Source organism: Nocardia sp. FDAARGOS_372, from assembly GCF_002554515.1.
In the GTDB taxonomy this organism is placed as follows: Bacteria; Actinomycetota; Actinomycetes; order Mycobacteriales; family Mycobacteriaceae; genus Nocardia; species Nocardia farcinica.
In genome coordinates, this window is sequence record NZ_PDDW01000001.1 from 1,784,611 (window position 1) to 1,840,679 (window position 56,069).

The following is a 56,069-nucleotide window of genomic DNA, read 5'->3' on the forward strand; positions in this document are numbered from 1 at the left end:
CGCAGCGACGCGCAGTAGACCGGCAGCGCCCGCGCACCCGCGTCCTCGACGGCGCGGCAGAGCGCCTCGACGTAGGCGGTGTTGCCGGCCAGATGCTGGGCACGGTAGTAGACGATGCCGACCGTCGGCGCGTCCGGCCCGAGCGCGGCGGGTTCCCGGTCTAGTTCGCCCCAGGCAGGCAGGTGCACCGGCGGCTCGAATCCGTGGCCGGTGAGCAGCACCGTGTCGGAGAGGAAGTTGTGCAGCTGGCGCAGGTTCTCCGGGCCGCCGGCGGCGAGGTAGTTGTGCGCGTCGGCCGCGACGCCGCCGGGCACCGTGGAGCATTCCATCAGCTCGGCATCGGGGGCGATCTCACCGCCGAGCGCCACCATCGGCACCCCGCTGTCCTGGAGCGCGGCCAGGCCCTCCGCCCAGGCCCGCTTGCCGCCGAGGATGCGCACGATCACCAGATCGGCCCCGTCGAGCAAGCCCGGGAGGTCGTCGACCAGCAGGCGGGCGGGATTGCCCAGGCGGTAGTCGGCGCCGCTGGCGCGCGCGCTGAGCAGATCGGTGTCGGAGGTGGACAGCAGCAGGATCACGAAAGACCTTCCTCGGGTGACGCGCCCATCGGGTGTGGTGCTCGCCGGAGAGGGTCTGGCTGTTCACAGTGGCGCGACCGCACCGGAATTCCACCGGTTTCCTCGACGCCCGCCGAGCACCGGCGATGCTACCCGCCGCGGCCACCCGGTGATCGCGGGCGTCCGCCCCATCGTGGGCGGCGCGCCGTGCATCGATCGGTGACCGCGCGACGCCGAACGGCCGTCGTCGGGGTCTCGCGACGCCGCCGACCGCCGCTCAGGTGAGGTCGACGTTGCCCTCGATCACCTTCGGCCGGTAGTGGAACCGGTCGATGCGCCAACCCGCGCCGTCGCGGTGCACGCCGAGGCGGTAGCTGCCGATGAACGTGCGCGTCTTGCCCTGGGTGGCGTCCTCGCGCACGTGCACGGCGATGGAGTCGGCGTGCACGTCGGCGCGGTCGCCGTCGAGGTCGACCAGGTAGTTGCCGGCCTGGTGGTGTACGGCGTCGAGCGGCTCGAGCGCGGCCTTCCAGTCGGCGGCGATGTCGGTCGCCGGGCGCCGCTGCGCCTGTCCGGTACCGCCGTCGAAATCGACCTCGGCGGCGAAGAGGTCGAGCAGGTCGTCCCAGCGCTTCTGGTCGGTGTAGACGAACAGTCGGGTCAGCACATCGGTGATCGCCAGCCGGTCGACGATCTCGGACGGGAAACTCATGGAACGCAACAGTACTGGCCCGTGGTCGCCCGCGCCGGGCGAGCGGTCGGCCGGACGAGGACCGCGGGACGTAGGCTGAGAGGGTCATGACCCGAACCGCCCCCGATGCCTGCCCCGGCGTGCTGCGCCTGCACCAGGCCGCCGACGGCCCGCTGGCGCGGGTCCGAATCCCCGGCGGACTGCTCACGCCCGATCAGCTGCGCGGACTGGCCGAGGCCGCGACCGAGCTCGGCGACGGCGCGCTCGAACTCACCTCCCGCGGCAACGTGCAACTGCGCCGGGTCCGCGACGCCGCCGAGCTGACCGCCCGCCTGGAGGCGGCCGGTCTGCTGCCGAGCCACTCCCACGAGCGGGTGCGCAACATCGTCGCCTCCCCCCTGGCGGGCCGCACCGGCGGCACCGGCGCGGTGCACCCGCTGGTCGCCGCGCTCGACGCCCGCCTGCTGGCGGACCCGGCGCTGGCGTCGCTGCCCGGCCGGGTCCTGTTCACCCTCGACGACGGCCGCGGCGCGATCAGCGCACTCGGCGGCGACATCGGCGTGCAGGCGGTCACCGACGAGTTCGCCCTGCTGCTGGCGGGCGCCGACACCGGCATCCGCCTGGCGGCCACCGACGCCGTCGACGTGATGATCGCGGCCGCCCACGCCTTCCTCGCGCTGAGCTCCGGGCAATGGCGGTTGCACGAGATCCCCGACGGCGCGGCCCGGGTGGTCGACCGGCTCGGCCTCTCCCCCACCGACGACCGGGTGGAACCCGCACCGCCCGCCGCGCCGCCGATCGGCTGGCTGCCGCAGGACGACGGCCTGGTCGCGCTCGGGGCGGGCGTCGCGCTGGGCTCGCTGCCCGCACGCACCGCCGAATTCCTCGTCGCGGTGGAACGACCGGTCGTCCTCACCCCCTGGCGCGGCCTCGTCGTCACCGACCTGGACGAATGGACCGCCGAACAGGTGGTGCGCGTGCTCGCCCCGATGGGCCTGATCTTCGACGCGAACTCGCCGTGGCTGCTGGTGAGCGCCTGCGCGGGCCGTCCGGGGTGCGCGAAGTCGCACACCGACGTCCGCGCCGACGTCGCGGCGGCCGTCGCCGAGGGGCGGGTGCCGGGTCCCGGCGAGCCGACGACTCTCGCCGCCGGGCCGCGGGCCGCCGACCAGCTGGCCGTCGCCGGACGGCAACACTGGTCCGGCTGCGATCGCCGCTGCGGCCGTCCGCGCGGGCCGGTGGTCGAGGTGACCGCCGCCGCCGACGGCTACCACGTCACCGGCCCGGCCTGACCCGAACAGGCCGATCCGCTCAGTCGCCCGCCAGCAGCGTGCGGCACACCTGCGCGACCGTCGCCCGCAAGGCCGGTTCGTCCTCGGGGGCGTGGGCGATGTGGTCGGCCGCGCCGTGCATGACCGAATAGAGCACGACCGCGGTCGAGCGCGGATCGGCCGGCGGATTCGCCAGCTCGGACAGCAGGTCGACGAGCGTGTCGACAGCCGGGTTCGGCGCCGCGCGATCGGCGCTCGTGGTGTGGAACAGCACGTCGTGCAGCCGTAGGTCGCGCAGGTACTCGGTGATCCCGACGAGCATCCACTGCTCGACGGCCGCCACGCCGTCCGCCCGGCGGGCCGCCGCGAGCTGCGCCGCCACGAAGCGGGTCAGGTAGCGCTCCCGCAGTGCCCGCAGCACCTCGGCCTTGTTGGCGAAGTGCAGGTAGAACGTGCCCTTCGCGACACCGGCGCCGCTGGTGACCTCGTCGACGGTGAAGGCGTCCGATCCGGCGCGCAGCACCAATTCCTCTGCCGCGTCCAGCAACTCGTGACGCCGCTGTTCGGCGGGTTTGGTCCGAGGCGCCTTCTTGTTCACCCGGCCGACTCTAACCAGCGCGCCGGGTGCGACGGCACGAGCCCCTTGCCGAGGTCAGGGTCACCTAATACAGTTCCACTGACTGACGGTCAGTCGTTGAGGAGGATCATGACCACCACCGCACCCGATGTCGGCCTGGCCGCACCCGGCGCCCTGTCCCGCCTGCTCGCACCCGTGCGCACCCACCTGCTGGTCTGCGCGGTGCTGTCGGCGGCCGGGGCCGTCTGCGGATTCCTGCCCTACCTGGCGATCGCCGAGATCGCCCGCGCCGTCCTGGCCGACGGCACCGCCGAGTCCGTCGCGACGGTTCGCCTCTGGGTGGCCGTCGGCATCGCCGGGGCCGCGGGACGCATGGTGCTGCTGTTCGCCTCGTCGCGGCTGGGCCACTACGCCGACGCACGGCTGCTCCACGACCTGCGGGCGCGCATGATCCGCCACCTCGGCGCACTGCCGCTGGGCTGGTTCACCAGCAACGGCTCCGGCCGGATCAAGAAGCGCATGACCAACGACCTCGAGGACATGCACATCCTGATCGCCCACGCGCTCGGCGAGATCGTGGGTGCGGTGGTGGCCGTCGCGCTCGGCCTGACCTACCTGTGCTCCGTCGACTGGCGGCTGACCGGCGCCGCGGTGGCGGCGCTGCTGATGCTCGCGGTGAGTTACCGGGTGGCGATGCGTTCGGCCAGCAGGCACACCGCGCGGCTGATCGCCGCCGAGGCCGACATCAGTTCGGCCAGCGTGGAATACGCCGACGGCGTGGCGGTGGTGAAGACCTACGGCGCGGGCGGACGGGTGCTGGACCGGTTCGACCGCGCGGTGCGCGTACACTCCCGTGCGCTCGCCGCGTGGGCCGCCGAGACGAAGTACAGCAGCGCGCTGTCGCGGCTGCTGTCCTCGGAGATGTCGCTGCTGACGGTCCTCGCGGTCGCCGGGGTGGCGCTGCTGGCCGCCGGCCGGATGCCCGCCGCGGATCTGGTGCCGTTCCTCGTGGTCGGCATCGGCCTGCCCACCACGATCAACCCCGCCATCCAGGGCTCGCAGGGACTGCGCAAGGGGCGGGCGGCCGCGGGCAACATCGAAGGGCTGCTGCGGCATCCGCCACTGCCCGAACCGGCGAACCCGGCCCTCCCCGACGGCGCGCGGATCGAATTCGACGACGTCCACTTCTCCTACGACGGCCGCACCGAGGTCCTGCGCGGGGTGCGCGCGGTGTGCGAGCCGGGCACGATCACCGCGCTGGTCGGCCCGTCCGGCGCGGGGAAATCGACCCTCGCCGCCCTGGTCCCCCGGTTCCACGACGTGACCGGCGGTGCCGTGCGGATCGGCGGGGTGGACGTGCGCGACATCCCCACCGAACGCCTGCTCGCCTCGATGGCACTGGTGTTCCAGGACGTCGTGCTCGTGCGCGACACCGTCACCGAGAACATCCGGCTCGGGCGACCCGAGGCCGGGCGGGACGAGGTCGAGGCCGCGGCGAAGGCGGCCGCGATCCACGACGTCATCACCGCCCTCCCCGACGGCTACGACACGGTGCTCGGCGAGGACGTGGAACTGTCCGGCGGCGAACGGCAACGGCTCACCATCGCCAGGGCGATCCTGTCCGACGCGCCGATCGTGGTGCTCGACGAAGCGACCGCCGCGCTCGACCCGGACAGCGAAACCGCCGTGCAGCACGCGCTCTCGGCGCTGATCGCCGGGCGGACCGTCCTGGTCGTGGCCCACCGCCTGCACACGATCACCGAAGCCGACCAGATCCTCGTCCTCGACGACGGCCGCGTCGTCGAACGCGGACGCCACGCCGACCTGCTCGCCGTGAACGGGCGCTACGCGCGGATGTGGGCCGCCCAGCACCGCGCGTCCCAGGACTGACCCCCACCCCGAGAAGGAACCCGATGATCACCAACCTCTACCGGCTCGCACCCCATCCCGGCCTGCTGGTGCGGCTGGGCGCCCTCAACGCCGTCCAGTCGATCCTGCAGGGCCTGCTGCTGGGCAGTGCGATCCCGATCCTGCGGGCGTTGCTCCAGCCCCAGCCCCGGTTCGACGAGGCCGCGCCCTGGCTGGCCGCCGCCGCTGCCGGTCTCGTCGCCTACGCGGTGTTGACGGTCCTGACCACACCGGTCGCGTTCGCCGCCGCCGTCGATCTGACCGCGCAGATCCGGCACCGGATCATCCGCCATGTCGCCACCGTGCCGATGGGCTGGTTCACCGCCGAACACAAGGCGCAGTTGACGCGGGCGACCACCGCCGACGCCAACAACATCGGCCACCTGGCCGTCACCATCGGCGCTCCCGCGGTGACCTCGCTGCTCACGCCGCTGACGATCGTGGCGATGACCTTCGCCGTCGACTGGCGGCTGGCCCTGCTGCTGGCCGCCGTGCTGCCGCCCGCGCTGCTGGCGCTGCGCCGGGCCGGGCGGATCGCCTCGCAGGCCGACATCGAATTGGAGGAGGCGGCGACCGAACTGGCCGGGCGGGCGGTCGAGCTGGGACAGGCGCAGCCGGTGCTGCGGGCGGCGGGTCAGGCGGGCACCGGCACCGCCCGGATGCGGGCGGCGCTGGACGAACACCGGGCGGTCTACCGGCGGGGCCTGCGGCGTTCGATGGTCCCCGACCTGACCTTCACCGCCGTCGTGATGGCCGGTTTCGCCGCGGTCCTGGTCGCCGCCGCCGCGCTGGTCGCCGAGGGGCAGCTGCCCGCGGCCGACCTGGTGGCGCTGCTGGTGCTCGCCACCCGCTTCCTCGAACCGCTGGGCAACCTCGTCGAACTCATCGGCGCCGTCCACGCGATGAACAACGCCGCGGTGCGGGTGCGGGCCCTGCTCGACACCCCGGCACTGCCCACCCGCGACCACCCGGCCCCGGTGCCCGCCGACTGCGTGGTCGAGTTCGACGAGGTGACCTTCACCTATCCCGGCGCCCGCACGCCGGCCCTGCGCGGGGTGTCCGTGCACTGCCCGGCCGGCAGCACCACCGCCCTCGTCGGCCCGTCCGGCTCCGGGAAGACGACGATCACCCGGCTCGTCGCCCGGTTCTTCGATCCCGACCGGGGCGCGGTCCGCCTCGGCGGCGTCGACCTGCGGGAGCTGGACCCGCACGCGCTGCTCGACCGGATCGCGATCGTGTTCCAGGACGTCTACCTGTTCGACGACACCATCGAGGAGAACCTGCGCATCGCCCGGCCCGACGCGACCCGCACCGACCTGGCCGCGGCCGCCACGGCGGCCCGGCTCGACGAGGTGATCGAGCGGCTTCCGGACGGGTGGGCCACCCGGGTCGGCGAAGGCGGGTCGCGGTTGTCCGGCGGCGAGCGCCAGCGCGTGGCGATCGCCCGGGCGTTCCTGAAGCGCGCGCCGATCGTCCTCATCGACGAGGCCGCCTCCGCGCTGGACCCGGAGAACGAGCACGCGGTCGCCGCCGCGATCGCCGAACTCGCCGCCGATCCGGCCCGCACCGTCCTGGTGATCGCCCATCGGCCGGCCACGATCGCCGCCGCCGACCGGGTCGTCGCCCTGATGGACGGGCGCGTGGTCGAAGCGGGCACGGTGGCCGAATTGCGAAGCGGGACCGGGGTGTTCGCGACATTGCAGCGCCGGTTCGCGCAGGCCGCGGCCTGGCGGCTCACCCCGGCCGACGCATGAGCAGGCCGCGGCCCGACCTCGCGACTCTCGGTGTGGTCGGCACCCTGCACCTCGTCGCCAACATCGGCTACACCTTCTTCGTCCTCACCCTGTCGACGATCCTGCTCGGTCACGGTGCGCCGCTGTCGACCGCGGCGTTGTTGCAGGTGTTCGGGGCGGTCTACGGCCTGCGGTTCCTCGCCGCGGCCGTGGTCGACCGAGTGCGGTGCAGCGGGCGCGGCCACTACCGCGGCTGGCTGATCCGCACTCAGCTGCTGCTGGTCGCCGCGATCGTCGCGGTCGCCCCGCTGGACCCGGTGCGGCAACTCCCGCTCGTGCTGGCGGTGACCGGGCTGGTCCTGGTGGTGTCGGCGGTGCACGACAGCGCGCTGGCGGGACTGACGGTCGTGCGCACGGCGCCGCTGGATCGCGGGCTCGTCAACGGGGTGCAGGTCGCCTCGGCGAGCCTGTCGATGCTGGTCGGTTCCAGCGGGGCGCTGCTGCTGTACGCGCGGGCCGGGTGGACGGTGACGGTGCTCGTGCTGGCGACGGTGTTCGTGCTGCCGCTGGCGGTGCTGGCCCGCATGGCGGAGCCGCAGAACCGCGCCCCGGCCCGCGTGCCGAGTCCGGTGCTCGGGTACTTCCGGCACCGGCGCAACCGGTGGTGGGCGCTGGTGATGCTGCCGCTCTTCGGCTCGGGCATCTGGCTCGCCTACGCGCCGCAGCACGCGATCCTGCTGGCCGCGGGATGGAGCCTCGACGGCATCGCGGTCGCGACCGCGACGGCGACGGCGGCGCAGACGCTCGCGGCCGTGCTCGTCGGCGCGGTGGTGGTCCGCTACGGGCTCGCCGCCACCTGTCTGGGCCTCGCCACCGCTGCGGTCCCGGCCGTGCTCGCCGCGCTCCCGGCCGCCCTCGGCCGCGCGGGCCCGCTGCTGGCGGTGCTCGCGCTGGTCGGCATCACGGTGGTCTACGGCGGGGTCGTCACGTGCGTGGCGGCGGTGTCGATGCAGTGGGCCCGCGCCGAGACCGCCGCCACCGACTACACCATCCCGCTGTCGGTGGAGATGCTGTGTGTCGGTCTCGTCCAGTCGGCCGGGCTTGCCCTGGCGGGCCTGCACCTCGCCGTGCCCGTCCTCGCCGCCGCCGGCCTCGCGGTCGTGGGACTCGCCGTGGCGCCGCGCTGGATCCGCGAGAACCTGCCCGCATCACCCCGCGCGGTGGGGATCCCGTCCCGGAGGCGCGCGTAGGCCCGTGACGGGCGGTCCTCACCGGCCGGTGGTCGCGAATTCGTCGAGAGGCTCGACGAATTCGAGGATGCGGCGGGTGATCCGATCGGGGATCTGCTCGACGATCCCGTGGCCCGTCCCCGGGTAGATCTCGCGGTCCCGACGCTGGTCGTCAGCCACTCCGCGATCCGCCGCGTGTTCTTCTCGGATTTGCCAGACCGCGACATCGGCTTCGCCCCGTAGCGGCGCGGTCTGCACGCTGCGCCCGGCCGTCCCGATCGTGTCCAGCGCGTACACCTCCCGGTCGCGCGCCAGGTCCGCGACCACGGAGCGCCAGTACAGGCTGCTGCCGTTGACCGGATGCAGCAGCACCATCGGCGTCCGCTCCCCCACGCCCGAGCGCCGCCCGAGCGTGCTGCCGAAGGAGGTCGGGATGTCAAAAGTGTCCGCGGGCAGCGGCCATTCGGACTCGAGTGTGTCGTAGATCCGCAGGTACACCGAGCCTGCCGTGGGCCCCCGCTGCCGAGACGACGACAATGGAGCCATGAGCGGTCCGGTCACTCCGCGCAGGGTCTACGATCCGCACACACCCGAGGACGGCGCCCGGGTTCTGGTCGATCGGGTCTGGCCGCGCGGGGTGCGCAAGGACGACCTCGCTCCCGTGGAGTGGTTGAAGGACGTCGCGCCCTCGACCGAGCTGCGCAGGTGGTACGGCCACGACCCCGAGCGGTTCGCCGAGTTCCGGCGCCGGTACCTGGCCGAATTGCGCACGAGCCCGGCACGCGAAGCCGTCGAGCACCTGCGCCGCGCGGTCGCCGACGGACCGGTGACCTTGCTGACGGCCACCCGGGACCTCGAGCACAGCCAGGCCGCGGTGCTGGCCGAGGTGCTCCGCCGCCGCCCGACCCGAAGCACCCGCCAGGACGACACGGAAGCCTGACGGCACCCACCGCTCAGGGTGCGATACCGGTCAGGGAGAAGAATTCCTGGCGCGATCTCGGGTCCTCGCGCAGTGTGCCGAGCATGGTGGAGGTGACCGTGCTGGTGCCGACGGCTTGCACGCCGCGCAACGTCATACAGGTGTGCTCGGCGTCGATCACGACGCCGACCCCGCGCGGGCGCAGGTGTTCGGCCAGCCAGTCGGCGACCTGCTTGGTGAGCCGTTCCTGCACCTGCGGGCGGCGGGAGAAGTGCTCGACCACGCGCGCCAGTTTCGACAGGCCGAGGATGCGGTCGCCGGGCAGGTAGCCGACGTGCGCGACGCCGACGAACGGCAGCAGGTGATGCTCGCACACCGAACGCAGCGGGATGCGGCGCGCGAGAACGAGCTCGTCGTAGCCTTCCTCGTTGGGAAAGGTGGTCAGATCGAACGACCGCGGGGTGAACAGCTCGGCGTAGGCCCGCGCCATGCGGCCCGGCGTGGCGCGCAGGTGTTCGTCGTCGAGGGAGACGCCGAGGGCGGCGAGGAAGTCGGCGGCCGCGCGTTCGGCGGCGGTCAGATCGATCGCACCGGAATCGGGCACGACCCGTAGCGCGGGGTGGGACACGGTCAGTTCCCCACTTCCAGCGCCGTCGCCAGCACCAGGATCACGGTCGCGACGGCGAAGACACCGTGGCCGAGCACGACCACGACCGGAAAGTGCCGTTCGGGTGGGCCGTCGGCGGCGGCCGCCGCGTCGCGCTCTCGCCGCACCGGCAGCCAGCGCAGCAGCATCACCGCGCCGAGCAGCGCGACCGGGAGCAGCAGCACGAAGGCGATCCACGCCAGCGCGTCGTGATCGGTGAGCAGGTAGACGATCCAGACGATCAGGCCCGCCACCGCGAGCAGCAGGTGGCCGAACAGCACCGGCGGCGGTAGATGTGTCGTGCGCGGCTGGCGCGCTCCGCCTTTGGCGATCCAGACGGCGAACATCAGCAGGCCGCCCGCGGCGGTGAGTATCCAGAGGATCAAGGCGGCGATGCCCATGATCAGCTCCTCGAGGGTCGATGGGTCAGTGCTGGAAACCGGTGGCCTGGACGGACTCCTCGGCCACGCGCACGCCGTAGCGGTAGGCGAGTTTGCCGCCCAGATACCCGGACACGGCGACGGTGAGCAGGCCGAGCAGGCTCAGCAGCAGTGGGCCGAGCGCGACGGCGCCGTGCGGGCCGTCGCCGCTGCGCCGCCAGAGGAACCCGGCGGCGTAGGCGAGCACGACGGCGACGTTGAGGCTCATGTGCACCAGGACGGTGCGGAAGGCCGGTGTGCCGGTGGGAATCGCCGCCAGGTCGAGCAGTCCGACCGCCGCGGCGGCGAGCGCGCCGAGGATGCCGATCGCGATGAGCCAGGACGCGCCCTGCGCCAGGAAGTCGGGGTCGTCGACCACGTGGGAGGCGAGGTCGAACACCGAGGCCGCGATCCAGGCGCCGATCGGCACGGTCACCAGGATCGGGTGGAACGGATGCCCGTAGGGCCCGGCCAGGGCGGCGCTCACCGGGCGTTTGGCTCGATCCATGTCGCTGGTCACGATGGCCTCCTCGGATGGGCTATTTCACCAAAAAGTATTGGCGTTATCAACGCCGGGGTCAAGACCACGCACCACACCGGCTTCCATCTCGGTTTCCGACATCACGTATTGGCGTTATCGTGGTTCGATGACCGATGATTCGGCGATCGGCGCCGTCGCCGCACTCGACGACGAGCTGCGCCGCGGGATGTTCCGCTTCATCCGCCGGATGCGCAGGCCGGTGACGCGCGACGAGGCCGCCGCCGAAGTCGGCATCTCCCGCAAGCTCGCGGCGTTCCATCTCGACAAGCTCGTCGACGCGGGCCTGTTGCGGGCCCGCTACGAATCCCCCGGTGGCGTCCGGCGGGTGGGCCGCGCCCCGAAGGTGTACGAACCGGCCGAGACCGAGGTGCAGGTCAGCATCCCCGAGCGGCGATACGAGGTGCTCGCGGAGATCCTGATGGGCGCCGTGCTGGACGAGGGTTCCGGCGAGCGCGCGCGAGACGCGGCGATGCGGGTCGCGGCCCGGCACGGCACCGAACTCGGTGAGCGCGAACGTGCCCGGGTACGGCCCGGCAGGCTCGGCCCCGAGCGTGCGCTCACGCTGGTGCAGGAACTCCTCGCCGCGCAGGGGTTCGAGCCGAGCCGCGACGGTGCCGGCGAGGTCCGCCTGCGCAATTGCCCGTTCCACCCGCTCGCGCGGCGCGAACCCGAGCTGGTGTGCGGGCTCAACCACGCCTACTGTGCCGGAATGCTCGCCGGACTGGCGGCCGACTCGGTCGAGGCCGTGCTCGCGCCCCGCGCCGGAGAGTGTTGCGTGGCACTGCGCGCGGTCGATTCCTGACACCACCCAGCCCGCGGACGCCTTCGACGCCCGGCATCCCTCCCTCGGCCGCCGACTCCGCCGCCGGGCGTTTCGGCGGGGCCCCGGTTCGACGTCGGCCGCCATCCGGGCCGCGGTCCGCGCGATCGGCGCGACTCGAGCCCCGCCGGCGCGCCGACGGGCGCCGGTTAGGGTAGACCGCATGTCCGACGTGCGCGCCAGTTACCTCACCGACGGGGCCGAGATCTATCGGCGCTCGTTCGCGACCATCCGCGCGGAGGCCGACCTGAGCGGCTTCCCCACGGACGTCGCGCGGGTGGCGGTGCGGATGATCCACGGGTGCGGGCAGGTCGACCTGGCCGGTGACATCGCCTACTCCCCCGGCGTGGTGGCCGCGGCGCGGGCGGCCTTGCGAGCGGGCGCACCGATCCTGTGCGATGCGAACATGGTCGCCGCCGGTGTCACGCGACGGCGGCTGCCCGCCGACAACGAGGTGATCTGCCTGCTGCGCGATCCCCGGGTGCCGGAGCTGGCCGCGCGACTGGGCACCACGAGGTCGGCGGCGGCGCTGGAACTCTGGCGGGACCGGCTCGCGGGCGCCGTGGTCGCCGTCGGCAACGCCCCGACGGCACTGTTCCACCTGCTCGACATGCTCGACGCGGGCGCGCCGCGACCGGCCGCGGTGCTGGGCATCCCGGTCGGCTTCGTCGGCGCCGCCGAGTCCAAGCAGGCGCTGATCGAGCACGGCGGCGTCGAGTACCTCACCGTGCGCGGCAGGCGCGGCGGCAGCGCCATCACCGCCTCCGCGCTGAATGCGATTGCGAGCGACGAGGAATGAGCACGAACGGGCACGCCCCGGGCAAGCTGTGGGGCGTCGGGCTCGGGCCGGGCGATCCCGAATTGGTGACGGTCAAGGCGGCGCGGGTGATCGCCGCCGCCGACGTGATCGCCTTCCACAGCGCCCGGCACGGACGCAGCATCTCCCGCGGCATCGCCGCGCCGTACATGCGGCCGGGCCAGCTGGAGGAGCACCTGATCTATCCGGTCACCACCGAGACCACCGACCACCCCGGCGGCTATCAGGGCGCGATCGACGAGTTCTACGCCGAGGCCGCCGAACGGCTCGCCACCCACCTGGCCGCGGGCCGCTCCGTCGCCCTGCTGGCGGCCGGTGACCCGCTGTTCTACAGCTCCTACATGCACATGCACCGCAGGCTCGCGGACCGGTTCGAGGCCGAGATCATTCCCGGCATCACCTCGGTGAGCGCGGCCTCGGCCGCGCTGGGGACGCCGCTGGTGGAGGGCGAGCAGGTGCTCACCGTGCTGCCCGGCACCATGCCCGTCGACGAGCTCACCCGCCGCCTGCGCGACACCGACGCCGCCGCCATCATGAAACTCGGGCGCACCTATCCCGGTGTGCGCCAGGCTCTTTCCGAGGCAGGCCGACTCGACGACGCCTACTACGTGGAGCGGGCGAGCAGCGACCGGGAGCGCGTGCTGCGAGCGGGCGAGGTGGACGACGCGGACGTGCCGTACTTCTCCATCACCCTCGTGCCCGGCCCGCGCCCGACGACACCGTTGCCGCGCGTGGACGCCGGACCGCGCGCCGCGTCCGCCCGCCGCGAGGACGCCCCGGCCGAGCCCGCCACCCTTCCGGACTCCGCCCCGTCGTCGCCCACCGTCGGCGAGGTCGTCGTGGTCGGCCTCGGCCCGGGCAACCCCGAATGGACCACCCCCGAGGTCCGCGAGGCCTTGGCCGCCGCGACCGATCTCGTCGGCTACACCACCTACATCGATCGCGTCCCGCATCGCCCCGGCCAGCGCAGGCACGCCAGCGACAACCGCGTCGAATCCGAGCGCGCCGCGATGGCGCTCGATCTCGCGCTGCGCGGTGCGAGGGTGGCCGTGGTCTCCTCCGGCGACCCGGGCGTCTTCGCGATGGCGGCCGCCGTGCTGGAGGAATCCGCGGATCCGCGCTGGCGGGCGGTGCCGGTGCGGGTGCTGCCCGGCCTCACCGCGGCGAACGCGGTGGCCAGCCGGGTCGGTGCACCGCTGGGCCACGACTACGCGATGATCTCGCTGTCGGACCGCCTCAAGCCCTGGGACGTGGTCGCCAAGCGCCTGGCCGCGGTGGCCGCCGCCGACATGGCCATCGCGATCTACAACCCGGCGTCCTCGCAACGCACCTGGCAGGTGGGCGCGATGCGCGAGCTGCTGCTCGAACACCGCACGCCGGACACCCCGGTGGTGATCGGCCGGGACGTGGGCGGGCCGACCGAGCGGGTGCGCGTCGTGACCCTGGCCGACTTGGATCCGGCCGAGGTCGACATGCGGACGCTGCTCATCATCGGCGCCTCGACCACGGCCACGGTCGACTCCGCCCACGGCACCCGCGTCTACACCTCGCGCCGGTACGCCGACCACGCCGCGAACCCGATCGGCTAATATTCCACTATGGAATGTCGGGGCGAAAGGCACGCGCCGTGACGGCGAACGGACGCAAACCGCTCAACTCCACCGCCGCCTCACTCCTCGGCTTTCTGCACGAGGGCCCGATGTCGGGCTGGGACCTGGTGACGGTGGCGCAGGAACGGATCGGCGATTTCTGGACCATCACGCAGAGCCAGGTCTACCGGGAACTCGCCGCGATGGCCGAGGCCGGGCTGGTGGAGAAGGGCGAGGCGGGCGCGCGGGACCGCACGCCCTACCACCTCACCGAGGCGGGCCGGGCCGCCTTCCTGGAATGGGTGGTGCGCGACCCCGGCGCCGAGACGATCCGGGTGCCGCTGTTGCTGACCATGCACTTCGGCCGCCACGTCGACCCCGAGCGCCTGGCCGTCATCATCGCCGCCAACCGCGAGATCCACCAGGCCCGGCTGAACCGCTATCTCGCCGAGGAGTGCGCCGGCATGCCACCGCACCAACGCGCCACCCTCGAATTCGGCATCGGGTACGAGCGCGCGGTGCTCGCCTGGTTCGACCGCCTGCCCGAACTGCTCGGCACCTGATCAGCCGGCCGCGCGGGTACGCAGCCAGGCCAGCGCCTGGTCCGGCGTGGCGACCACGGCAGTCGCGGGCGCGGGCGCGGGCCGGTCGATCACGAGGACCGGCAGACCGAGCGCACGGGCGGCGTCGAGCTTCGCCGCGGTCTGTGCGCCGCCGCTGTTCTTGGTGACCAGGACGTCGACGCGCCGCTCGGCCATGAGCGCGGTTTCCGCTTCGACCGTGAACGGGCCCCTGGCCAGGATCAGCTCGTGCCGGGGCGGCAGCGGGGGCGCCGGGGGATCGATGGCGCGGATGAGGAACCACGGATCGGCGAGAGCGGCGAAGGCGTGCACGCCCTGACGGCCGATGGTGAGGAAGACCCGGGCGCCGAGCCCGGGCAACGCCAGGGCGGCGGAGCCCAGATCGGGCACGTGCGTCCAGCGGTCGCCGGGCCGCGCGGACCAGGCCGGGCGCTCGAGCCGCAGCAGCGGGATGCCGGTGGCGGTGGTGGCGGCAGCGGCATGGGCACCGATCACGGCGGCGAACGGGTGCGTGGCATCGACGACGACGTCGATCGCGTTGTCGCGCAACCACTCCCGCAGCCCGTCGGCGCCGCCGAAACCGCCCACCCGGACCGTGCCCGCGGGCAGCAGCGGGTCGCGGACCCGCCCGGCGAGCGAGGACACGAGCTCGAGTCCCCGCTCGCCGGAGGCGAGCTGGGCCAGCCGCCGGGCTTCCCCGGTGCCGCCCAGGATCAGGACTCTCAGGGCTGGCCGCTGAAGTAGGCGATGCCGGAGTCGATCAGCGCCGGACCGCCCGCCACGAGCAGGCCGATGACGGCCCCGATGGCCGCGCCCGGGATGACGCCGACCACCAGGCCGAGCAACCCGATCAGGCCACCGATCACGGCGCCGACCGCCGCGCCGAGCGAGGCGCGCTGCAGTTCGGCGAAGAACCACTGCTGCGCGCTGATGTCCTTGACGGCGACGACCTCGGCCTGCGGGGTGAGCGTCAGGCTGCGGCCCGCGTCGTCGACCGCGGCGACCAGGCGCACCTCGGCGCCGTTGGCGGCATCGCGCGCGGCGAGCGGGATACGGGTGACGACCTCGCCCGCGTCGTTGGTCAGCGTGACCGCCGAGCCGTCGGCGTCGAGGCTGAACGCGCCGCCGGTGACGGTCGTGACGATGGCGTTGCCCGCCGCGGTGAGCGCGGCGGTGTAGTCGACGCCCTTGTCCACGCCGCGGGCGGCCGGCGGGGCCTGCTCCTGCGCGGCGGGCGGCACCGACGGATCGGCGTAGCTGGTGCCCGCGGTGACGCCGGTGGCGGCGACGGCGAGCAGCGCGGTGGCGGCGAACTTCTTGTACTTCATGAATCTCCCAAGATGACACGGAATTCCGATAACGATCGGATCACGCGTCCGACCCTACCGCCGCCGCGCCGGTGTTTCACGCTTTCACCACCGACCACTGCGCGACCGGCAGCTGCGGGCGCCAGGCGGTGAAACCGCCGAGCGGCTCGGCGCGATAGATCTGGAACTTGCGCAACGCACCGCCGCGGCGCGCGGCCGAATCGACCAGCAACGCCTCGGTTTCGGCGGTGACGGCGTTGGCGACGAGCCGGCCGCCGGGACGCAGCCGATCCCAGCAAGTATCGAGCAGACCGTCCTGGGTGAGGCCGCCGCCGACGAAGATCGCGTCGGGCGCCGCTCCGGGATCGGCGGCGAGTTCGGCCATCACCTCACCACGCACCACCACCTGCGGCACGCCGAGGGCCTCGGCGTTGCGCCCGATCTGCTCGCGGCGGCGGTCCAGCCGTTCGAAGGTGACCGCCCGGCAGGCGGGGTGGGTGCGGCACCACTCGATCGCGATGCTGCCGGAGCCGCCGCCGATGTCCCACAACAGTTCCCCGGGGGCGGGTGCGAGGGCCGCGAGGGTGAGCGCGCGAACCTCGGCCTTCGTGAGCTGGCCGTCGCCGCCGAAACTCGCGTCGGGCAGGCCGGGCGTGCGGGTCAGGCGCACGGCGGCGGGGTCGGCGGCGCACTCGATCGCGACGATGTTGAGCGGATCGCCGCTGCGGCGCGGCCAGTCGGCCGCCGTGCCGGTGACGATGCGTTCGTCCGGGCCGCCGAGTTGTTCGAGCACGGTCAGCCGGGATCCGCCGAAACCGTTGACGCGCAACAGATGCGCGAGCGCCGCCGGGGTCGTCTCGTCGGCGCTGAGCACCAGCAGGCGTCGCCCGTCACTCAACTCCGGCAGCACACCCGCCTGCGGCCGCCCCACGACGCTCACCACCGGCACCTCGGCCAACGGCCAGCCCAGGCGCGCGCACGCCAACGACGCCGACGACGGTTGCGGCAGCACCCGCAGCGCGTCGGCGCCGAACATCCGCGCCAACGTCACCCCGATGCCGAAGAACATCGGATCGCCGGAGGCCAGCACGCCCACCCGCCGGTCCGCACAGGCGAGCAACAGCTCGCGCAGCGCGGGCAGCAGCGGCGAGGGCCAGGCCCGGCGCTGCGCCGGGCAGTCCACGGGCAGCAGGGCCAGCTGCCGGGCCGACCCGAACACGACCTCGGCCTCGGCGAGCGCGGCGCGCGCGGCCGCCCCGAGCCCGGCCCAGCCGTCCGCGCCGATCCCGACGACCGCGATGGGGCGTCCCGGCCACCCGCTCACCGCCGTCCGCTCCCCCCGCATCGGTCGAGCAGGCTCATCGCGGCATCCGCCGCCAGACGAACCGCGGCAGCAGCCGCATCCCGAAGAACACCGGCGCGAGCACCCGCGGCACCCACACCGTCTCCGCGCGCCGGCGCAGGCCGCGCTCGACCGCCTCGGCCACCTGATCGGGGGTGCTGGAGAACGGCGCCGGGTCCATGCCCTCGGTCATCCGGCCGATCACGAAACCGGGCCGCACCAGCAACAGGTGCACGCCGCTGCCGTGCAGGGCGTCCCCGAGGCCGCAGGCGAAGCCGTCCAGGCCCGCCTTGGCCGAGCCGTAGACGTAGTTGGCGCGGCGCACCCGCACCCCCGCCACCGAGCTGAACACCACGATCTGCCCGCTGCCCTGAGCGCGCAGCAGGGTCGCGACGGTGGTGAGCACGCTGACCTGGGCGAGATAGTCGGTGTGCACGACCGCCAGCGCGTGCGCGGGGTCGTGTTCGGCGCGGGCCTGGTCGCCCAGGACACCGAAGGCCAGCACCACCACCCCGAGCGGGCCGTGTTCGGCGGCGATCTTCTCCAGCAGGGCCGGGTGGCTCGCGGTGTCGTCGGCATCGAATTCGACGGTGTGCACCGCGCCGGCCCCGGCCGCACGCACCGCGGCGCTCTCCTCGGCCAGCTCGCCGCTGCGCCGCGCCGCCAGAATCACCGTCCGCCCCGGGGCCAGCCGCTGCGCGATCCGCACACCCATCTCACTGCGTCCACCGAGCAGCAGCACCGCGCCCGCGTCGATCTCTCGCGATCCCATGCGGCCCAGTCTGTCATCCCGGCCACCCGCCGCCACCCGCGCACCGGCTACCGTCGACGGATGCCGACCACCACCGCCGAACTGACGCCCGCCGCCACCGCATTCGTCGCCGAGCGGCACCTGGCCACCCTCACCACGCTGCGGGCCGACGGCACCCCGCACGTGGTCGCCGTCGGATTCACCTGGGACCCCGAGGCCGGGATCGCCCGGATCATCACCAACGACGGCTCGGTGAAGGTGCGCAACGTGCGCCGCTCCGGCTACGCGGCCGTCAGCCAGGTCGACGGCGCGCGCTGGCTCACCCTCGAGGGCCCGGCCACCGTCCTGGACGACCCGGACAGCGTCGCCGACGCCGAACACCGCTACGCGGGCCGCTACCGGGTGCCGCGGGAGAACCCGACCCGCGTCGTCATCGCCATCCGGGTGGCCAAGGTGCTGTCGTCGAGCACGCTGCGCTGACACCGGGTCGCGGGTCCGCCCGGCCGAATCGATCCCCGCTCAGAGCACCGTGAGCCCGTGTGGGCGGTTGTTCATCGACTCGCAGCCGTCCTCGGTGACCACCACGATGTCCTCGATCCGGGCACCCCACTCCCCGCGGAAGTAGATGCCCGGTTCGATGCTGAACGCCATGCCCGGGCGCAGCGGCAGGTCGTTGCCCGCCACGATGTAGGGCTCCTCGTGCACCGACAGCCCGATGCCGTGCCCGGTGCGGTGCACGAACGCGTCACCGAAACCGGCCTCGGTCAACAGGTTCCGCGCGGCCGCGTCCACCGACTCGGCGGTGACGCCGGGCCGGACCGCGGCCACCGCCGCGGCCTGGGCACGCTCGAGCTCGGCGAACCGGGCCGCGATCTCGGAGGCGGGTTCGCCCATCGAATAGGTGCGGGTGCAGTCGGAGAAGTAGCCGGGCTCCACCGGGCCGCCGATATCGATCACCACCACGTCACCGCGCTCGATCCGCCGCTGGGACACCCCGTGGTGCGGGTCGGCGCCGTGCGGGCCGCTGCCGACGATGACGAAATCGGCCTCCAGATGCCCCTCCTCGACGAGCGCGGCCGCGATGTCGGCGCCCACCTCCGCCTCGGTGCGGCCGACCTGGAGGAACTCCCCCATCCTGGCGTGCACGCGGTCGATGGCGGCGCCCGCCCGGCGCAACGCCTCGATCTCGGCGGCGTCCTTGATCATCCGCAGCTCCCGCAGCACCGGCGTCGCCGAGACCGGCAGGCCGCTGAACGAGGCCGCCAGCGGGATCAGGTGCAGCGCGGGCATCGCGTCGGCCACCGCTACGCGGGACCCGGCGTGCAGGGTCGACCGCACCAGCTGATAGGGGTCCACACCATCGACCCAGTCCAGCACCCGCAGGCCCAGCTCGCCCACCGCCGAATCGGCCAGCGCGGCCAGCTCCAGCTTCGGGATCACCACCGACGGGGTCGCGCCGTCGGAGGTGATCACCAGGCAGGTCAGCCGTTCGAAGGACTGGGCGGCCGAACCGACGAGGTAGCGCAGATCGGGGCCGGGGGTGATGAGCAGGGCGTCGAGGTGCGCGGCGCGCATCGACTCCACGGCCCGCTCCAACCGGTCGGCGTAGACATCCGCGGCGAACCTGGCGTGCGTGTGCGAACTCATACCAGTCGACGTTACCCGCCGCGGCACCGATCGACCCGCCGTGGCGAGTGGTGGATCCGGCGTCGGTGCCCGGCGGTAATCTCGGCCCGTGACCCCTGCTGCGACGACCCCCGCTGCGACAACGCCCGGCCCGCTGCTGTTGCTGGACGGCGCCAGTCTCTGGTTCCGCGCCTTCCACGCCATCCCGGACAAGCTCACCGCCCCCGACGGGCGGTCGGTCAACGCGGTGCGCGGCTTCACCGACATGGTCGCCTCGCTGATCACCCGATTCGGGCCGGGCAGGCTGGTCGTCGCGCTCGACCTGGACTGGCGGCCCGCCTTCCGGGTCGAGCTGGTGCCCTCCTACAAGACCCACCGCCTCGACCCCTCCGGCGACCCGACCGCCGAACTGGTGCCCGACCGGCTCACCCCCCAGGTGGACATGATCCTGGACGTGCTCGCCGCCGCGGGCATCGCCACCGGCGGCGCCGCCGGGCTCGAGGCCGACGACGTGCTCGGCACCCTCGCCGACCGGGAACGCGACGACGATGTGGTGGTCGTCAGCGGCGACCGCGACCTGCTGCAACTGGTCCGCGACGACCCCGCCCCGCCGGTGCGCGTGTTCTACGCCGGACGCGGCCTGGCCAAAGCCGAGCTGTTCGGCCCCGCCGAGGTGTCGGCCAAGTACGGTGTGCCGCTGGAGAACGCCGGCCCCGCCTACGCCGACATGGCGACCCTGCGCGGCGACGCCTCCGACGGGCTGCCCGGCGTGCCCGGGATCGGCGACAAGTCGGCGGCCACGCTGATCTCCCGCTTCGGGTCGCTGGAGGCGCTGTGCGCGGCCGTCGAGGACGCCGACGCCGACCTCGCTCCCGGCGTCCGCGCGAAACTCCGTGCCGCCGAGGACTATCTGAAAGCCGCCGCACCGGTGGTGCGCGTGGTGCGCGACGCCACCGTCGACCTGTCGCGTCCCGACACCCTGCCCACCGAGCCCGCCGACCGCGACCGCCTGCTCGACCTCGGCACGCGCTACAACGCCGAGAGCCCGGTCCAGCGGCTGATCAAGGCCATGGCCGCACCGCGGGGGTGAGACCGGGCGACACCGCGCGCACGACCGAGCCCGCGGACGCCTGATCGACCAGACCGTTCCGCGGGCTCGAATCCCCTGCCCCCGGCCGCTCGCGCGGCCGTCGGTGATCACTCAGTTGGGGCGGCCGACCTCGTAGGTGCCGTCGTCCTTGGTGATCTTGATGTTGACCTTCTTCTGCTCGCCGCTGACCTTCAGGGTGCACTCGAAGGTCGCGTCGACCTCGACCTTCTGGCCGGACGGGCAGGAGACGTCGGAGACGTCGGTGATGCCGTAAGAGTCGGTGAGGACCTGCTTCACCCCGTCCTGGACGGCGGCCTGGTCCAGCTTGTCGGTGGCGGTGAGCAGCAGCACCAAGGCGACGATGCCGCCGAGCACCAGCACGCCGACCGCGGCCAGGCCGATGATCAGGCCCTTCTTGCCGCCACCCGAACGCGGCGGCTGCTGACCCGGCTGCCCCCACTGCTGCTGCGGCTGCCCGGGCTGACCCCACTGCGGCGGCTGACCCGGCTGCCCCGGCGCAGGCTGACCCCACTGGGCCTGCGGCTGCCCCGGCGTCTGGCCCCACTGCTGCTGCGGCTGCGCGGGCTGACCCCACTGCTGCTGCGGCTGGCCCGGCGTCTGCGACCACTGCTGCTGGGCCTGCTGGTTCGGGTCACCCCACTGCTGGGTGGGCTGCGACGGAGGGTTCTGGCCACCCCACTGCTGGGTCGGGCCCGCGCCACCGGGCGCCTGCTGTCCGCCCCACACTTGGGTGGGATCGTTGCGTCCCTCCCCGGGGTCGTTCGGTCCGTACGGGCCGCTCATCTGATTGCCTCCACTCGCATCGTTATTCATACGGTAGCCCCCCGCCGGCGTCTCGTCGCACAGCACGACTCCTCCGCCTCGGTCGGTACGCGAAAGAAATCAAATCACAACCGAATCCGCTATGCGGCGTCCACCGCCACGACACCCCGCCGGATGGCACGCACCGCCTTGGCCGCCGTGCTCGCCACCTCGGTGTCGTCGGCGGTGCCCTGGATCTGGTCGAGCAGGTCGATCACCTGCCTGCACCAGCGCACGAAATCGCCCGCCGAGAGCGGCACGCCCTGATCGCCGCCGGCCAGCAACGCCTCGGCCAATCCGTCCCCGCGCGCCCACTTGTAGACGCCGGTGACGAAACCGAGGTCCGGCTCCCGGGTGGGCGGCAGCTTGTGCCTGGCCTCGTCGGTGCGCAGCTCGCTCCACACGTCCACGGTCGCGCCGACCGCCCGCCGCACCGGCGGTGTCGGACCCGCCGGGCCCAGATAGCCGCCCTCCTGGCGGGATTCGTACACCAGCACCGACACCACCCCGGCCAGCTCGGCCGGCCCGAGCCCGCGCCACACCCCGCGGCGCAGGCATTCGGCGACCACCAGGTCGCTCTCGGCGTAGATCCGGGCCAGCCTGCGCCCGTCGGCGGTCACCTCGCCCTCGTGCACGAAACCGCGCTCCTCCAGCAATCCGAGGATGCGGTCGAAGGTGCGCGCCAGCGAGTTGGTGGTGGCGGCGACCTTCTGGCGCATGGTCTCGGTCTCGCGCAGCATCCGGTTGTAGCGTTCGCCGATGCGGCTGAGCTGTTCGCGGTCGGGCCGCGCATGCGCCGGATGGGCACGCAAGCTGCGGCGCAGGGTGGCCAGCTCGCGGTCCTCGGCGGCGTCGGAGTGCCTGCCCCGGCGCTGCCTGCCCGGCGCGGTGATCCCGGTGCTGCGCAGCGCCGAAGCCAGGTCGCGGCGGGCGCGCGCGGTGCGGTGGTCGACGCGCCGCGGCAGCCGCATGTGGCCCAGCGCCTCGGCGGGCACGGGGAAGTCCGCCACCGACACCCGCCCGGCCCACTTGTCCTCGGTGAGCACCAGCGGACGCGGATCGTGCGGGGTGGCGTCGGGTTCGAGGATCACCGCCAGGCCGGCACGGCGCCCCGACGGAATCGCGACCACGTCACCGCGCCGCAGCGTGGTCAGTGCCCGTACCGCGGCGCCGCGGCGGTCGGCCCGGCTCTGCTGCGCCAGCTGCCGCTCGCGCTGCTTGATGCGTTCGCGCAGCGCGATGTAGTCCAGGAAGCCGCCCTCGGCGCCGCCGAGCTGATCGCGCAACCTGGCCAGCTGTGCCTCGTTGCGCTCGATGCCACGCACCAGGCCCACCACCGAGCGGTCGGCCTGGAACTGCGCGAAGGAGCGCTCCAGCAGTGCCCGCGCCTCCGCCGCGCCCATCCGGTCGATGAGGTTGATCGACATGTTGTAGCCGGGCCGGAACGAACTGCGCAGCGGATAGGTGCGGGTCGAGGCCAGACCGGCGACCGCGCTGGTGTCGACCTCCGGCTGCCACAGCACCACGGCGTGGCCCTCGACGTCGATCCCGCGCCGCCCGGCGCGTCCGGTGAGCTGGGTGTACTCCCCCGGGGTGAGTTCGGCGTGCGATTCGCCGTTGAACTTCACCAGCCGCTCGAGCACCACCGTGCGCGCGGGCATGTTGATGCCGAGCGCCAGCGTCTCGGTGGCGAAGACCGCGCGGACCAGCCCGCGCACGAACAACTCCTCGACGGTGTGCCGGAACGCGGGCAGCATGCCCGCGTGGTGGGCGGCCAGGCCGCGGTGCAGCGCCTCGCGCCACTCCCAGTAGCCGAGCACCTCCAGGTCGGACTTCGGCAGTTCGCCGGTGTGCTTCTCGATGATCGCGTCGACCTCGTCGGCGTCCTCGGGACGGCTCAGGTCCAGCCGCGACCGCAGGCACTGCGCCAACGCCCCGTCGCACCCCGCGCGGCTGAAGATGAACGTGATCGCCGGCAGCAGCCCTTCCTCGTCGAGCCGGGCCAGCACCTCCGGTCGCGGCAGCGGGCGGAAGTCGCGCCGCGGCCCGCCGCGACCGCGCGGACCGCCCCAGCCGTTGATCCGGTCGGCCTGCTCGCGGTGGCGGATGTAGCGCACCAGGTCCTCGTCCACGATCACCTTCTGATCACTGGACTTGGTGTCGAACAGGTCGAACATGCGCCGCCCGACCATCACGTGCTGCCACAGCGGCACCGGGCGCGTCTCGTCCACGACGACGGCGGTGTCACCGCGCACGGTCTCCATCCACGCGCCGAACTCCTCGGCGTTGCTGACCGTCGCCGACAGGCTGACCAGGCGCACGTCGGCGGGCAGGTGCAGGATGACCTCCTCCCACACCGCGCCACGGAACCGGTCGGCCAGGTAGTGCACCTCGTCCATCACCACGTAGGACAGCCCGCGCAGCGCGTCCGAGGACGCGTAGAGCATGTTGCGCAGCACCTCGGTGGTCATCACCACCACCGGCGCGTCCGGGTTGATCGACTGGTCGCCGGTGAGCAGGCCGACGCTCGCACGCCCGTACCGGCGGGTGAGGTCGGCGAACTTCTGATTCGACAGGGCCTTGATCGGGGTGGTGTAGAAGCACTTGCCGCCGGACACCAGCGCCAGATGCACCGCGAACTCACCGACGACGGTCTTGCCCGCGCCGGTGGGCGCGCACACCAGCACGCCGTGCCCGGCCTCCAGCGCCTGACACGCTTCGCGCTGGAACGGGTCCAGATCGAACGACAGCTCCTGGGAGAACCTGGCCAGCTCGCCTGTGCGGGACCGGTTGATCGTCACCGTTCAGAGCGTATCGGAGTAGTCCGACACCGGGCGTGCCGATTTTCCGGCCGGCTCGCCGAAGGCAGCGGCCGGGTCGATCGGCTCGGGCTGCTCGATCGGTGACGCCTCGTCGTCGGCCAGCGCCGCCATCGCCGCCTTGCGCGCGCGGCGCCGGTCGGTGAGCCGCGCGATCTGCACCGCCACCTCGAACAGGATGGTCAGCGCGAACGCCAGTGCCAGCATCGAGAACGGGTCCTGCGGGGTCACCACCGCGGCGAAGCAGAACAGGCCGAAGATGATGCCGCGCCGCCAGGCCTTGAGCTTGTCGTAGGTGAGCACGCCGACGGCGTTGAGCCCGATGATCAACAGCGGCGTCTCGAAGCTGACGCCGAAGATGATCAGCAGCTGGATGATGAAGCCGAAGTACTGCGCACCGCTCAGCGCGGTGATCTGGGCGTTGTTGCCGATCTCGAGCAGAAAGCTCAACGCGTGCGCGACGACCACGTACGCCAGCACCGCACCGGCGGTGAACAGCACACTGCCCGCGGTGACGAAGCTGATCGCGTACTTGCGTTCCTTGGCGTAGAGGCCGGGGGTGATGAACGCCCACAGCTGGTACAGCCAGATCGGCGTGGCCAGCACGACACCGGCGGTGAAGCCGACCTTGAGGCGCAGCATGAACTGCTCGAACGGGGCGGTCGCCAGCAGGCGGCAGGCACCGTCGGGGGTCAGCGTCGCGCGTGCCTCCGGCGGCAGGGAACAGTACGGACCGATCAGCATGTCGCCGAGGCTCGGAATCGGCCCGAGGGTGTGCGCGTACCAGAAGAAGCCGAAGATCGTGGTCAGCAGCACGGCCGCGATCGACTTCAGCAGCCTGCTGCGCAACTCCTGCAGGTGTTCGACCAACGACATGGTGCCGTCGGGATTCGTCCTGCGCCTGCTGCGCCGAGGATCGAACGGGATTCGCATCGAAGTGGTTGCCCCTGTGCTCGAGCGCCGCGGGTGGGCGAACGCCTGTTTCTACCGCCGAACAGCACTGACCGGGGTGAGCGGCGGCTCACCCCGGTGGGAGCATTCGACTCAGGCCGACTTCTGCTCGGCCTGGTTGACCGGCTGGGCCGGGGCCTGCGCGGGCTGCGCCGGCGGCAACTGCTGCGCGGGCTGCTGCACCGGCGCGGCATTCGCCTGCGGGGTCTCGTGCTGCATCTGGTTGACCTCGCTCTTGAAGATCCGCAGCGAGCGCCCGAGCCCACGGGCCGCGTCCGGCAGCCGCTTGGCACCGAAGAGCACCACGAACAGCAGCGCGATGATCAGCAGGTGCGTCCAGCTGAACGTGCCTGACATCTGTACCTCCCAAGACTGTGGTGGTTCCGATGCTACCGGACCCCGACGTGGCCGAACGGCGGCTGCTGGGCCACTGCGAACACTCACGGTGAGTTCACCGAGACTTCACTGTCGCGTGGTCGATCCGGCCGCTCGCAGCTCGGCCAGCAACTCCCCGGACGGCCAGTCCCGCCGGCCGCCCTGCTCGGCCGCGACGATCAGCTGGATCAGCCGTTCGTTGACCGGCGCCCGCACCCCGACCATCGCGCCGAGATCCACGATTTCGCCGCACAACCAGGTGATCTCGGTGCGCCGTCCGGCCGCGAGGTCGTCGGCCATCGAGGAGCGCGCGTGCGGATCGATGGCCAATACCCGGCCCGCGACCGCCCGGAACAGCCACGTCGGCACGGTGAGCAACCGCGCCATCAGCGCCGGTGGCAGCGGGGTGAGCCGCGCGGGACTCATCCGTGCGCGCTTCATCACAGTCAGCGCCTCGCGCTGGGCCAGCGCCAGGCACCGGCGGTAGTCCCGGTCGGCGAGTTCCTCGCGCAGCGTGCGCCCGGACAGCGCGTTGACCGGGTTGTTCAGGTTCAGCAGCAGTTTGGCCCACTGCACCGGGCGCAGGTCGGCGTGCCTGCGCAACGGCAGTCCGGCGCGATCGAACAGCGCGAGGTGGTCGGCCAGCGCCGGATCGTCCTGCACGGCCAGCCCGCCCTCGGTGCCGCGATGGAACCGGCCGGGCCCGTGCCGCACCACGTTGAACATCACCATGCCCGCCAGCACCACACACGACGGCAGGAACTCGCGGATCACGGTGTCGTTGCCGATGCCGTTCTGCAGGCTCAGCACCACGGTGCCCGCCCGGATCTTGTCCGCCAGCGCCCTGGCCGCGTCGGCGGTGGCCCCGGACTTCACCGTCACCAGCACCAGATCGGCGCAGCCCACGTCGTCCGGTTCGGTCGCCACCCGGAACCGGTCCGGCGCCACGTCCTGCGCGCCGCCGTCGAGATCGGTCAGGTGCAGTCCGGCGGCGGTGATCTCCTCGATCAACCACGGCCTGCCCACGAAGGTCACCTCGGCGCCCGCGGCGGCGAGCTTGCCGCCGACGAACACGCCCACGCTGCCCGCCCCGAACACCAGCACCCGCCGGGTCGGCTCCTCCGTCTCTCTCACACCACGTCCGTTTCCGCGAGACCCGCGTCCCGATAGGCGGCGAGCGCGGCCTCGGACCGCTCGCGCACCGCGGCCACCAGCTCCGGCGGCCCGAGCACCCGCACACCGGACCCGAAACCGAGCAGCAGCCGGGCCATCCAGTCCAGCGTGGCGAACCGCATGGTCGCCTCGATGCCGCCGTCCGGGCGCGCGGCCACCTTGTGCATCGGGTACTGGTCGAGCAACCAGCCGTGGTCGGCCCGGATGAGCAGGCGTGCCAGCGGAACGGCCGGGTCGTCCTGGAACAGGTCGAGGGCGGCCTCGGTGGAGACATCGCGCGGGGGCCGCGCCGGTTCGTCGAGCTCGGTGGCCGCCTCGATCCGGTCGAAGCGGAACAGGCGCACCGCCTCGGCGTCGCGGCACCAGGCCTGCAGGTAGCTGTTGTCGTCGACGAGCAGGATGCGGATCGGGTCCACCACCCGCTCGGAAACCTCGTCGCGGCTGGCCGAGTAGTAGACCAGCCGCAGCGCGTGCGCGCGGGCCAGCGCCGAACGCACCGTCGTCACCGCGGGCGCCTCCACCGGCGCGCTCGGCGCCGCCGGCGCCGCGTCGGGGGCGCCACCCGCGATGGCCGACTCGATCTTGGCGATCGCGGCGTGCGCGGCGGTCGGGTCGACCATGCCGGGCATCTCCACGATCGAGCGCAACGCCACCAGCAGCGCGGTCGCCTCGGTGGAGGTCAGCCGCAGCGGGCGGTCGATGCCCGCGGAGAAGGTGACCTCGATGCTCTCCTCGGAGAAGGACAGATCGATCAGGTCTCCGGGCCCGTACCCGGGCAGCCCGCACATCCACAGCTGGTTCAGATCGCTCATCAGCTGCTTGGTGCTCACGCCCAGGTCGGCGGCGGCCTCGGCGGCGCTGATACCCGGGTTCGCGATGAAGTACGGGATCATGTTGAGCAGCCGCGAGAGCCGCACCGACAGTCTGCTACCGCTCATGGCGTCCCTTCCAGGTCATGCCGGCGCCTCGGTGGTCTCGGCGACCGCCCGCAGCCGGGCCATCACGTCGGCGCGCAGATCCGCGGGGGCGAGCACCAGAGCGTCCTGGCCGAGGCCGGTCACCAGGCGGGCGATCCAGTCCCGCGAGCGCACCGGCACCTCGAGCACGACGCCGGGACGCCCGGCCACCACGCGGGATTCCCGCACGGTGCCGAGCCTGCGGATGTCGCGGCCGCGCCCGTCGGCGACCCAGACGGTCGCCGTGCCGGTGACCGGGCTGGTGCTGGTCACTCGCGCGACGATGGCGCGCAGGTCCACGCCCTCCGGCTTGTGCACGGCGTTGCGCGGGCCGTACGGGGTCACGTCGTCGGCGATGCGGGAGAGCCGGAAGCTGCGCACCGCGTCGCGGTCGCGATCGTGCCCGACCAGATACCACCGGCCCCGATGGGTCACCACGCCCCACGGCTCCACATCGCGCATCCGGAACGGCTCGTTCGCCGCGCCGCGATGTTCGAAGCGCACCGCCTGCCCGGCGTCGATCGCCGCCAGGAGTTTGCCGAGCACCGGTTCGGAACCGCGGGTGCGCGCCGGAACCGCGGGCACCGATGCCACCGGCGCCTCGGTTTCGACATGGATGCCCGCCGCCCGCAACTTCAGCACCGCGCCCTCGGCGGCGGCCGCCAGCTCCGGCGACTCCCACAACTGCACCGCCACCGCCACCGCGGCGGCCTCCTCGTCGGTGAGGTCGATGTCGGGCAGCGCGTAGGCGTCGGGGTTGATGCGGTAGCCCTCGACCGTGGAGAACCGGCTGACCGGGCCGACCTCGAGCGGAATGCCCAGGTCGCGCAGCTCGTTCTTGTCGCGCTCGAACATGCGGCTGAACGCTTCGTCGCTGGCGGAGTCCTCGTAGCCCGCGACGCTCTCCCGGATCCGCTCGGCGGTCAGGAACTGACGGGTCGACAGCAGCGCGATGACCAGATTCATCAGCCGCTCGACCTTGGATATCGCCACGCGATAGAGGGTAATCCGCCTGCCCGGCGGTGTGCGCGGCGGCGCGCGATTGCCCGGTCACTTGCCCAGCTTTTGCCCGCCCGGCGGCGACATCGGGTGCGCGAGAATGGGCGGATGATCGTTGCCTTCTCCGTCACCCCGCTCGGCACCGGCGTCGAGGTCGGCAAGGCCGTGGCCGAGGCCGTGCGCGTGGTGCGCGCCAGCGGCCTGCCCAACCGCACCGACGCCATGTTCACCACCCTCGAGGGCGAATGGGACGAGGTGATGCGCGTCGTCAAAGAGGCCACCGACGCCATCCTCGCCGTCGCCCCGCGCTGCAGCCTCGTGCTCAAGGCCGACATCCGCCCCGGCGTCACCGACGCGATGACAGCCAAGGTCGCCACCATCGAACGCCACCTCGCCGAGGACTAGCCGCCGCGCACCGTCCGAGCGCCGCGGCGGCGGGTGCCCCCGCGGCCGGCTCGGTCAGGAGATCCGCCGGCTCCAGAACGGGTCGTCGGCCCAGTCGACCGGAACACCCATGCCGCGCAGATTCATCGGCGGCCTCGCGCCGAGCAGCCGGTGGAGCCTGCCTCTCACCGCGAGCGATTCGCGTTCCGGCCGGCCGCACCCCCGCTCGCGGTGATTTCGGCGCGCACCGGGTCCCGATTCAACACGTCCGGCGCAACCGCCGTCCGCAGCGATGAGCGACACCCCGGTCCACCCGCCGCTAGCGGTCTTCGGCGAGTTCGGTCTGCTGGTAGGCGGCCAGTCGCCAGCCGTCGGCGGTGCGGCGGTAGACGCTGGTCATCCAGCCACGGAAGGCGGGCTGGGCGGCGTCGCGGTAGCCGATGCCCAGATAGACCAGCACCGCGCTCTCGGAGCCGGCGTCGATCACGCGCGGCTCCCGGATCTCGTAGGTGCGCCAGGGCGGGGCGTGCTCGAGCGCGGCGACCACGCCGTCGCGATCGAGGATCATCCCGTTGGCCAGCACCATCACCGCGTCGTCGGTCATCACCGCGCCGTAGAAGCGGGCGCCCGTACTCGCGCACAGCGCGTCCCACCCGGCGCGTTCGACCACGAGCAGCTCGTCGAGAACGTCCGTGTCGGTCATGCCCGCAGAGTATCCACGCGCGTGCCGCTCACGCGTCACATCGAGGCGATCAGCCGGTCCACCCGCTCGTCGACCGAGCGGAACGGATCCTTGCACAGCACGGTGCGCTGGGCCTGATCGTTCAGCTTGAGGTGCACCCAGTCGACGGTGAAGTCGCGGCCCGCCTCCTGCGCGGCGGTGATGAAGTCACCGCGCAGCTTGGCCCTGGTCGTCTGGGGCGGGGTGTCCACGGCCGCGTCGACCGCCTCGTCCTCGGTGATCCGCTTGGCCAGGCCCTTGCGCTGCAGCAGGTCGAACACGCCGCGACCGCGCTTGATGTCGTGGTAGGCCAGGTCCAGCTGGGCGATCTTCGGATCGGACAGCTCCATGTCGTAGCGGTCCTGGTAGCGCTGGAACAGCTTGCGCTTGATCACCCAGTCGATCTCGGTGTCGACCTTGGCGAAGTCCTGCGCCTCCACCGCGTCCAGGGCGCGCCCCCACAAGTCGACGACCTGGTCGATCTGCGGATCGCGGTCGCGGTTGCGCAGGTGCTCGACGGCGCGCGCGTAGTACTCGCGCTGGATGTCGAGGGCGCTGGCCTGGCGGCCGCCCGCCAACCGCACCGGGCGGCGGCCGGTGAGGTCGTGGCTGACCTCGCGGATGGCGCGGATCGGGTTGTCGAGGGCGAAGTCGCGGAAGGCCACGCCCGCCTCGATCATCTCCAGCACCAGCGCCGCCGTGCCCACCTTGAGCATGGTGGTGGTCTCGGACATGTTGGAGTCGCCGACAATGACGTGCAGGCGCCGGTACTTCTCGGCGTCGGCGTGCGGCTCGTCGCGGGTGTTGATGATCGGGCGCGAGCGGGTGGTCGCCGAGGAGACGCCCTCCCAGATGTGCTCGGCGCGCTGCGACAGGCAGAACGTGGCCGCCTTCGGGGTCTGCAACACCTTGCCCGCGCCGCAGATCAGCTGGCGGGTGACCAGGAACGGCAGCAGCACGTCGGAGATCCGGGAGAACTCGCCGGCCCGCACCACCAGGAAGTTCTCGTGGCAGCCGTAGGAGTTGCCCGCCGAGTCGGTGTTGTTCTTGAACAGGTAGATGTCGCCGCCGATACCCTCCTCGGCCAGCCGCTGCTCGGCGTCGATGAGCAGCTCCTCGAGCACCCGCTCACCGGCGCGATCGTGGGTGACCAGCTGGTGCAGGCTGTCGCACTCGGCGGTGGCGTACTCGGGATGCGAGCCGACGTCGAGGTAGAGGCGAGCACCGTTGCGGAGGAACACGTTCGAGCTACGGCCCCAGGACACCACCCGGCGGAACAGGTACCGGGCAACTTCGTCGGGGGACAGCCGACGGTGACCGTGGAAGGTGCATGTCACACCGAACTCGGTCTCGATCCCCATGATTCGTCGCTGCACATCTTCGACATTACAGCCATGTCGGGCCCCGGCGGGGCGGTGCGGACAACAGCACCGCATACGGCTTGGCAACGATTCGGGGTGGTTTGCCCGGTTCACCGGCCGCGCACACGGCTCGGGCCCGCGCGCGAACCAGTGTTCGCGCACGGGCCCGGAGCGGGTGGTGCGACGCCCCCGGACTACTCCGCGGGCTCCTCCGGCAACTCCACCGTGGTGGTCGCCTTGCCCACCGAGGTGTCGACGCCGTTGCCGGCCAGCAACTGCTCGAGCGCGGTCTTGGTGACCCGCCGGAACGCCCGGCGCGGGCGGGCCTGCTCCAGGGTGGCCACCTCCAGCTGGGAGACGCCGATCGTGCGCTTCTCCTTGTCGGCGCCCTCCGGGCCGGAGGCCTGCAGCGCCTGCACCGCGACGCCCACCGCCGAGCTCAGGTCCAGGCCCGGCTGGTAGGAGTCCTTCAGCGCGGCGACGATGGGCTCGGTGGTACCGCCCATCACCACGAACTCGCGCTCGTCGACGATCGCGCCGTCGAAGTTGATCCGGTACAGCACCGCCTCCGGCGACTGCTCCGGGTAGCCGACCTCGGCGACACAGATCTCCACCTCGAACGGCTTGAGCTGGTCGTTGAACACCGTGCCCAGCGCCTGCGCGTAGGCGTTGGCCAATGCCCGGCCGGTCACGTCGCGCCGGTCGTACTGGTAGCCGCGCAGGTCGGCCTGCAGGATGCCGCCGCGCCGCAGGCTCTCGAACTCGTTGTATTTGCCGACGGCGGCGAACCCGATGCGGTCGTAGAGCTCGCTCACCTTGTGCAGCGTGGCCGAGGGGTTCTCGGCCACGAACAGCACACCCTTGTCGTAGGTCAGCACGACGACACTGCGACCCCGAGCGATGCCCTTGCGCGCGAGCTCGGTCTTGTCGCGCATGATCTGCTCGGCCGAGGCGTAGTACGGCAGTGTCATGCGCCTGCACTCCCTTCCTGAGCCGCGGTGCGATCGGCGACGATCCCGCGGGCGATCTCCTCGAGCCTGCTCTCGGGCACCTCCAGGGCGCCCTCGGCGTCGATGACGACGGCCGTCGGGTAGATCCCGCGCAGCAGGTCCGGCCCGCCGGTGGCGGTGTCGTCGTCGGAGGCGTCGTAGAGCGACTCCAGGGCGATGCGCAGCGCCCGTGCCTGGTCGATCCCCTTGGCGTACAGCTTCTTCAGCGAGGTCTTGGCGAACATCGAGCCGGAACCGACCGCGGTGTAGCCGAACCGCTCCTCGCTGCGCCCACCGACGACGTCGTAGGACACGATGCGCCCGGCCCGATCCGGGTCACCGGCGCGCTCGTCGTACCCGACCAGCACCGGCACCACGGCCAGGCCCTGCAGGGCCGCGGGCAGGTTGTCGCGCACCATCTTCGACAGCTTGTTGGCCTTGCCGTCGAAGGTGAGCGGCACGCCCTCGATCTTCTCGTAGTGCTCGAGCTCGACCGCGAACAGCCGCACCAGCTCCACGGCCATGCCCGCGGTGCCCGCGATGCCCGCCGCCGAGAAGGTGTCGGTGATGTAGACCTTGTCCATGTCCCTGCTGGCCAACAGGTTTCCCTGGGTGGCCCGCCGGTCGCCGGCGATCAGCACGCCGCCGCGGTAGCTGACCGCGACAATGGTGGTGCCGTGCGGGGCGATGTCCTTCGCGCCGGTGCCACCGGAGGATCCGGTGGCACCGTCGAGAGCTGCGAACCTGTTGGGACCCAACAGTTCCGGCGCGAGCGCTCGTAGATGTTCGGTGAAAGAGGAAAGCGCGTGCCCCGGGTGGAGACGCATCGGGTCACCTGCTGTCACTGGCCGCCCTTCTGCACGTAGGCGCGGACGAAGTCCTCCGCATTCTCCTCGAGCACGTCATCGATCTCGTCGAGCAGGTCGTCGGTGTCCTCCGCCAGCTTCTCGCGACGTTCCTGACCCGCGGCCTCGGGACCGGCGGAACCCTCGTCCTCGTCGCCGCCTCCGGTGCGCTTGGTCTGCTCTTGTGCCATGGCAGCCGACCTCCTGTGTTCTCATCACGACCGGACCCAGGATCGGTGAGCACGGTTCCGGTCGTGCGCAATGTGCGTGCCCGTTCTTCAACACTACCCAGCCACCCCGACACCATGTCGGATCTGTGGCCTTTTGCCGGTCAGTGCGTCAGCTGCTCCACCAGTTCGGCGGCGCTGTCCACACCGTCGAGCAGCTTGCCGACATGGGACTTGGTGCCGCGGCGCGGCTCCAGGGTGGGGATGCGCACCAGCGAATCACCGCCCAGGTCGAAGATCACCGAGTCCCAGCTCGCGGCGGCGATGTCGGCCCCGAAGCGGCGCAGGCACTCCCCGCGGAAATAGGCCCTGGTGTCGGTGGGCGGGTTGGTCATCGCATCGAGCACCTGTTGTTCGGTGACCAGCCGCTTCATCGACCCGCGGGCGACCAGGCGGTTGTAGAGCCCCTTGTCCAGCCGCACATCGGAGTACTGCAGGTCCATCAGGTGCAACTTGGGGGCGGCCCAGTTCAGTCCCTCTCGGCTGCGCATGCCCTCGAGCAGGCGCAGCTTGGCGGGCCAGTCCAGCAGGTTCGCGCATTCCATCGGGTCGCGCTCCAGCAGGTCGAGCACCATCGCCCAGTTCTCGAGGATGTCGCGGGCGCGCGGGTCGTCGTTGCCCTCGCGGTCCATGAACTTCGCGACCCGCTCGTGGTAGAGCCGCTGCAACGCCAAGCCGGTGAGTTCGCGGCCGTCGGCCATCGCCACCGCCACCCGCAGCGTCGGATCGTGACTGATCTGGTGCACCGCGGTGACCGGCCGGGCCAGCTGCAGGTCCGACAGGTCCTCCCCGGCCTCCACGAGATCCAGCACCAGCGCGGTGGTGCCGACCTTGAGGTAGGTCGACATCTCGGCCAGGTTCGCGTCCCCGATGATGACGTGCAGCCTGCGGTACTTGTCGGCGTCGGCGTGCGGTTCGTCGCGGGTGTTGATGATGCCGCGCTTGAGGGTGGTCTCCAAGCCGACCTCGACCTCGATGTAGTCGGCGCGCTGGGACAGCTGGAAGCCGGACTGGTCGCCGGACTGGCCGATGCCGACCCGGCCGGACCCGCAGATCACCTGCCGGGAGACGAAGAACGGCGTCAAGCCCACGATGATCTGGTTGAACGGGGTGTCCCGGTTCATCAGGTAGTTCTCGTGGGTGCCGTAGGAGGCGCCCTTGCCGTCGACGTTGTTCTTGTACAGCTGCAGCCGCGGCGCGCCGGGCACACTGGAGGCGTGCCGGGCCGCGGCCTCCATCACCCGCTCGCCCGCCTTGTCCCAGATCACCGCGTCCAGCGGATCGGTGACCTCGGGGGCGGAGTACTCCGGGTGGGCGTGGTCGACGTAGAGCCGCGCGCCGTTGGTGAGGATCATGTTCGCGGCGCCGACCTCGTCGGCGTCGATCACCGGCGCCGGCCCGTTCATCCGGCTCAGGTCGAAGCCACGCGCGTCGCGCAGCGGCGACTCCACCTCGTAGTCCCACCGGGTGCGCCGTGCGCGCGGCACGCCCTCGGCCGCCGCGTACGCCAGAACCGCCTGCGTGGAGGTGAGGATCGGGTTGGCCGACGGCTCGGTGGGCGTCGAGATGCCGTATTCGACCTCGATTCCGATGATGCGCTGCATACCTCGAGCCTAGGCGACGCGCGCGGCGGCATCGGCCGCACCCGGTGCACCCGTGTCCTCCTCGGGGTGTAGCCGAATTCGTTCTCCCGGCTACACCGGTTCCTCCTCGCGGCGGATTCCCTCGCGCGCGCGAGGGCCGATAGTGGGTGGGTGACCGACCAGATCACCGATCAGGCGCGGGACCGGGCCCGCACCCCCGCGCCGGGCGGCCGCCTGCCCGCCCTCGACGTCCTGCGCGGCATCGCCATCCTCGGCACCCTCGGCACCAACATCTGGATCATGACCGATCCCGAGGGGCTCGTCGGCTACCTCGCCGGCTTCGGCGCCGCGGGCGCGGACTGGACCGAACGGGTGCTCCAGCAGATCGCCCAGGGCAAGTTCCTCGGCCTCCTGACCATCATGTTCGGCATCGGCCTGGCCATCCAGCAGGCCTCGGCCGCCCGCGCGGGCAGACCGTGGCCGGGCAAGTACCCCTGGCGGGCGGGCCTGCTGTTCCTCGACGGCGTGCTGAACTTCGTGCTGGTCGCCGAGTTCGACGTGCTCATGGGGTACGCCGTCACGGGCCTGGTGGTGGCGTTCCTGCTCGCCACGAGCGACCGGGCTCGGCGCCGCTGGCTGATCGGCGCGGCGGCGGTGCATCTGGCGCTGCTCACCCTGGTCGCGGTGGCGATCGCCGCCGCACCCGCGGCCGAGCCCGCGGCGCGCGAGCCACTGGACCCGAACCCCTACGCCGACGGATCGTTCTGGGACCTGGTGGTGTTCCGGCTGGCGAACGCGGGCATGTTCCGGCTCGAACCGATCATCGTGTTCCCGATGTCGGTGGCGTTGTTCCTCGCCGGTGCGGCGTTGTTCCGGGCCGGGGTGTTCCGGCCGGAGGGCGCGCGAATCCGCAAGCGGCTCATGCTGCTCGGCGCGGTGGCGGCACCGGTCGACCTGGCCGCCGGTGTGTTCGTCGGCGGCGACGTGATCTTCCTGACCCGCTACGGCACCGCGCCGCTCGTCGCGTTCGGCCTGCTCGCCCTGGTGGCCGAGTTCTACCTGCGCAGGCCGCGCGTCGGATTCGCCGGGCGCAGGCTCGGCGAGGTCGGCCGCACCGCGCTCTCGTGCTACATCCTGCAGAACCTGGTGGCCTCGGCGCTGTGCTACGGCTGGGGCCTCGGGCTGGCGGCACGGGTGGACCCGGCGGCGCGCGTGCCGTTCACGGTCGGAACGTATCTGCTGGTCAGCCTGATCATCGTGGTGGCGGCGCACCTGTGGCTACGCCGCTTCGAGCGCGGGCCGGTGGAGTGGTTCTGGCAGGTGAGCTACCGGCGGCTGTCCGGCGACCGCTGAAGCGGCGCAACCGATTCTGGCTCGGCGCTGCCACCGGCTCGCCGAAACGACCTCCGCGGACGAGGCCGGGCGGATATTCTCGGGCGGTGGGGCCGACACCCGGCCCACCGGTGCGGCAGCGTGCGGGAGCGTCGGATGGAGAACACCCTGGTCGTCGACGAAAAGCCGCGCTGGGCAACAGCTTTGCTGCGGCCGGGCATTCTCGCCTTCGGTGGGCCGATCGAGCCCACCGCGCTGCACGCCCACCACACCGTCCAGATGCTCGTCGCCCGTACCCCGGTGACGGTGATGGACGCCGGCGGCGTGCGGCACCAGGGCACCCGGGTGATCGTGCCCGCGGACGCGCCCTACCGGATCGAATCCGCCGCCGAGGGAGCGACGCTGTATCTCGATCCGGAGACCGCGGCCGGTGCCGCCGCCGCGGCGGATGCCCATCGCGGCGGCTGGGCCGACGACCGCGACCCGCTGCCCGCCACCCTGCTGAATTCCCCCATCGCCGAACAGGTGGCGGCCATCGTGCACGCCCTGCGCGCGACGCCACCGGCCCCGCCGCATCGCCACGCCGCGGTCACCGAGGCGCTGCACCTGCTGCCCTCGCTGGTGCTCGACCGCACCGTCCGCGGCGCCGACGTCGCCAAGCGGGTCGGCCTCTCCCCCGGCCGCCTGTCCCACCTGTTCACCGAGCAGGTCGGAATCCCGCTGCGCCCCTACATTCTCTGGCTGCGCCTGCGAATCGCCGTCGCCCGCTTCCGCTCCGGCGACGACCTCGCCACCGCCGCCCAGGCCGCGGGCTTCGACAACGGCACCGACCTCACCCGCACCTGCCGCCGCACCTTCGGCCTCTCCCCCACCGCCCTCCACCATGCCGCCCACTGGGATCTGGGCGACGACCTGCGCTGAACCGAGCGGCACACCGGCGGCAGGACCGGACTACCGCGGGCCCGCCTGCTCCCGCACGGTCGCGCGCAGGTGGTAGCGGGCGCCGATGGCGCGCAACACCTGCCGCACGACGGGGGGCGCCCATGCGGCGGCCGGGTCCTCGATCACCTCGGGGTCGACGAGGGTGAGTGTGCGGCCGGTGCGGCGCAGCTCGAATCGTCCGGCCGCGCGCACGTTCTTCAGCCAGTCGACGCCGGGGCCGTAGGTCAGCGCGATCCGGTAGACCGGGCCGTCGGCGAAGGCCAGCACGGGCGTCTCGTAGGTGCGGCCGGAGCGGCGGCCGCGATGCACCACCACCGCGGCCGGGGGGACGCGACCGGCGACCGGTCTGGCCGCCGGATTGGTGAGGTGCCGGTTGAGGGTGGCCAGGGAGCGTGGCAGAACCATGTCGTCCTCTCCGCCGAGTGGAAGCCGGCGCCGCCCAATCTACTCCGGATCGACGCGTCGCTCAGCTCGAGGACGCCATCGACGCCGCCCAGGCCCCGAAGGCGCCCGGATTGCGGGTCTGCAGCAGCACCCGGCCCGGACCGACGAAGTCGAAGACGAAACCCTCGCCGGATTTCAGGGACTGGATGGAGCGTCCCGACACGGCCCGGCGGATGGTGAAGTTCATCGCCAGGTCGTAGGCGACGACGTGGCCGGTGTCGATGGTGATCGGCTCGCCCGGTTGCAGATCGATGACGTCGATGGCGCCGAACACACCGACGACCACCTCGCCCTCGCCGTGGGCGCGTAGACCGAAACCGCCCTCGCCGCCGAACAGGTTCGCGAACCCGCCCCATTTGCTCTCCACGGTCACGCCGTAGGAGTTGGCGATCCAGCCGCCGCGGCTGATGAAGTACGGGCGGTCCGGGGTGATCGCGAGATTCAGCATGTCGCCGGGCAGGGCGGGTGCCACGTCCACCCAGCCGCCCTGCGGCGGTGCGGTGAAGGTGGAGACGAAGAACGACTCGCCGGCCAGCACCGAGCGCTTCAACCCGGCCAGGATGCCGCCTTCGGCCTTGGCCTGCAGGGTGACGCCGGCCGAATGCGCGAGCATGGCGCCGCTCTCGACCCGCATCGGCTCCCCGCCCGCGAGGAAGCAGCGGGCGACGGTCGAGGCGGGATTGTGGCGCAGGTGTACCTTCATGGACCGCGACATTACCGCGCGGGCGACCCGGGCAGGGCTGCCCGCGCGGCCCTCAGCCCAGTGTGCGCAACGCCTCGTCGCTGCGCGCCAGCACCGCGCCGCCGTCGGCGGTGAGCACGATCGGGCGCTGGATCAGCCGTGGTTCGGCCACCAGCGCCTCGATCCAGCGCTCCCGGTCGGCCGGAGTGCGGCCCCAGTCGGCCATGCCCAGGTCCTTGGCCGCCTGTTCGCCGGTGCGGGTGATGTCCCAGGGCTCGGCGCCGAGGCGGGCGAGCACGGCGCGCAGTTCCTCGGCGGTCGGCGGGTCGTCGAGGTAGCGGCGCACGGTGTAGTCCACGCCCGCCTCGTCGAGGTAGGCGGTGGCGTTGCGGCTCTTCGAGCAGCGCGGATTGTGCCAGATCTCGGTGTGACCACTCGTCATGCCACCAGGTAACCACGCCGCCGCGCCGCCGGGGAACGGGACCCCGCCGGACGCGACGAGGCCGCGCCCCCGCACGGGAGACGCGGCCTCGATCGGTCGGCCTACAGGTACTGGCCGGTGTTCGACTCGGTGTCGATGGCCCGGCTCGCACTGGCGTTCTTGCCGGTGACCAGCGTGCGGATGTAGACGATGCGCTCGCCCTTCTTACCCGAGATCCGCGCCCAGTCATCGGGATTCGTGGTGTTGGGCAGGTCCTCGTTCTCGGAGAACTCGTCCACGATCGAATCGTAGAGATGCTGGATGCGCAGGCCCGGGCTGCCCGTCTCGAGCACCGACTTGATCGCGTACTTCTTGGCGCGATCGACGATGTTCTGGATCATGGCGCCGGAGTTGAAGTCCTTGAAGTACAGGACTTCCTTGTCACCGTTGGCGTAGGTGACCTCCAGGAAGCGGTTGTCCTCGCTCTCGGCGTACATCCGGTCCACGACCCGCTCGATCATGGCGCGCACGCAGGCGGCCTTGTCGCCGCCGAACTCGGCCAGGTCGTCGGCGTGCAGCGGCAGATCCTCGGTGAGGTACTTGGAGAAGATGTCCTGCGCCGACTCCGCGTCCGGACGCTCGATCTTGATCTTCACATCGAGGCGGCCGGGCCGCAGGATGGCCGGGTCGATCATGTCCTCGCGGTTGGACGCACCGATCACGATGACGTTCTCGAGGCCCTCCACGCCGTCGATCTCCGACAGCAGCTGCGGCACCACGGTGGTCTCCACGTCCGACGAGACGCCGGAGCCGCGGGTGCGGAAGATCGAGTCCATCTCGTCGAAGAACACGATCACCGGGGTGCCCTCGGAGGCCTTCTCGCGGGCCCGCTGGAAGATGATCCGGATGTGGCGCTCGGTCTCGCCCACGAACTTGTTCAGCAGCTCGGGGCCCTTGATGTTCAGGAAGAACGACTTGGCTTCCTTGGCATCCTCACCGCGCGCCTCGGCGATCTTCTTGGCCAGCGAGTTGGCCACCGCCTTGGCGATGAGCGTCTTACCGCAGCCGGGCGGGCCGTAGAGCAGCACGCCCTTGGGCGGGCGCAGCTCGTACTCGCGGAACAGGTCCTTGTGCAGGAACGGCAGCTCGACCGCGTCCCTGATCTGTTCGATCTGCCTGCCCAGGCCGCCGATGTCGCTGTAGTCGACGTCGGGCACCTCCTCGAGCACCAGATCCTCGACCTCGGCCTTGGGGATGCGCTCGAAGGCGAATCCGGCCTTGGTGTCGACCAGCAGGGAGTCGCCGGGACGCAGCTTGCGCACGGGCGAGTCGGGATCGTCGAGGTCGTCCTCCTCGGCGACCTTGGCCAGCGGACCCGCCAGCCAGACGACCCGCTCCTCGTCGGCGTGCCCGACCACGAGGGCGCGGCGGCCGTCGTCGAGGATCTCGCGCAGCGTGCCGATCTCACCGACCGCGTCGTACTCGTTCGCTTCCACGACGGTCAGCGCCTCGTTCAACCGGACGGTCTGACCGTAGGAGAGCGTGGACGTGTCGATGTTCGGCGAGCAGGTCAACCGCATCTTGCGACCCGAAGTGAACACGTCGACCGTCTGATCGTCGTACACGCCGATCAGGATGCCGTATCCGCTGGGCGGCTGACCCAGCCGATCGACCTCCTCGCGCAGCGCCACCAGTTGCTGGCGCGCTTCCTTGAGGGTGTCCATCAGCTTGGTGTTGCGAATGGTCAGCGAATCGATGCGGGCTTCCAATTCACGTGTGCGATCCGGCGAATCGGCGAGTTGCCTTCGGAGTGCAGCCGCCTCGGCGCGTACCGCCTCGAGCTCTCTCCAGGCCGCCGAATCCGAATTCTCGATGGGGCTCATGTGCTGCTCCTCCCAGTCCCGGTCTATCAACGCTACCGGGCGCGAACCGTTCTCGCTTTCCGACATTGTTTCGTCGTGATCACATCTGTGCTGCGATCGGCGGCCGAGCAACCATGTTAGCCTCCCCTAACCCGGCCGAGGAGGGAATCCTCGGCATCGAGCCGAAAGGTTGCTGAACATGCTCCTTCCCGCCAAGTCCCTGCGCTTGTGCGTCGCCACCGCCGCGGCGGCCCTCGCCCTCACCGCCGGCCTGGCCGGCTGTTCGGACGACGAGTCCTCCGACACCGCCGCGACCAGCACCAGCGCGGCCGCCACCAGCGCGGCGGCCACCTCCTCCGCGAGCGGTGATCACGACCACGCCGCCCCGACCGCCGAGGAGCTGCAGGGCACGCTGACCCTGTTCGCGGATCCGGCCAAGACCACCGCCGACAAGACCGCGGTCGTGGTGGACGGCGACAAGCGCGCCGCCAACATCGACACGATGAACCAGGTCCTCGGCGGCTATGGGCCGCTGACCTTCGCGATCAGCGACATCAAGACCGAGGGCGAATCCGCGACCGCTCAGGTCGTCATCACCTCCCCGCACGGTGTCGCCCCCGCCATGCCGCTGACCTGGCAGCACGAGGACGACAAGTGGAAGATCTCGGACGCGAGCGCCTGCACGCTGCTGGCCTTCGCGCAGGCTCCCTGCACGCCGTGATCACCGGCGCGCCCGCGTGTGATCGTTCCCCGTCCACCGGCGGGTGAAACGCACGCGGGCGCAGCCGTCCCACGGGCTGGACGGCGTGGACGCACCGCGACCGTCTCACCCCTTGGACGGGCGCCGCTGCGGTTTGGGAGTGACCACGCCCTCGGCCAGGCGCCGGGCGCTGACCAGGAACGCCGTGTGCGCCTGCATGCGGTGCTCGGGCCGCACCGCCAGCCCCACCACGTGCCAGGGCCGCACCATCGACTCCCACGAGCGCGGCTCGGTCCAGCACTCCTGCTCCCGCAGCGCCTCGACCACCTTCGACAACTGGGTGACCGTCGCCACATAGACGATCAGCACACCACCCGGCACCAGTGCCCCGGCCACGGTCGGCAGGGCGTCCCACGGGGCGAGCATGTCCAGTACCACCCGGTCCACCGGCTCGCCGGTGTACTCGGCGACATCGCCGACGGTCAACGACCAGTTGGCGGGCCGTTCGCCGAAGAACCGCTCCACGTTGCGCACGGCGTGCTCGGCGTGGTCCTCGCGGATCTCCCAGGAGAGCACCTCACCCTCGGGCCCGACCGCGCGCAGCAGCGAACAGGTCAGCGCGCCCGAACCCGCCCCCGCCTCGAGCACCCGGGCGCCGGGGAAGATATCGCCCTCGTGCACGATCTGCGCGGCGTCCTTGGGATAGATCACCGCCGCGCCGCGCGGCATGGACAGCACGTAGTCGACCAGCAGCGGACGCAGCGCCAGGTACGGCGTGCCGTTGGTGGAGTTGACCACGCTGCCCTCGTCGGCGCCGATCAGGTCGTCGTGCTTGATCGCGCCGCGATGGGTGTGGAACTCCTTGCCGGGCTCGAGGATCACCGTGTGCAGGCGACCCTTCGCGTCGGTCAGCTGCACCCGGTCCCCGATGGCGAATGGCCCGGTCCGTCTGGCCGTCATGTAACTCCGTTCCGTGCTGGTTTCTGCTGGTTTCTGCTGGTGTACGCAGGGTCCGCGCAGGTCTGTCAGGGGTGTGACCCGTGTGCACCGTCGGTGTCGGTGCCGCCGGATAGCCTGCCAGGTATGTCAGCGCCCGTGTCCACACCCCCTGCCACGGCGGCCGCGCAGCCCGCGCCCGCCGCGCCGGAGCCCGCGCGCAGGCCCGCGCTCTCGCCCTCCCGGGCAATGGATTTCAAGCAGTGCCCGTTGAAGTACCGGCTGCGCGCCATCGACCGCATCCCCGAGCCGCCCTCGCGGCACGCCGTGCGCGGCACGGTGGTGCACGCGGTGCTCGAGGATCTCTACGGTCTGCCCGCTGCCGAGCGCGGCCGCGACCGGGCCGCGGCGTTGATCGAACCGGCGTGGGCGCGGGTGCTGGCCGAACGGCCGGAGATCGCCGAGCTGGTCGCCGAGGACGGGCCCGCGGCCTTCCTGGCCGAGGTCGCCGCGCTGGTCGACACCTACTACCGGCTCGAGGACCCGACCCGTTTCTCGCCGGAGTCACGGGAGGCGCGGGTGGAGGTGGAGCTCGGTGACGGCGTGCTGCTGCGCGGGTTCGTCGACCGCATCGACGTCGCCCCCACCGGTGAGCTGCGGGTGGTCGACTACAAGACGGGCCGCGCGCCGGGCCCCGCGCAGGAGACCAAGGCGCTGTTCCAGCTCAAGTTCTACGCCCTGGTCGTGCTGCGCACCCGCGGCATCCTGCCCGCCCAGCTGCGGCTGATCTACCTGGCCGACGGCCAGATCCTCACCTACGCGCCCGATGCCGAGGAACTCGACCGCTTCGAGCGCACCCTGGCCGCGCTCTGGACGGCGATCCGGGAGGCGGGCCGCACCGGCGAGTTCCCGCCGAGCACCAGCTGGTTGTGCGGGTACTGCGACTACAAGCCGCTGTGCCCGGCCTACGGCGGCACGCCGCCGGAGTATCCCGGCTGGCCCGAGACGGTCGGCGAGTCCCCGGACGAGACACTGGCCGAGTCGGTCGCCGACTGAGCGGCGGCAACCGGCGGTGCGCCGCCGAACCACCACGTGAACCCGAACACGACGGTGATCAGCAGCAGCGCCTGCACGATGGCGGGGCCGGCCGCGGTGACCAGGATCTTCAGATTGATGGAGGCGCCGAGCAGCACCACGCCGGTCTTGATGAAGAACTCGGTGCGGAACCCGGCCGAAAGTCGCTCGCGCAGGCCCAGTTTCGTCAGGATCGCCGCACCGGCGAGCCCGAGCGCGATCGCGTACACCGGGTACTCGATCGACTTGGCCACCTGCTGCACGGGGGTGCCGTCGGCCCACCGCGGCACCTGCGTCTCGAAGAACCGGGTCAGCGCCCCCAGCACGAGCACCACCGCCACCCCGGCGACGATCCCGCGCCACGTCGTGGTCGAATCCTGGCGTACCGCATCGGTTTCCGAAGTCACCGGCGTGCCGGCGCGCGCGTCGAGCTCGGCCATCACGGCACCAGCCAATCCGGGATCGCCCCGAGCAGGACGAGCGCGAGCAGGGTCAGCCCGACGACGGCGGCGAGCCAGTCCTCGTTCCAGGTGAAGGTGCTCTCCGGCGGCTCGCCGGGGGAATGCTGTGACACGGTGTGCTCCTCGGGGTCCTCATCGAGGGGCGCACCGTATCAACGCCGAGCCGACAGCCACACCGGTTGCGAACAGCCTGAATCGATCCGTTGACCCGGGGTGGCGGCGCGGTTTGTCCTGGGCGGTCAGAACGCGCGGCAGGACCGGATGTCAGTGGCCAGGATCGCCTTGGCGCCGAGGTCGGCCAGCCGATCCATCACCGAATTGCCCTTGCCGCGCGGTACCAGCGCGCGCACCGCGACCCAGCCCTCGTCGGCCAGCGGAGAGACCGTCGGCGACTCCAGGCCGGGGGTGATCTGCACCGCCTGGTCGAGCAGTTCCTTGGGGCAGTCGTAGTCCAGCATCAGGTACTGCTGGGCGAACACGACACCCTGGATACGGGCGACGAGCTGGTTGCGGGCGCGGTCGTCGCGGTCGGCTCCGACCCGCTCGACGAGCACCCCCTCCGAGTCGCACAGCGTCTCGCCGAAGGCGACCAGGTTGTGCTGGCGCAGCGTGCGGCCCGAACCCACCACGTCGGCGATGGCGTCGGCGACGCCGAGCTGGATGGAGATCTCCACCGCGCCGTCGAGCCGGATGACCTCGGCCTCGATGCCGCGGCGGCGCAGGTCGCTCAGCACCAGGTTCGGATAGGAGGTGGCGATCCGCTTGTCGTAGAGGTCCTCGACCTTCCACTCCCGGCCGGCCGGCGCGGCGTAGCGGAAGGTGGAGCGGCCGAAGCCGAGCGCGAGCCGCTCCTGCACCGGTGCGCCGGAATCCAGCGCCAGGTCACGGCCGGTGATACCGAGGTCGAGCTCGCCGGAGCCGACGTAGACGGCGATGTCCTTCGGACGCAGGAAGTAGAACTCGACCTGGTTCTCCGGGTCGAGCACGCTCAGGTCGCGGGAGTCGGTGCGCTTGCGGTACCCGGCCTCGCTCAGGATCGAGGTCGCGGATTCGGACAGTGCGCCTTTGTTGGGGACTGCGACGCGCAGCATGACGGGGTCCTTTCGGGAGAGTGTGGGAAGCGGAGGGCGGGACCGTCACAGATGTCGGTACACGTCCTCGAGCTTCAACCCCCGCCCGACCATCAGCACCTGCACCCAGTACAGCAGCTGGGAGATCTCCTCGGCCAGCGATTCGTCGCTCTCGTGTTCGGCGGCCAGCCACACCTCGCCGGCCTCCTCGAGCACCTTCTTACCCTGGGCATGCACGCCGGCGTCCAGGGCGGCCACGGTGCCGGATCCCTCGGGGCGGGTGGCGGCACGGTCCTGCAGCTCGGCGAACAGGGTTTCGAAAGTCTTCACGGGGGGTCATTCTCTCAGACCCCGGCAGCGCGGCGACGATCGGCCGCCACCGGTCGGGGACCGGCGGCGGCCGTCGGCGGTCAGTGGGCGTCGGGCTCGAGCAGCTCGGCCAGTTCGGCCACCGCGGTGCGCAGGTGTCCGGCGAACGCGTGCATCTGGTCGGCGACCGCCGCCGGGGTGGCCAGGTAGAGATTCCAGCGGTCCGGCAGCAGCACGTAGGCGACGCCGATGCAGCGCGAGCTGGTGGAACCGAACCCGAAGTACTCGATGTTGACCGAGGGCGCGGAGCTCGTGCTCAGGTAGTCGTCGCGCATGATCGTCCAGCCGGGGCTGTCGTAGAGCGCGATCGGCTCGGTGACCCCCAGCTCGGCGCCGCGGCGCCGCTGGATCCACTGCAGCTCCCACAGGTGCTGTTCGGGGGCGTCGCCGGCCTGGCACTGTTTGGCCCGCGCCACGTGGGCGTCGGCGGCGGTGCGGGCGGCGGCCAGCCGGGTGGCGCGGTCGGCGGTGCCGTCCTGCATGGCGTCGACGAAGGCGATCATCTCCGGGGTGACCACCCGCATGGCCTCGGTGCGGCCGTTGCGGTACTGCCGGGTGGCGATGGACTCGTAGGTCGCCCCGGTGAGCCCTTTGCTGCGCCGGTGCGCCAGCTGGTAGCTCAGCTGGGCGAAGGCGTCCGGGGAGATGCCGAGCCGCTTGGCGCGGGTGGTGCCGAAATCGGGAAAGGACACCGTGGTGGTGGCGTTCGCGGCGGCGTACTCGGCGAAATCCTGTGCCGCGGCGGCGATCCGGGCCCGCAGATCGGTGTTCAGCACGAACTCGATCGGCTCCACCGCGGGCAGGCCCTGCGGTTGCGCGCCCGCCGATTCGGCGTGCGCGGCGGCGGGGGTCTCGAGCAGGATGTCGACGAACGACAGGATGGTGGTGCCGTCGAGCCCGCAGTGCTCGACGTTGATGCCCGCGCTGCCGTCGGCGAAGACGATGAACGACACCGACTTGTCGAACCACCGGTTGCCGCTGTCGCCGTGCAGCAGCTGGTCACAGGCGTGCAGCTGGTCGCGCGGGGCGACGTCTTCCAGGCAGAGGCAGAACAGCGCGGTCTCGATGGTGTCCAGCGCGGCGACGTTGGCGGGTTCGGCACGCAGGGCCGCGCGGTCGGCCGCCCAGTCCGCGCGCGCCTCGGTGGTGAGGTGGCCGACGGCGGCGTCGGTGGGGGCGGCCTTGGCGCCCGCCTTGAGCACGGCACGCAGGCCGTCGGCCAGGTCGTCGAGCGAGTACGGCACGCCGCCCGGACCGAGCACATCGAGACGGAAGGCGTTGCCGCGGTGGAACACCACGATGTGGCGTTCCTGGGAGTGGCCGGGCCAGTCGTCGCTGTAGGGCACCCGCACGGTGTCCTGCTCGGCGCCCGGGATGCGGGTCTCGGAGAACAGGTACTTGTTCTGCCACATCGACAGCCGCTGCCCGCGCTGGGTGGCGGGTGGGATCTCCTCGCGGTCGAGGGCGAGCTTGTAGTCGACCGCGGCCAGGACGATGGCCGCCGCGCGCGCGACCTGATCGGCGGGGGTGGAGGTCGCCAGCGCGGTGTCGTCGCGGAAGAGGAAGAAGAAGTTCGCGTTCAGCGCGATCCGGTCGCGGCGGCCCAGGTAACGCGACGGCCAGAACTGGTCGAGCCAGCTGCCGACGCCGGGGGTGGCGTCGTACTCCGCCAGCGCCGCGTGCAGGGTGCGGCCGGGCCCACCGGGACGCAGCAGCTCGTCCACCGCGGCCAGGGTCGTGGCGAGTTCCTCGGCGGTGAGCAGCGGCGAACACCACTGCAGGAAGCGTTCGCAGCTGGCCTCCAGCGTGGGCAGCGGTACCCGGGGCAGGTGGTCCTCGGCGGCGAAGGTGCGTTCGGTCAAGTCGGTTTCCTCGAGGTCGGGGGTGGGAACGGGCTCAGGCGCGGGCGGCGGGATCGGGCCGCGAGACGAACAGGCTCGCGTACAGCCATCCTTCGCTCTCGTGGCCCCGGGTGTCGATCCCGTGATCGGCCAGGGTGGCCAGCACGTGGTCGCGCTCGGCCGGTGCGGCGAAGCGGCGCTGCCGGAACAGGCCGGGCACCTGTTCGGTGCGGTAGCCCAGCGCGTCGAGTTCCGCGGCGATCGGCCCGAAATCGAACATGCGCAGCACGAAGTGCGCCATCCAGGGTCGCCGCCGCGGATGCGCGGTGGCGATCCGGACCAGGGTCTTCTCGGTGACGTAGCCGATGCAGCCGGTGGACACGACCAGGTCGGCCCGCGCGAGCAGGGCGCGCTGGTCGTCGGTGGGATCGGCCGCCTCCAGGTCGGCGTGCACGACCTCGTGCAGCAGGCCGGCCGCGGCGGCGTAGTTCAGCGCGGGCCGGGAGGCGTCGACGCCGAGGAAGCGCACCCCGGGCCAGGCGTCGTACTCGGTGAGCCGGGCACGGTCGCGGGCGGCGAGCGCGGCGGGGTCGAGATCACCCGCGCCGGCGTAGTGGGCGGCGAGGTCGGCGATGGTGGTGTCGAACCGCAGCAGCGCGGCGTTCACCCCGTAGGAGCAGCCGATGTCGAGCACGGTGGGAGTGTCGGTGCGGGCCGAGGCGCGATACTCCCGGATCTGCTGCTCGAAGAACGGTTTCGCCAGTTCCGGTATCCGATAGTCCAGGGCGGACATCCGGGTGTAGTACGCGCGGGGATCGGGACGGTCGTAGATGTCGTCGAAGGAGGCTTTCCCGGTGGTGTGTAACGGCACTGGCACGTGTCTTCGTTTCCTTTCGGTCGGGAGCTTGCTCAGTCGAGTAATCGGTCGCCGCGCACGGCCTCGGCCGCGGCGAGATGGTCCGGCAGGACCCGCCCGAACAGCTGACGGGTGCGTTCCACGGTGCCGATCACACCGGGACGGTCGGTGTAGGCGAAGATCGCCGAATGCCGTTGGGTGACACCGGAAACCGATGTCACGCGGTGCAGCGAGAAGCGGCCCTGGAACAGTTGCAGGTCGCCGGGGCGCAGCTCCAGCCTGCGCACCAGGCGCTCCCCGGTCCCGGTCAGCACCGCGCGCACGTCGTCGAAGCGTTCGTCGTGCGGGGTGCGGATGCCGGGGCAGTATTCGAAGACACCGCCCTCGTCGGGCAGCTGGGTGAGCATGCTGACGGTGAACTCGTTGGTGTCGAAGTGCCAGGGGTGCGACATGCCCGGCGCCACCACGTTCAGGCACAGCCCGGCCAGCGGGTCGGCGTATTCGTGCAGCCGCTCCAGCCCGAAGCAGTCCGCGACGAACCGCTGGAAGCAGGGATCGGTGTAGAGGCGGTGGATGAGCGCGTCGGCGGGGATCCGGTCGCGGGGGACGAAGGCGTTGCCGCGATCGAGCACGATCCGGCCGGGATGTTCCGGCGGCAGCTCGGTGTCGAGCGGGATGTTGTAGGCGTTGACCCGCTCGGTGCGGTAGTAGGCGTGCGGGGCCATCGCCGCACCCTGGGCGCGCAGGGTCTCGACCAGTTCCGGGCGGATGAACTCCCGCAGCACCGTGCACCCGTCCGCGGCCAGTTCGGCGCGCGCGGTCGCCACCGCCTCCTCCCATTGCCTGCCGCCCGGCATCCCCAGCGGATACCGTGCGGTGTCGACGATTTCGTCCAACACGCCGGTGGCTGTCATGGCGTCATTCTGGGGCACGGCGTGTCGGACACGCCCGGGATTCACCGAAGATCACCGGTGAAGACGATCACAGCGACAACGGCTCAGTTGTGTTGCCGCACAGTCATTTCCGTCTGGAATTGGACGTGGTCACGCAACCCGACGCAGTGCCTGGTGCAGGTGGTCGACGGTGAGCCCGATCAACGACTCGCGCAGCACGCGGCCGGGACCGTCGGGCACGGGCACCTCACAGGGCACCACGATGACGGCGCACCCCGCGGCGGTGGCGGCGCGGGCGCCGGTGGGCGAATCCTCCACGGCCACACAGTGTCGCGGGTCGACGCCGAGTAGTTCGGCGGCCCGCAGGTAGGGATCGGGGGCGGGCTTGCCCTCCGCGACTTCGTCACCGCAGACCGAGACGTCGAAGTGGTGGCGGCCGAGGGTGTCGAGGCCGAACTCGGTGAGCGAGCGGATCGTGTTGGTCACCAGCGCGCTGGGCAGCCCGGCCGCGCGCACCAGCGCGAGCGCGTCCGCCGCGCCGGGCCGCCACGGGATGGGGCCGGTCATCAGGTCACCGACACGGCGCTCGAGAAAGTCGGCGGCCTCGCGCAACGCCTCGGTCGTCGGATCCACCCCCAGCCCGTCGAACAGGATGCGCAGCGCGTTCGGTCCCGACGCCCCGACCAGCGCGTGGCGCACCTCGTCGGTCATCTCGGTACCCAGCTCCACCGCGAGCTCGCGCACCGCGATGTCCCACAGCTTCTCCGAATCCAGCAGCGTCCCGTCCATATCCCACAGGACCGCGGCGAGTCGCCCCGTCATCCGTCGCCTCTCCCTCGTTTCCGGGACCACCCCGGCGCCCCCACCCTATCGACCGCCGCCGCGCCGAAGCCGGCGCGCCGGCGCGGCGGTGTCGGCCGTCACACGGCGCGTCCGCCGGTGTCGGCGTACCGGCGCAGGCGCGCCACACAGGGTTGGCAGCGCCCTTGCTCCAGGGCGGCTGTGGGGCTGCCGCGCTTCCGGTGTCGCGGTTAGACCGGGCCGGGATGCGGGATGTCAGGTCGTCGGGGCGTAGCGCAGGATGGCCGCGGCGGCGCCGCCGCCGGGCATGTCGTCGGATCGGACGGCCAGCACCCGGCCGTCGGCCTGGATGACGCGGCGGCAGATCTCGTCCACGACGCCGGGCGCGCCGTCGGCGGACGCGTCACCGACGGTGAGCTCGCCGCCGGCGGAGATCGAGCCGGGCACGGTCGCGTCGATGTCGACCAGCAGCGTGTCCACCATGCCGAAGGTGGCGGCGCGCGCGATGTCGGCCAGATCGGTGGCGGCACGGCCCTCGCCGACCCGCTGATCGAACAGTTCCCGCACGGCGGTGAGCTGGTCGGCGTAGTACTTGTCGAGCAGCTCGCGCGCCCGGGCGCCGAGTTCGGCATCGGTGAGCTGTTCGGGGTTGCCCGGCATCGACTCGTCCAGCAACTCCGGATAGCTGTTGACCGAGCGGTACAGCGAATCGATCGGCTCGGTGGCGGCCAGGATCAACGGCACGCCGCGACCGGCCAGCACATCCCGCAGCGCGCGATCGATGGCCCTGGCGTATTGCCGCACGCGCAGCTTGCGGCCCTCGGTGCCCTGGATGCGGCGCTTCGGCGCGCGGCCGCTGAGCGAGGTCTTGCCCGCGTGGTCCGCCGCGCTCGAGGGCAACTCGGGCACCCGCACCTCCGCGGCGCCGCCGTCACCGCTCACCTCCACCAGCCGCACCGAACCTTCGGCGAGGGCCAGCACGAAGGCCGTCTGCGGGAAGGTGGTGGCACGCAGCAGTGGCTTGATGTGGAAGCGGTCCCCGACGAACACGCCGGCGGACAGCCGGTTGGGCACCCGGTAGGTGCGCACCCGGTCCGGGGTGCCGAGGACCACCAGCGACGTGGATTGCCACCGCCAGAACTCGTCGTCGTCGATCAGGTCGTCGAACTCCTCCGCCAGAGCCGCGCGGGCCGCGCGGTCCTCGACCTGGTCCAGCGCCGCCCGCGCCTGGTTCGAAAAGGCGATCCGGTTGGCATCGGGTGCCGCGGTGTCGATCTCGGTCGGGGTGTAGAGCGTCACGCTCCACGGGGCGGTCTCCGCGACCAGCCGCTGGATTTCGCCGCGCGTCGGAATATCGGTGTGCAACATCTGCCCTCCAAGCCTGGTGCCGTCGAGCTCTCGTCCACTGCCGCGGGTTCGCCGCGCCCCCGCCCCGCCGTCGACCGGCGGATGGTCGTGCTGCCATCCCGACGATACCCGCGCACCCCGCCGGGCGATCCGGGTTCGCCGCTTACAGGCCCGAGCCGGCGATGCGGGTGCGGCCGTCGTCGGTGCTCACCCGGATCCAGCGGTTTTCGCTGGTGACGGTGCCGTCGGCCGTGGTGTAGGTCAGGGCGACGGTGGCGGTGTCGGGCCCGGTGGGCGTGACCGCGTCGACGCGGACCGACCGGATCGAGGACCAGAACCTGGAGTAGGCCCCGAATCCGCCGGTCTGGGCCTGATAGGCGGGGGTGAGCTGGGACCAGGCGCCGGCGATGTCGCCGGGGAGCATCCCGTAGTAGGTGCGGGCGAAGCTCGCCGCGTCCGCCGGTGGCGTCGTCGTCGTGGTGGTCGGCGGCGTGGTCGTGGTGGTCGTAGCGGTCGTGGTCGTCGTCGTGGACGGTGCCGGGGGCTCGGGCTGGGGTGCGCCGCCGCCGGGGGCCGGGTTCGGGGCGGCGGACGGGGTCGCGACCGGTGGGGCGGCGGTGTCGTCGGCGCCGTCCCGGTCGCGGGTGGCCAGCAGCAGCCCGGCGAGGGCGAGCACGGCCACCGCGGCGATGGCGACCAGCAGCAGGGTGGGACGGCGCGCGCCGCCCGCCTCGGCGGGACGCGCCGGAGCCGGGGCGGTCCCGGGTGCGGCGGACACCGGGCCGGAATGTGCGACCGGCCCGCGACGCGGACCGGACCCGGGTGCCGGTGCGGGACGCGCGCCCGCACCGGACCAACCCACCCCGGACGACCCGGCCGCGGCGGAGCCGGAACCGAACACCGCGGTCGAGTCCGCCCCCGGGGTCGGCATCACCCTGGTCGCGGCGGGCGCCGCCGCCAGTGCCGGGGTGCGCCCGGCGGCCACATCGGCCAGCGCGCGGGCGGCCTCCGGCATGCTGGGCCGGGCCACCGGATCGGCCGCGAGCAGCCGCATCAGCACCGGCGCGAGCGGTCCGGCCCGGCGGGGCGGCGGTATCTCGCCGCGGGCCACCGCGTGCAGGACGGCCAGCGGGTTGTCTCCCTCACCGAACGGGGGCGCGCCCTCCACGGCCGCGTACAGCGTCGCGCCGAGCGCGAAGACGTCCGACGCGGGCGAGGGATCCTCCCCCCGTGCCACCTCGGGCGCGAGGTAGGCGGGGGTACCGGCGAGAAACCCGGTCGCCGTCACCGTGACGTCGCCGACCGCCCGCGAGATACCGAAATCGGTGATCTTCACGGTGCCGTTGCCGACCAGCAGGTTCGCCGGCTTCACGTCCCGGTGCATGATCCCGGCGGCATGCGCGGCGGCCAACGCGGCGGCGGCCTGCGCGCCGATGTCGGCCACCTGATGCGGCGGCAACGTGCGCCCGCCCGCGATCTCGGCGGCCAGACTCGGTGCGGGCATGTACTCCATCACCAGCCACGGCTGACCGTCTTCCTCGGCCACATCGAAGACGGTGATGGCGTGCGGATGGTGCAGCCGGGCGGCGATGCGGCCCTCGCGCATGGCACGTTGCTTCGCATCCTGCGCCTGCTCCCGGGTGAGACCCGGCGCCAGCAACAACTGCTTGACCGCGACCACCCGCTGCAACCGCTCGTCGGTGGCGCGCCACACCACGCCCATCGCGCCGGTGCCGATCCGCTCGGCCAGCCGATACCGTCCAGCGATCAACCGGTCCGCCGTCATGTGGTCGTGCCCCTTCTGCCAAGCCTCACCGCACCGCCGCGCAGACCCGTCGATGACCGAAAAGCGGACGCGCCGAAGTGCTTTGCCCCCGGGACCGTGGGACGAACGGCATCCGCCCACTGCCCCGGACGCAGTTGCAACCCTTCGACAATGGCATACCCCACCGACGGACATCCACCCGCGCCGCGCCGCGCGGACCGGCCGCCGTGGCCCCGCTCACAACGCCGTGACCGCGCTACCGCCGCCGGCCGCTCACGCGTTGAAGTACTTGGCCTCCGGGTGCAGGAGCACGAACGCGTCGGTCGACTGTTCCGGGTGCAGCTGCAGTTCCTCCGAGAGCACCACGCCGATCCGGTCCGCCTCGAGCAGGTCCACCAGCTTGGCCCGGTCCTCCAGGTCGGGGCACGCGCCGTAGCCGAAGGAGTACCGCGCGCCGCGGTAGCCGAGCTTGAAGTACTCCTGCACGTCCTCGGGATCGGACTCGGCGACCGCGTGGCCCTCCAGCACCAGTTCCTCCCGGATGCGCCGGTGCCAGTACTCGGCCAGGGCCTCGGTGAGCTGCACACCGATGCCGTGCACCTCGAGGTAGTCGCGGTAGTTGTCGGCGGCGAACAGCTCGTTGGCGAAGTCGGCGATCGGCTGCCCCATCGTCACCAGCTGGAACGGCAGCACATCCACCTGACCGGTTTCGCGGGCGAGCTCCCGCGACCGGATGAAGTCGGCGATGCACAGGAACCGGTCCCGCTGCTGGCGCGGGAAGGTGAACCGATACCGTTGCGGCGCATCGGGTTCCGGCTCGGTGAGCACGATCACGTCATCGCCCTCCGACACCGCCGGGAAATAGCCGTACACCACGGCGGCGTGCTGGAGCACACCCTCGGTGGCGAGCCGGTCCAGCCAGGCGCGCAGCCGCGGCCGTCCCTCCGACTCGACCAGTTCCTCGTAGCTGGGTCCGTCGCCGCCGCGCTGCCCGCGCAGACCCCACTGCCCCAGGAACAGCGCCCGCTCGTCCAGCAGCCCCGAATACTCGTGCACCGCAAGACCCTTCACCACCCGCGTACCCCAGAACGGGGGCACCGGCACCGGCAGGTCGGCGGCCACGTCCGAGCGGGCGGGCACCTCCACCGGGGTCTCGGCGGCCTTGCGCTTCTCGGCGATGCGCTTGGACCGTTCGTGGCGGGCCTTGCGCTCGGCCGCCTTCTCCCGTTCGGCGACGGCCTCCGGGCTGTTCGGGTCGGGCGCCTCGCCGCGCTTGCGCGCCATGATCTCGTCCATCAGGCGCAGGCCCTCGAAGGCGTCGCGCGCGTAGTGCACGTCGCCCTCGTAGACGTCGGTGAGGTCGTTCTCCACGTAGGCGCGGGTCAGCGCGGCGCCGCCGAGCAGCACCGGGAACTGGTCGGCCACGCCGCGGGAGTTGAGCTCCTCGAGGTTCTCCTTCATCACCACGGTCGACTTCACCAGCAGGCCGGACATGCCGATGACGTCGGCCTTCTTGTCGACGGCGGCGTCGAGGATCGAGGTGATCGGCTGCTTGATGCCGAGGTTGACGACCTCGTAGCCGTTGTTCGACAGGATGATGTCGACCAGGTTCTTGCCGATGTCGTGCACGTCGCCCTTGACGGTGGCGAGCACGATGCGGCCTTTGCCGGAATCGTCGGTCGATTCCATGTGCGGTTCCAGGTAGGCCACCGCGGCCTTCATCACCTCGGCCGACTGCAGCACGAACGGCAGCTGCATCTGCCCGGAGCCGAACAGCTCACCGACGGTCTTCATGCCCGACAGCAGCGTCTCGTTGATGATCCGCAGCGGCGGCACCTCGCGCATGGCCTCGTCGAGGTCGGCCTCCATGCCCGCCTTCTCGCCGTCCACGATGCGCCGCTCCAACCGCTCGAACAGCGGCAGCGCGGCGAGCTCCTCCGCGCGCGAGGCCTTCGACGACGAGGAGGACACGCCCTCGAACATCGCCATCAGCTGCTGCAGCGGGTCGTAGTCGGGGGTGCGGCGGTCGTAGATCAGGTCCAGCGCGGTGGTGCGCTGCTCCTCGGGGATGCGGCTCATCGGCAGAATCTTCGAGGCGTGCACGATCGCCGAATCCAGCCCGGCCTGCACGCACTCGTGCATGAACACCGAGTTCAGCACCTGGCGGGCGGCGGGGTTGAGGCCGAAGGAGATGTTGGACAGGCCGAGGGTGGTCTGCACCCGCGGGTGCCTGCGCTTGAGTTCGCGGATGGCCTGGATGGTCTCCAGACCGTCGCGCCGCGATTCCTCCTGCCCGGTGCCGAGGGTGAAGGTGAGCGTGTCGATGATGATGTCGCTCTCGTCCAGGCCCCAGTTGCCGGTGATGTCGGCGATCAGCCGCTCGGCGATCTCCACTTTCTTCTCGGCGGTGCGGGCCTGGCCTTCCTCGTCGATGGTCAGCGCGACCACCGCGGCGCCGTGTTCGGCGACCAGGCGCATGATCTGCTGGAACCGGGACTGCGGCCCGGCGCCGTCCTCGTAGTTCACCGAGTTCACCGCGCAGCGTCCGCCCAGGTGCTCGAGTCCGGCCTGCAGCACGGCGGGCTCGGTGGAGTCGAGCATGATCGGCAGCGTGGAGGAGGTGGCCAGGCGGCTGGCCAGCTCGGTCATGTCCCTGGTGCCGTCGCGGCCGACGTAGTCGACGCACAGGTCGAGCATGTGCGCGCCGTCACGGGTCTGGTCCTTGGCGATGTCGAGGCACTTCTGCCAGTCCTCGGCCAGCATGGCCTCGCGGAAAGCCTTGGAGCCGTTGGCGTTGGTGCGCTCGCCGATCATCAGGACGGAGGCGTCCTGCGCGAACGGCACCGAGGTGTACATGCTCGACACGGCGGGCTCGGGTTCGGGCGACCGGCGCTGCTCGGGCGGCGGCAGCGTGGCCTCCACCTCGCGCACCGCCTCGGCGACCTGCCGGATGTGCTCGGGCGTGGTGCCGCAGCAGCCGCCCACCAGCGCCAGCCCGAACTCGCTGACGAACCCGCGCAGCGCGACCGCCAGCTCCTCGGGCGTGAGCGGGTACTCCGCGCCGTTCGGCCCCAGCACCGGCAGGCCGGCGTTCGGCATCACCGAGACCGGCACCGTGGCGTGCTTGGACAGGTGCCGCAGGTGCTCGCTCATCTCGTCGGGACCGGTCGCGCAGTTCAGGCCGATGACGTCGATGCCGAGCGGCTCGAGCGCGGTGAGCGCCGCGCCGATCTCGCTGCCCACCAGCATGGTGCCGGTGGTCTCCACGGTGACGTGGGTGATGATCGGGATCCGGCGGCCCGCCAGCTCCATCGCGCGCCTGCTGCCGGTGACGGCGGCTTTGACCTGCAGCAGATCCTGGCAGGTCTCGATGAGGATGGCGTCGGCGCCGCCGTCGAGCATGCCGAGCGCGGACTCGACGTAGGCGTCGCGCAGCGCGGTGTAGGGCGCGTGGCCGAGGGTCGGCAGCTTGGTGCCCGGCCCCATCGAGCCGAGGACGTAGCGGGGGGTGCCGTCGGGGCCCGGCCCCATCTCGTCGGCGACCTCCCTGGCCAGCCGGGTGCCGCGTTCGGACAGATCGCGGATGCGGTCGGCGATGTCGTAGTCGCCCAGGTTCGACAGGTTGCAGCCGAAGGTGTTGGTCTCCACGGCGTC

The 56,069-nt window shown here is 71.9% G+C and carries 56 protein-coding genes and 1 pseudogene (2 of these 57 only partly in view); 16 read left to right on the top strand and 41 right to left on the bottom strand.

What is annotated here, in order from left to right:
- Nucleotides 1-578 carry the start of a cobaltochelatase subunit CobN gene (gene cobN / locus CRM89_RS08820; protein ID WP_098083722.1) on the bottom strand. Its footprint begins 3,049 nt before the window's first position, so the window shows 578 of its 3,627 coding nt (coding positions 1-578); its start codon is at nt 576-578; its stop codon lies beyond the left edge, outside the window.
- Nucleotides 579-834: 256 nt separating this feature from the next.
- Nucleotides 835-1,269, bottom strand: coding sequence for a nuclear transport factor 2 family protein (locus CRM89_RS08825; RefSeq protein ID WP_060590725.1), 435 nt, complete (start codon nt 1,267-1,269; stop codon nt 835-837).
- A gap of 86 nt (nt 1,270-1,355) precedes the next feature.
- On the opposite strand from CRM89_RS08825, the gene cobG reads away from it, so the two are divergent.
- A complete protein-coding gene (gene cobG / locus CRM89_RS08830) occupies nt 1,356-2,540 on the top strand; it encodes a precorrin-3B synthase (RefSeq protein ID WP_060590723.1) in 1,185 nt (394 codons plus the stop codon).
- Between the two features lie 19 nt (nt 2,541-2,559).
- On the opposite strand, the gene CRM89_RS08835 is transcribed toward cobG, so the two are convergent.
- Nucleotides 2,560-3,117 carry a TetR/AcrR family transcriptional regulator gene (locus CRM89_RS08835; RefSeq protein WP_050768057.1) on the bottom strand — a complete coding sequence of 186 codons (558 nt, stop codon included), beginning with the start codon at nt 3,115-3,117 and terminating at the stop codon, nt 2,560-2,562.
- Between the two features lie 108 nt (nt 3,118-3,225).
- On the opposite strand from CRM89_RS08835, the gene CRM89_RS08840 reads away from it, so the two are divergent.
- The 3 genes from CRM89_RS08840 to CRM89_RS08850 are packed head-to-tail and all read left to right on the top strand — an operon-like array spanning nt 3,226 to nt 7,987.
- Nucleotides 3,226-4,986: an ABC transporter ATP-binding protein gene (locus tag CRM89_RS08840; protein WP_060590722.1), complete on the top strand. Its 1,761-nt coding sequence runs from the start codon at nt 3,226-3,228 to the stop codon at nt 4,984-4,986.
- Between the two features lie 23 nt (nt 4,987-5,009).
- Complete coding sequence (locus CRM89_RS08845; RefSeq protein WP_098083723.1) at nt 5,010-6,758, top strand: ABC transporter ATP-binding protein; 1,749 nt, start codon at nt 5,010-5,012, stop codon at nt 6,756-6,758.
- Entirely contained in the window at nt 6,755-7,987 is a 1,233-nt protein-coding gene (locus tag CRM89_RS08850; protein ID WP_098083724.1) for an MFS transporter, read from the top strand. The genes CRM89_RS08845 and CRM89_RS08850 overlap by 4 nt, the downstream gene beginning before the upstream one ends.
- Before the next feature lie 18 nt (nt 7,988-8,005).
- Here the strand turns inward: CRM89_RS08850 and CRM89_RS08855 are convergent, their stop codons facing one another.
- On the bottom strand, nt 8,006-8,464 hold the full coding sequence (locus tag CRM89_RS08855) for a hypothetical protein (RefSeq protein WP_098083725.1): 459 nt from the start codon (nt 8,462-8,464) through the stop codon (nt 8,006-8,008).
- 46 nt (nt 8,465-8,510) lie between these two features.
- Between CRM89_RS08855 and CRM89_RS08860 the strand changes: the two genes are divergently transcribed.
- Nucleotides 8,511-8,906, top strand: coding sequence for a DUF488 domain-containing protein (locus tag CRM89_RS08860; RefSeq protein ID WP_098083726.1), 396 nt, complete (start codon nt 8,511-8,513; stop codon nt 8,904-8,906).
- A 13-nt stretch (nt 8,907-8,919) separates the two neighbouring features.
- Here the strand turns inward: CRM89_RS08860 and folE are convergent, their stop codons facing one another.
- From folE to CRM89_RS08875, 3 genes are read right to left on the bottom strand one after another with little or no spacing between them, the layout of a single operon-like run.
- Nucleotides 8,920-9,513 (bottom strand): GTP cyclohydrolase I FolE, encoded by a 594-nt coding sequence (folE, locus tag CRM89_RS08865; RefSeq protein WP_086842888.1) that lies wholly within the window; start codon nt 9,511-9,513, stop codon nt 8,920-8,922.
- 2 nt (nt 9,514-9,515) lie between these two features.
- Nucleotides 9,516-9,932: a hypothetical protein gene (locus CRM89_RS08870; RefSeq protein WP_098083727.1), complete on the bottom strand. Its 417-nt coding sequence runs from the start codon at nt 9,930-9,932 to the stop codon at nt 9,516-9,518.
- Between the two features lie 25 nt (nt 9,933-9,957).
- On the bottom strand, nt 9,958-10,470 hold the full coding sequence (locus CRM89_RS08875; RefSeq protein WP_216641967.1) for a DUF2231 domain-containing protein: 513 nt from the start codon (nt 10,468-10,470) through the stop codon (nt 9,958-9,960).
- Between the two features lie 127 nt (nt 10,471-10,597).
- Between CRM89_RS08875 and CRM89_RS08880 the strand changes: the two genes are divergently transcribed.
- The 4 genes from CRM89_RS08880 to CRM89_RS08895 all read left to right on the top strand — a co-directional run bounded on the left by CRM89_RS08880 (nt 10,598) and on the right by CRM89_RS08895 (nt 14,280).
- Nucleotides 10,598-11,293, top strand: a complete 696-nt coding sequence (locus CRM89_RS08880) for a metalloregulator ArsR/SmtB family transcription factor (RefSeq protein WP_060590706.1) — start codon at nt 10,598-10,600, stop codon at nt 11,291-11,293.
- Nucleotides 11,294-11,474: 181 nt separating this feature from the next.
- Nucleotides 11,475-12,110, top strand: coding sequence for a precorrin-8X methylmutase (locus CRM89_RS08885; protein WP_098083728.1), 636 nt, complete (start codon nt 11,475-11,477; stop codon nt 12,108-12,110).
- Nucleotides 12,107-13,717: a precorrin-2 C(20)-methyltransferase gene (locus CRM89_RS08890; protein WP_098083729.1), complete on the top strand. Its 1,611-nt coding sequence runs from the start codon at nt 12,107-12,109 to the stop codon at nt 13,715-13,717. Before CRM89_RS08885 ends, CRM89_RS08890 begins: the two co-directional genes overlap by 4 nt.
- A 14-nt stretch (nt 13,718-13,731) precedes the next feature.
- The gene (locus CRM89_RS08895; protein WP_060590703.1) at nt 13,732-14,280 is read left to right on the top strand and encodes a PadR family transcriptional regulator; all 549 of its coding nucleotides are present in this window, start codon (nt 13,732-13,734) and stop codon (nt 14,278-14,280) included.
- On the opposite strand, the gene CRM89_RS08900 is transcribed toward CRM89_RS08895, so the two are convergent.
- The 4 genes from CRM89_RS08900 to CRM89_RS08915 form a co-directional block, all read right to left on the bottom strand.
- On the bottom strand, nt 14,281-15,024 hold the full coding sequence (locus CRM89_RS08900; RefSeq protein ID WP_172964618.1) for a cobalt-precorrin-6A reductase: 744 nt from the start codon (nt 15,022-15,024) through the stop codon (nt 14,281-14,283). It lies immediately after the preceding gene.
- Complete coding sequence (locus CRM89_RS08905) at nt 15,021-15,626, bottom strand: hypothetical protein (protein WP_098083730.1); 606 nt, start codon at nt 15,624-15,626, stop codon at nt 15,021-15,023. The genes CRM89_RS08900 and CRM89_RS08905 overlap by 4 nt, the downstream gene beginning before the upstream one ends.
- A gap of 76 nt (nt 15,627-15,702) precedes the next feature.
- Nucleotides 15,703-16,950: a precorrin-6y C5,15-methyltransferase (decarboxylating) subunit CbiE gene (gene cbiE, locus CRM89_RS08910; protein ID WP_098083731.1), complete on the bottom strand. Its 1,248-nt coding sequence runs from the start codon at nt 16,948-16,950 to the stop codon at nt 15,703-15,705.
- A 13-nt stretch (nt 16,951-16,963) separates the two neighbouring features.
- Nucleotides 16,964-17,719, bottom strand: coding sequence for an SDR family NAD(P)-dependent oxidoreductase (locus tag CRM89_RS08915; protein WP_011209689.1), 756 nt, complete (start codon nt 17,717-17,719; stop codon nt 16,964-16,966).
- A 60-nt stretch (nt 17,720-17,779) separates the two neighbouring features.
- Between CRM89_RS08915 and CRM89_RS08920 the strand changes: the two genes are divergently transcribed.
- Nucleotides 17,780-18,178, top strand: a complete 399-nt coding sequence (locus CRM89_RS08920) for a PPOX class F420-dependent oxidoreductase (RefSeq protein WP_011209690.1) — start codon at nt 17,780-17,782, stop codon at nt 18,176-18,178.
- A 39-nt stretch (nt 18,179-18,217) separates the two neighbouring features.
- Here the strand turns inward: CRM89_RS08920 and CRM89_RS08925 are convergent, their stop codons facing one another.
- On the bottom strand, nt 18,218-19,345 hold the full coding sequence (locus tag CRM89_RS08925) for a Xaa-Pro peptidase family protein (RefSeq protein ID WP_060590701.1): 1,128 nt from the start codon (nt 19,343-19,345) through the stop codon (nt 18,218-18,220).
- 88 nt (nt 19,346-19,433) lie between these two features.
- Between CRM89_RS08925 and CRM89_RS08930 the strand changes: the two genes are divergently transcribed.
- Nucleotides 19,434-20,414 carry a 5'-3' exonuclease H3TH domain-containing protein gene (locus tag CRM89_RS08930; protein WP_060590699.1) on the top strand — a complete coding sequence of 327 codons (981 nt, stop codon included), beginning with the start codon at nt 19,434-19,436 and terminating at the stop codon, nt 20,412-20,414.
- Nucleotides 20,415-20,525: 111 nt separating this feature from the next.
- Here the strand turns inward: CRM89_RS08930 and CRM89_RS08935 are convergent, their stop codons facing one another.
- The 7 genes from CRM89_RS08935 to CRM89_RS08965 all read right to left on the bottom strand — a co-directional run bounded on the left by CRM89_RS08935 (nt 20,526) and on the right by CRM89_RS08965 (nt 28,503).
- Nucleotides 20,526-21,218, bottom strand: coding sequence for a DUF4333 domain-containing protein (locus CRM89_RS08935; RefSeq protein ID WP_060590696.1), 693 nt, complete (start codon nt 21,216-21,218; stop codon nt 20,526-20,528).
- Between the two features lie 119 nt (nt 21,219-21,337).
- Nucleotides 21,338-24,037, bottom strand: coding sequence for an RNA helicase (locus CRM89_RS08940; protein WP_098083732.1), 2,700 nt, complete (start codon nt 24,035-24,037; stop codon nt 21,338-21,340).
- 3 nt (nt 24,038-24,040) lie between these two features.
- Entirely contained in the window at nt 24,041-24,988 is a 948-nt protein-coding gene (tatC, locus tag CRM89_RS08945) for a twin-arginine translocase subunit TatC (RefSeq protein ID WP_060590691.1), read from the bottom strand.
- Nucleotides 24,989-25,099: 111 nt separating this feature from the next.
- A complete protein-coding gene (tatA, locus tag CRM89_RS08950) occupies nt 25,100-25,363 on the bottom strand; it encodes a Sec-independent protein translocase subunit TatA (RefSeq protein ID WP_011209696.1) in 264 nt (87 codons plus the stop codon).
- 105 nt (nt 25,364-25,468) lie between these two features.
- On the bottom strand, nt 25,469-26,515 hold the full coding sequence (locus tag CRM89_RS08955) for a 2-dehydropantoate 2-reductase (RefSeq protein WP_098083733.1): 1,047 nt from the start codon (nt 26,513-26,515) through the stop codon (nt 25,469-25,471).
- Nucleotides 26,512-27,492, bottom strand: a complete 981-nt coding sequence (locus CRM89_RS08960; protein ID WP_011209698.1) for a YafY family protein — start codon at nt 27,490-27,492, stop codon at nt 26,512-26,514. Before CRM89_RS08960 ends, CRM89_RS08955 begins: the two co-directional genes overlap by 4 nt.
- Nucleotides 27,493-27,507: 15 nt before the next feature.
- Nucleotides 27,508-28,503, bottom strand: a complete 996-nt coding sequence (locus tag CRM89_RS08965; RefSeq protein WP_011209699.1) for a YafY family protein — start codon at nt 28,501-28,503, stop codon at nt 27,508-27,510.
- A gap of 114 nt (nt 28,504-28,617) precedes the next feature.
- On the opposite strand from CRM89_RS08965, the gene CRM89_RS08970 reads away from it, so the two are divergent.
- A complete protein-coding gene (locus CRM89_RS08970) occupies nt 28,618-28,914 on the top strand; it encodes an MTH1187 family thiamine-binding protein (protein ID WP_011209700.1) in 297 nt (98 codons plus the stop codon).
- 298 nt (nt 28,915-29,212) lie between these two features.
- Here CRM89_RS08970 and CRM89_RS08975 read toward each other — a convergent pair whose 3' ends face one another.
- From CRM89_RS08975 to dop, 6 genes are all read right to left on the bottom strand, one after another.
- Nucleotides 29,213-29,596 carry a nuclear transport factor 2 family protein gene (locus CRM89_RS08975; protein WP_098083734.1) on the bottom strand — a complete coding sequence of 128 codons (384 nt, stop codon included), beginning with the start codon at nt 29,594-29,596 and terminating at the stop codon, nt 29,213-29,215.
- Nucleotides 29,597-29,631: 35 nt separating this feature from the next.
- Complete coding sequence (pafA, locus tag CRM89_RS08980) at nt 29,632-30,990, bottom strand: Pup--protein ligase (protein ID WP_086842913.1); 1,359 nt, start codon at nt 30,988-30,990, stop codon at nt 29,632-29,634.
- A gap of 179 nt (nt 30,991-31,169) precedes the next feature.
- Nucleotides 31,170-31,946: a proteasome subunit alpha gene (prcA, locus tag CRM89_RS08985; RefSeq protein ID WP_060590681.1), complete on the bottom strand. Its 777-nt coding sequence runs from the start codon at nt 31,944-31,946 to the stop codon at nt 31,170-31,172.
- Complete coding sequence (gene prcB / locus CRM89_RS08990) at nt 31,943-32,791, bottom strand: proteasome subunit beta (RefSeq protein WP_050768060.1); 849 nt, start codon at nt 32,789-32,791, stop codon at nt 31,943-31,945. Before prcB ends, prcA begins: the two co-directional genes overlap by 4 nt.
- Nucleotides 32,792-32,805: 14 nt before the next feature.
- On the bottom strand, nt 32,806-33,000 hold the full coding sequence (locus CRM89_RS08995) for a ubiquitin-like protein Pup (RefSeq protein ID WP_011209705.1): 195 nt from the start codon (nt 32,998-33,000) through the stop codon (nt 32,806-32,808).
- A 140-nt stretch (nt 33,001-33,140) separates the two neighbouring features.
- Nucleotides 33,141-34,640: a depupylase/deamidase Dop gene (gene dop, locus CRM89_RS09000; RefSeq protein ID WP_086842917.1), complete on the bottom strand. Its 1,500-nt coding sequence runs from the start codon at nt 34,638-34,640 to the stop codon at nt 33,141-33,143.
- Between the two features lie 150 nt (nt 34,641-34,790).
- Here dop and CRM89_RS09005 point away from each other — a divergent pair, with 150 nt between their 5' ends.
- A complete protein-coding gene (locus CRM89_RS09005; RefSeq protein WP_098083735.1) occupies nt 34,791-35,972 on the top strand; it encodes a DUF418 domain-containing protein in 1,182 nt (393 codons plus the stop codon).
- Nucleotides 35,973-36,107: 135 nt separating this feature from the next.
- Nucleotides 36,108-36,872: a helix-turn-helix domain-containing protein gene (locus tag CRM89_RS09010; RefSeq protein ID WP_086842921.1), complete on the top strand. Its 765-nt coding sequence runs from the start codon at nt 36,108-36,110 to the stop codon at nt 36,870-36,872.
- Nucleotides 36,873-36,902: 30 nt separating this feature from the next.
- Here the strand turns inward: CRM89_RS09010 and CRM89_RS09015 are convergent, their stop codons facing one another.
- The 4 genes from CRM89_RS09015 to arc form a co-directional block, all read right to left on the bottom strand.
- The gene (locus CRM89_RS09015; RefSeq protein ID WP_011209709.1) at nt 36,903-37,298 is read right to left on the bottom strand and encodes a nitroreductase family deazaflavin-dependent oxidoreductase; all 396 of its coding nucleotides are present in this window, start codon (nt 37,296-37,298) and stop codon (nt 36,903-36,905) included.
- Between the two features lie 61 nt (nt 37,299-37,359).
- Complete coding sequence (locus tag CRM89_RS09020; protein ID WP_041560189.1) at nt 37,360-38,040, bottom strand: TIGR00266 family protein; 681 nt, start codon at nt 38,038-38,040, stop codon at nt 37,360-37,362.
- Between the two features lie 52 nt (nt 38,041-38,092).
- Nucleotides 38,093-38,461 carry an arsenate reductase family protein gene (locus tag CRM89_RS09025; RefSeq protein ID WP_011209711.1) on the bottom strand — a complete coding sequence of 123 codons (369 nt, stop codon included), beginning with the start codon at nt 38,459-38,461 and terminating at the stop codon, nt 38,093-38,095.
- Between the two features lie 101 nt (nt 38,462-38,562).
- Nucleotides 38,563-40,323 carry a proteasome ATPase gene (gene arc / locus CRM89_RS09030; protein WP_011209712.1) on the bottom strand — a complete coding sequence of 587 codons (1,761 nt, stop codon included), beginning with the start codon at nt 40,321-40,323 and terminating at the stop codon, nt 38,563-38,565.
- A gap of 178 nt (nt 40,324-40,501) precedes the next feature.
- Here arc and CRM89_RS09035 point away from each other — a divergent pair, with 178 nt between their 5' ends.
- Nucleotides 40,502-41,023: a hypothetical protein gene (locus CRM89_RS09035; protein ID WP_060590676.1), complete on the top strand. Its 522-nt coding sequence runs from the start codon at nt 40,502-40,504 to the stop codon at nt 41,021-41,023.
- Nucleotides 41,024-41,128: 105 nt separating this feature from the next.
- On the opposite strand, the gene CRM89_RS09040 is transcribed toward CRM89_RS09035, so the two are convergent.
- Nucleotides 41,129-41,962, bottom strand: coding sequence for a tRNA (adenine-N1)-methyltransferase (locus CRM89_RS09040; protein WP_098083736.1), 834 nt, complete (start codon nt 41,960-41,962; stop codon nt 41,129-41,131).
- Between the two features lie 123 nt (nt 41,963-42,085).
- Here CRM89_RS09040 and CRM89_RS09045 point away from each other — a divergent pair, with 123 nt between their 5' ends.
- Complete coding sequence (locus CRM89_RS09045; protein ID WP_011209715.1) at nt 42,086-42,994, top strand: RecB family exonuclease; 909 nt, start codon at nt 42,086-42,088, stop codon at nt 42,992-42,994.
- A 20-nt stretch (nt 42,995-43,014) separates the two neighbouring features.
- On the opposite strand, the pseudogene CRM89_RS09050 reads toward CRM89_RS09045, so the two are convergent.
- The 11 genes and pseudogenes from CRM89_RS09050 to metH form a co-directional block, all read right to left on the bottom strand.
- Nucleotides 43,015-43,452, bottom strand: a pseudogene (locus tag CRM89_RS09050) (putative sulfate exporter family transporter); the annotation flags it as partial.
- Entirely contained in the window at nt 43,452-43,586 is a 135-nt protein-coding gene (locus CRM89_RS31975; protein WP_255266247.1) for a hypothetical protein, read from the bottom strand. The pseudogene CRM89_RS09050 and the gene CRM89_RS31975, both read right to left, overlap by 1 nt.
- Nucleotides 43,587-43,712: 126 nt before the next feature.
- Nucleotides 43,713-44,564 (bottom strand): ATP phosphoribosyltransferase, encoded by an 852-nt coding sequence (hisG, locus tag CRM89_RS09055; protein WP_011209717.1) that lies wholly within the window; start codon nt 44,562-44,564, stop codon nt 43,713-43,715.
- 45 nt (nt 44,565-44,609) lie between these two features.
- On the bottom strand, nt 44,610-44,873 hold the full coding sequence (locus tag CRM89_RS09060; RefSeq protein ID WP_011209718.1) for a phosphoribosyl-ATP diphosphatase: 264 nt from the start codon (nt 44,871-44,873) through the stop codon (nt 44,610-44,612).
- An 80-nt stretch (nt 44,874-44,953) separates the two neighbouring features.
- Complete coding sequence (locus tag CRM89_RS09065) at nt 44,954-46,774, bottom strand: choline/carnitine O-acyltransferase (protein WP_098083737.1); 1,821 nt, start codon at nt 46,772-46,774, stop codon at nt 44,954-44,956.
- A 34-nt stretch (nt 46,775-46,808) separates the two neighbouring features.
- Nucleotides 46,809-47,630: a class I SAM-dependent methyltransferase gene (locus CRM89_RS09070; RefSeq protein WP_172964465.1), complete on the bottom strand. Its 822-nt coding sequence runs from the start codon at nt 47,628-47,630 to the stop codon at nt 46,809-46,811.
- A 32-nt stretch (nt 47,631-47,662) separates the two neighbouring features.
- Nucleotides 47,663-48,523 (bottom strand): arpA protein, encoded by an 861-nt coding sequence (locus tag CRM89_RS09075; protein WP_098083738.1) that lies wholly within the window; start codon nt 48,521-48,523, stop codon nt 47,663-47,665.
- Nucleotides 48,524-48,652: 129 nt separating this feature from the next.
- Nucleotides 48,653-49,324: an HAD family phosphatase gene (locus CRM89_RS09080; protein WP_011209722.1), complete on the bottom strand. Its 672-nt coding sequence runs from the start codon at nt 49,322-49,324 to the stop codon at nt 48,653-48,655.
- 234 nt (nt 49,325-49,558) lie between these two features.
- Nucleotides 49,559-50,671, bottom strand: coding sequence for a hypothetical protein (locus CRM89_RS09085; RefSeq protein WP_098083739.1), 1,113 nt, complete (start codon nt 50,669-50,671; stop codon nt 49,559-49,561).
- A 142-nt stretch (nt 50,672-50,813) separates the two neighbouring features.
- A complete protein-coding gene (locus CRM89_RS09090) occupies nt 50,814-52,436 on the bottom strand; it encodes a serine/threonine-protein kinase (protein ID WP_098083740.1) in 1,623 nt (540 codons plus the stop codon).
- A gap of 252 nt (nt 52,437-52,688) precedes the next feature.
- A protein-coding gene (gene metH, locus CRM89_RS09095) for a methionine synthase (RefSeq protein ID WP_098083741.1) crosses the window boundary here: on the bottom strand, nt 52,689-56,069 show its 3' portion. The gene runs 216 nt beyond the window's last position; only the last 3,381 of its 3,597 coding nucleotides appear in the window; its start codon lies off the right edge, out of view; it ends in the stop codon at nt 52,689-52,691.

Coding starts and splice junctions, on each gene's coding strand:
- CRM89_RS09075 (WP_098083738.1), bottom strand. CDS start 48,523: ATGACAGCCACCGGCGTGTTGGACGAAATCGTCGACACCGCACGGTAT.
- CRM89_RS08840 (WP_060590722.1), top strand. CDS start 3,226: ATGACCACCACCGCACCCGATGTCGGCCTGGCCGCACCCGGCGCCCTG.
- CRM89_RS08960 (WP_011209698.1), bottom strand. CDS start 27,492: ATGAGCGGTAGCAGACTGTCGGTGCGGCTCTCGCGGCTGCTCAACATG.
- hisG (WP_011209717.1), bottom strand. CDS start 44,564: ATGCTGCGCGTCGCAGTCCCCAACAAAGGCGCACTGTCCGAATCCGCG.
- CRM89_RS08915 (WP_011209689.1), bottom strand. CDS start 17,719: ATGGGATCGCGAGAGATCGACGCGGGCGCGGTGCTGCTGCTCGGTGGA.
- tatC (WP_060590691.1), bottom strand. CDS start 24,988: ATGCGAATCCCGTTCGATCCTCGGCGCAGCAGGCGCAGGACGAATCCC.
- prcB (WP_050768060.1), bottom strand. CDS start 32,791: ATGCGTCTCCACCCGGGGCACGCGCTTTCCTCTTTCACCGAACATCTA.
- CRM89_RS08825 (WP_060590725.1), bottom strand. CDS start 1,269: ATGAGTTTCCCGTCCGAGATCGTCGACCGGCTGGCGATCACCGATGTG.
- dop (WP_086842917.1), bottom strand. CDS start 34,640: ATGCAGCGCATCATCGGAATCGAGGTCGAATACGGCATCTCGACGCCC.
- tatA (WP_011209696.1), bottom strand. CDS start 25,363: ATGTCAGGCACGTTCAGCTGGACGCACCTGCTGATCATCGCGCTGCTG.
- CRM89_RS08925 (WP_060590701.1), bottom strand. CDS start 19,345: ATGAGTTCGCACACGCACGCCAGGTTCGCCGCGGATGTCTACGCCGAC.
- CRM89_RS09045 (WP_011209715.1), top strand. CDS start 42,086: ATGTCAGCGCCCGTGTCCACACCCCCTGCCACGGCGGCCGCGCAGCCC.
- CRM89_RS09040 (WP_098083736.1), bottom strand. CDS start 41,962: ATGACGGCCAGACGGACCGGGCCATTCGCCATCGGGGACCGGGTGCAG.
- CRM89_RS08935 (WP_060590696.1), bottom strand. CDS start 21,218: ATGAGCGGCCCGTACGGACCGAACGACCCCGGGGAGGGACGCAACGAT.
- prcA (WP_060590681.1), bottom strand. CDS start 31,946: ATGACACTGCCGTACTACGCCTCGGCCGAGCAGATCATGCGCGACAAG.
- CRM89_RS09020 (WP_041560189.1), bottom strand. CDS start 38,040: ATGAAGGTACACCTGCGCCACAATCCCGCCTCGACCGTCGCCCGCTGC.
- arc (WP_011209712.1), bottom strand. CDS start 40,323: ATGAGCCCCATCGAGAATTCGGATTCGGCGGCCTGGAGAGAGCTCGAG.
- cbiE (WP_098083731.1), bottom strand. CDS start 16,950: ATGCGGGGGGAGCGGACGGCGGTGAGCGGGTGGCCGGGACGCCCCATC.
- CRM89_RS08920 (WP_011209690.1), top strand. CDS start 17,780: ATGCCGACCACCACCGCCGAACTGACGCCCGCCGCCACCGCATTCGTC.
- CRM89_RS08850 (WP_098083724.1), top strand. CDS start 6,755: ATGAGCAGGCCGCGGCCCGACCTCGCGACTCTCGGTGTGGTCGGCACC.
- CRM89_RS08895 (WP_060590703.1), top strand. CDS start 13,732: ATGTCGGGGCGAAAGGCACGCGCCGTGACGGCGAACGGACGCAAACCG.
- CRM89_RS08970 (WP_011209700.1), top strand. CDS start 28,618: ATGATCGTTGCCTTCTCCGTCACCCCGCTCGGCACCGGCGTCGAGGTC.
- CRM89_RS09010 (WP_086842921.1), top strand. CDS start 36,108: ATGGAGAACACCCTGGTCGTCGACGAAAAGCCGCGCTGGGCAACAGCT.
- CRM89_RS08975 (WP_098083734.1), bottom strand. CDS start 29,596: ATGACCGACACGGACGTTCTCGACGAGCTGCTCGTGGTCGAACGCGCC.
- CRM89_RS08880 (WP_060590706.1), top strand. CDS start 10,598: ATGACCGATGATTCGGCGATCGGCGCCGTCGCCGCACTCGACGACGAG.
- CRM89_RS09035 (WP_060590676.1), top strand. CDS start 40,502: ATGCTCCTTCCCGCCAAGTCCCTGCGCTTGTGCGTCGCCACCGCCGCG.
- CRM89_RS09015 (WP_011209709.1), bottom strand. CDS start 37,298: ATGGTTCTGCCACGCTCCCTGGCCACCCTCAACCGGCACCTCACCAAT.
- CRM89_RS08845 (WP_098083723.1), top strand. CDS start 5,010: ATGATCACCAACCTCTACCGGCTCGCACCCCATCCCGGCCTGCTGGTG.
- CRM89_RS08905 (WP_098083730.1), bottom strand. CDS start 15,626: ATGAAGTACAAGAAGTTCGCCGCCACCGCGCTGCTCGCCGTCGCCGCC.
- CRM89_RS09085 (WP_098083739.1), bottom strand. CDS start 50,671: ATGTTGCACACCGATATTCCGACGCGCGGCGAAATCCAGCGGCTGGTC.
- cobG (WP_060590723.1), top strand. CDS start 1,356: ATGACCCGAACCGCCCCCGATGCCTGCCCCGGCGTGCTGCGCCTGCAC.
- CRM89_RS08860 (WP_098083726.1), top strand. CDS start 8,511: ATGAGCGGTCCGGTCACTCCGCGCAGGGTCTACGATCCGCACACACCC.
- CRM89_RS09025 (WP_011209711.1), bottom strand. CDS start 38,461: ATGACGAGTGGTCACACCGAGATCTGGCACAATCCGCGCTGCTCGAAG.
- CRM89_RS09090 (WP_098083740.1), bottom strand. CDS start 52,436: ATGACGGCGGACCGGTTGATCGCTGGACGGTATCGGCTGGCCGAGCGG.
- CRM89_RS08870 (WP_098083727.1), bottom strand. CDS start 9,932: ATGGGCATCGCCGCCTTGATCCTCTGGATACTCACCGCCGCGGGCGGC.
- CRM89_RS08890 (WP_098083729.1), top strand. CDS start 12,107: ATGAGCACGAACGGGCACGCCCCGGGCAAGCTGTGGGGCGTCGGGCTC.
- CRM89_RS09080 (WP_011209722.1), bottom strand. CDS start 49,324: ATGACGGGGCGACTCGCCGCGGTCCTGTGGGATATGGACGGGACGCTG.
- CRM89_RS08885 (WP_098083728.1), top strand. CDS start 11,475: ATGTCCGACGTGCGCGCCAGTTACCTCACCGACGGGGCCGAGATCTAT.
- CRM89_RS08995 (WP_011209705.1), bottom strand. CDS start 33,000: ATGGCACAAGAGCAGACCAAGCGCACCGGAGGCGGCGACGAGGACGAG.